Raw genomic sequence first — 55216 nt, forward strand, 5'->3', positions numbered from 1 at the left:
GTACGGCGCACGTCCTCGAACGTCCTCGCGCGATCGGTCACAGCCCCAGCGTAGGGGGTCGCGTGCGCGGTGCGCATGAGATAGGTTGTCACTACCAACTTTTCCGTTCATCGAGGAGCAGGACAATGCCCACACCCACCCCCGCCGACAAGTTCACCTTCGGCCTCTGGACCGTCGGCTACACCGGTGCCGACCCCTTCGGCGGCCCCACCCGGCCCGCACTCGACGTGGTGCACACCGTCGAGAAGCTCGCCGAGCTCGGCGCGTACGGCGTGACCTTCCACGACGACGACCTCTTCGCCTTCGGCTCGACCGACGCCGAGCGCCAGACGCAGATCGACCGCCTGAAGGGCGCGCTCGCCGACACCGGCCTCGCGGTCCCGATGGTGACCACCAACCTCTTCACCGCCCCCGTGTTCAAGGACGGCGGCTTCACCTCCAACGACCGCGGCGTGCGCCGGTTCGCGCTGCGCAAGGTGATCCGCAACATCGACCTGGCCGCCGAGCTCGGCGCCAAGACGTACGTCATGTGGGGCGGCCGCGAGGGCGCCGAGTATGACTCCGCGAAGGACATCCGTGCCGCGCTCGAGCGCTACCGCGAGGCCGTCAACCTGCTCGGCGACTACGTCACCGACAAGGGCTACGACATCCGCTTCGCCATCGAGCCCAAGCCCAACGAGCCGCGCGGCGACATCCTGCTGCCGACCCTGGGCCACGCCCTCGCGTTCATCAACTCCCTCGAGCGCCCCGAGCTCGTGGGCCTGAACCCCGAGGTCGGCCACGAGCAGATGGCGGGCCTGAACTTCGCCGCCGGCATCGCCCAGGCGCTGTACCACGGCAAGCTCTACCACATCGACCTCAACGGCCAGCGCGGCATCAAGTACGACCAGGACCTCGTGTTCGGTCACGGCGACCTGCACAACGCCTTCGCGCTCGTCGACCTGCTCGAGAACGGCGGACCCGGGGGCATCCCCGCGTACGACGGACCGCGTCACTTCGACTACAAGCCGAGCCGCACCGAGGACGAGACCGGGGTCTGGGCCTCCGCCTCGGCGAACATGCGCACCTACCTGCTGCTCAAGGAGCGCGCGGCGGCCTTCCGCGCCGACCCCGAGGTGCAGGAGGCCCTCGAGGCCGCGCGCGTCGCGGAGCTGTCGGTGCCGACGCTGAGCGAGGGCGAGTCGTACGACGACCTGCTCGCCGACCGCGCCGCGTTCGAGGAGTTCGACACCGGTGCGTACCTCGGCGGCAAGGGCTTCGGATTCGTTCGCCTGCAGCAGCTCGCCACCGAGCACCTGCTCGGCGCACGCTGAACGGCCTCGGCGTCATGACTCTGGTGGCGGGGGTCGATTCGTCGACCCAATCGTGCAAGGTCGTGGTCGTGGATGCCGAGACGGGGCGGGTGGTGCGCGAGGGGCGTGCCACCCACCCCGCCGGCACCGAGGTGCCTCCCGCCGCGTGGTGGGACGCCCTGACGGCGGCGATCGCGGACGCCGGCGGTCTCGCCGACGTGGCCGCGGTCTCGGTCGGCGGTCAGCAGCACGGCATGGTCGCCCTGGATGCCGAGGGCCGCGTCATCCGCGATGCCCTGCTCTGGAACGACACCCGCTCTGCCCAGGCGGCGCGGGATCTCATCGCGGAGGTCGGCGCGGAGGAGTACGCGCGCCGCACGGGCGTCGTGCCCGTCGCGTCGTTCACCGCGACGAAGCTGCGCTGGCTGCGCGATGCTGAGCCCGAGAACGCCGCGCGCGTGGCCGCGGTCGCGCTGCCGCACGATTGGCTCACATGGCGCCTGCGGGGTTTCGGCCCCGCCGATGAGTCCCCTCTGGGTCCCGTGCTCGAGGAGCTCACGACCGACCGGTCCGACGCCAGCGGCACGGCCTACTGGGGCGCCTCGGGCTACGACGTCGACCTCTTCGTGCGCGCTCTCGGGCACGACGCGGTGCGCCCGCGCGTGCTGGGGCCCGGCGAGTCCGCCGGACGCACCCCCGAGGGTGTCCTCGTCGGCCCGGGCGCCGGCGACAACGCCGGGGCGGCGCTCGGCCTGGGTGCCGGCGAAGGTGACGTCGTCGTCTCGATCGGCACGTCGGGAACCGTCTTCGCCGTGACCGCCGATCCCGTGGCCGACGCCTCGGGCACCGTCGCCGGGTTCGCGGATGCCGCGGGAGGGTTCCTCCCGCTCATCGCGACCCTCAACGCCGCGCGCGTGCTCGACGCCGTCGCGGGGCTTCTCGGAGTCGACCACGACGAGCTCGGGCGCCTCGCGCTCGAGGCGGATGCCGAGGCATCCGTGCCCGTGCTCGTGCCCTATTTCGAGGGCGAGCGCACGCCGAACCTGCCCGAGGCGACCGCGACGCTGGCCGGCCTGACGCTCGCGTCGACGACGCGCCCGGCCGTCGCGCGCGCCGCGATCGAGGGGATGCTCTGCGGTCTCGCCGACGGCCTCGACGCCATCCGCGCACTGGGCGTGCAGGCACGCCGCGTCATGCTCGTCGGCGGCGCCGCCCGCAACCCCGCAGTCTCGGCCATCGCGGCGCAGGTGTTCGATGTGCCGATCGTCGTCCCCGAGCCCGGGGAGTACGTCGCGCTCGGTGCCGCCGCGCAGGCGGCCTGGGTGCACACGGGTGAGCGGCCGGGCTGGTCGCCCGAGTCGAGCGGCGAGTACGCATCCGACACGCGGCCGGTCATCCGCGCGCGATACCGGGTTGTTGCGGCAGGATACGACGAGTGATCGATGAACCTCGCCGCCCTGCGTCCGGAACCCAGCACATCCTCCGATCGGGCAATTACACCGCCGTCATCGCGAGCGTCGGCGCCTCGCTGCGCTGCCTCACGATCGAGGAGGAGGGCGGACCTCGCGATCTCGTGGTGCCGTTCGAGGCCGACGAGGTGCGCCCCGCCTATCGCGGCACGACCCTCGTGCCCTGGCCGAATCGGGTGGTGGACGGTCGATACCGCTTCGACGGCGTCGACTACGAGCTCGCGCTCACGGAGCCCTCGCGGGGCCACGCGCTGCACGGTCTCGGCGCGTGGCTCGACTACGACGCCATCGACAAGGGTGCCGACCACGTCACGCTCCAGGCGGAGATCGAGCCGCAGAGCGCCTACCCGTGGCGTCTGTCCATCGAGACCACGTTCCGGCTCGGCCCCGACGGTCTGACCCAGACGGTGCGGGCGACCAACCTCGCGTCGTCGCGGGCGCCCTACGGCACCGGTCCGCACCCGTACCTCGTCGCCGGAGCGGGGAAGGTCGACGACTGGATCCTCGAGCTGCCCGCGGACGAGGTCCTCACCGTGACCGAGGACCGCCTGATACCCGTCGCACTGGAGCCCGTCGACGCGTCGGACCCCCGCCGGTTCGACTACCGGACTCCCCGCCCGATCGCGGACGCCAGGATCGACCACGCGTACACGGGTCTGCACACGAGCGACGACGGCTCGGTGACCGTGACCGTGACGGATGCCGCAGGAAGCGGCGCGGGAATCGTGTGGGACGGCGCCTGCAGCTGGGTTCAGATCCACACGGCCGACCGTCCCGGGGAGCCCGCGGATCGCACAGGTCTGGCCGTCGAGCCCATGACGTGCCCGCCCGACGCATTCAACAGTGAGAAAGCTCTCATAGTGCTTGACCCGGGAGCCTCGGCGGAGGCTGAATGGACCATCTTCGCGATCGCGCGGAAGGCAGCCTGAGCTTTTGGCGTGTCCCCCGAAAAGGGGACACGCCAGTGTGCCCCGTGTGATCTAAACTATTCACAGCCCCTCCTGTTGGCGGCCGGAACGTCGTCCCCAGCGACGTGCACATCGATACCCCAAGCGGTGTTGCGCCCGGCCAGGGAGGATGCAGGGCCCCCTCGAGTCGTCCAGTCCCCAATGGGCCACCCGAGGGGGCCAATTCATGTCTCCGGCAGGCCGCCTCGGCTGTCCCGACGCGCTGTGTGTCGATAGCGTGGGACGGGTGACAGATCCTCTCGACCTCCAGTCGCTCGCCGTCGACATCGCCCGTGAGGCGGGTGCGCTCGCGGCTCGGCGCCGATCGGAGGGCGTCGCCATCGCCGCGACGAAGTCGACGCTCGCCGACATCGTCACCGAGGCCGACCGCGAGGTCGAGCAGTACATCCGCGGCCGCCTGCAGGCGGAGCGACCGGACGACGGCTTCCTGGGAGAGGAATCCGGCGCCGCCGAGAGCGGGTCCGGGCTGACGTGGGTCGTCGACCCGATCGACGGCACCGTCAACTACGCCTACGGCATCCCCGCCTATGCGGTGTCGATCGCCGCCGTGACGGGCGAGCCCGACCCCGCGCGCTGGGAGGCCCAGGCCGGGGCCGTCTTCAATCCCGCGACGGGCGAGATGTTCCGCGCCGCGCTCCATCACGGGGCGTGGATGAACGATCGACGGATCGAGGTGAGCGGCTCGCCCTCGCCAGCGGGGGCGCTGATCGCCACCGGCTTCTCCTACGACCCCGACCGGCGTACCAGCCAGCTGGCCATGCTCGCGCACGTGATGCCGCTCGCCCGCGATATCCGCCGCATCGGGGCGGGCTCGCTCGACCTCGCCTCGGTCGCCGCCGGCCGTGTCGACGCCTACTACGAGCGGGGACTATGGCCCTGGGATCTCGCGGCCGGGGCGTTGCTGGTGCGGGAGGCAGGGGGTCGCGTCGCCGGCGCGGGGGGTGCTCCGCTCGGTCGCGAGACGATGCTGGCGGGATCCGGGGAGTTCTTCGATCGCCTCGACGCGGTGCTCGCCCCGCTCGTGCGTGCGGAGTGACCGCACATGGCTTTCCCAGGTCGAAACGGCTAGTGTTTACCTATTCGTTATCTCCGCTTCGACGGCGAGATCGATAGCCCCCCGAAGAAACCGCGTCTTCCGACGCGCAGTCGAACGAGAGCTCTACCGCTTGCATTCCGAAGCCCCCCGGACGGATGCCGGCCTCACCCGCCGTGCTCGCCGTGCAGAAGCCGCTGCTCGATCGGCGACGCCTGCGAACGCGGGGGAGGGTGTACGCCAGCCGCATCGTTCGGCTCGTCTGGATGCCCCGTCGATGGTCATGCCGGAAGGCGTGGTCGAGGTAGGCCCGCTGGCTCCCGCCGGCCCGGCGCCGTCGCCCGCCGTCGCGCCCGCCGTCAGCGGGATCCCGACCTCCCGCCGCGCCGCGCGAACGGCCGCCACCGCCCCGCTCGCCACTCCCTCCCTCGTGACGGAGGAGGCGCGCGAGGCCGAGTCGCCGGCGACGGCGTCACCGGCGGCATCCGCGTTCGTGGCCGATCCGTTCGAGGCCGCGGCGCGCGTCTTCTCCTTCACGGGCGAGACGCCCGTCGTGAAGACGAAGGACAGCCCCGGCGAGAGCGCGCTACCCGTGGACGCCATGCCCGCAGAGCGGCGACGCTTGCCGCTGAAGCGGCTGACCGCGGCATCCTTCTCCGTCGGCGTCATGGGTGTCGTCGGACTCATGACACTGTCGATGGGTGCGCCCGCCGAGGCCGTCGCGGCCGCGACGAAGGCCGAGGCCGTCACGAGCATCGAGGCCCCGGCCGAGACCGGGGGCGACGGCGCGGCGACCGAGATCCAGGCGTACACCGCTCCCGACACAGCCGACACCGACCTCAGCCGGGACGAGAAGTACACGACGACGACGTTCTCCGAGATCGCGGCCGCGACGGGCATCACCCGCCACACCAACTTCTTCGTCAACGACCCGGCCGCCCCCATCCAGTGGCCCTTCGCCGCGGGAGTGCCCATCTCGGACGGCTACGGCCCGCGCTGGGGATCGTTCCACTACGGCCTCGACTTCACGCCCGGCGAGGGCGCGCACATCCAGTCGGTGGCGGCGGGTACCGTGCGCGTGGCGAGCGAGAGCGGCGGCGCGTTCGGCGTGCACGTCATCATCGATCACGAGATCGACGGCGAGGTCTTCTCGACGCACTACGCGCACATGCAGTACGGCTCGCTGCAGGTCAAAGCGGGAGACGTCGTCCCCGTCGGCACGTTCCTCGGCCTCACCGGCAACACGGGCCTGTCGTACGGCGCGCACCTGCACTTCGAGGTGTTCGTGGGCAACCAGCGCATCGACCCGCTTGCCTGGCTGCGCGAGCACGCCGGCGGCTGACACGATTCTCGGCGGATGCCGTCGCTCTGGTATTCTCTTCTGGTTGCCTGCATGCAGGCAGCACGCCCCGATAGCTCAGTGGCAGAGCACTTCCATGGTAAGGAAGGGGTCGTCAGTTCAATCCTGACTCGGGGCTCGCAGCATCCGGTTTCGAACGTCGGGTGCGGTGCGGCAGGGTAGCTCAGTTGGTGAGAGCGCACGACTCATAATCGTGAGGTCGCGGGTTCAAGCCCCGCTCCTGCTACAGACATGAAACCCCCGCAAATGCGGGGGTTTCGTTGTGTTCGGCTGGGCTCTGCTGAACCCCGTCGACGTAGTGGGGCACGTCCTGCGCAGTGGGGCAGGTTATGTCGTGCCCCGCTGCGCAGAACCTGCCCCGCGCGGAAGCCCATGGGGCGCGCGAGGAGGTGAGGGGGCCCGGGCAGGCCCCCTCACCATCGTTCAGCCGTTGACGCGGCCCGTGATCGCCAGGTCGGTCATTTCGACCGTCGCGGTGTGGACGGGGGAGTACGGATACACGCGGATCCGCACCTCCTTGCCCTCCAGGCCGAGCCCGGTGGCGCTGAACGGAGTCAGCCTCGGGCGCTGCGTGGGCAGCGACTGCGTCAACACGGTCTTCGCGACGCCGTCGACCACCGCGACGACAACAAGGCCGCGCGGCTGCGCGTCTCCGCCGCGCGTGGCCTTGAACTGGATCGACTCGACCCTCACAGTCGACGACGGCGTGGATGCCGTGAGCACCGTCTCCACGTAGGCGGCGTCGGTGCGGGGCGACGTCGTCGAGGGGTTCGTCTGGAGCACCTTGCGCCCGTAGGCCGGCGAGAAGTCGGCGAACGTGGGCGCCGTGCGGAAGCCGACTCCGGTGACGGGCGACACCGTGACCCCCGAACCGGTCGTGGTGGGCGCCGCGCTCGTGAGTGAGAACGACGCGAGGGTCTGCGTCGCACCGGGCTTCGGTGCCATGGGCGCCGTAGGGGCCGGCGTCGGCGCGGGCGCGGGAGTCGGTGTCACGACCGGGGCGGGCCCGACCTGACGGGCGTCGGCGGGCTTGGTCGAGGCGTACAGGTTGCGGATCGCCTGGACCGCCGGCTTCTCTCGCGTGATCGTGCCCTGCGAGTCGTTCGCGAAGATGCCGAAGTGGGCTTCGAAGCGGTCGGAGGACTTGCGGGAGGGAATGTCCTCGTCGGCGTAGACGAAGGCGTGGGTGATCCACGGAACCTCGTCGCGCAGAAACGACAGGACGCTCGTGATCCGCGTGGCCTGGCCGGCTTCGCTCTGCGCCGCCCGTCCAGCGGCGGCAGAGCCGTTGCCCTTCGCGCCGGGCACGGTGGTCGTGCCGAACTCGGTCAGCCACACCATCGCGGGCCAGTGCCCGTGCTGCTTCATCAGGCTTTCGAGGAAGTCGTACTTGGAGCGATCGCCCTGCGGGTCGTAATTGTGGAAGCTGACGCCATCGGAGGCCTTCGCATAGCCGGCCTTGTAGACATCCTGCAACCAGGTCTTCCAGTTGGATGCGTAGACGTTCTCGCTCGCGCCGATGATCTTGAAGCCGGGGTCGACGGCCTTGAGCTTGGGGTAGGCGTTCTTCGCCGCGGCCGCGTAGTCGGCTCCGGAGACCAGGCCGTTGCTCTCATTGGGGTGCTCGAACACGACGTCGTCGGGGGTGAGGCCGTGCTTCGTCTTGACGTAGTGGGCGAGGTCGCGCACGAAGTCGCCGTACCGGGCCTGCTCGGCCGCGTTCAGCGGCACCTTCTTGTTGTAGACCGCGCCTCGGAACGATGCCCGCAGGAGCACCTTCATGCCGGCCTGGCGGATGGGACCGAGATACTCGTCGACGTTCTTGCGCCAGTCGCCGTCGCCGTTGAAGCCCACTCGAGCCCACACCGTGCCGGGCGACATCTCGGACAGCGTGCGATAGTGCGCGGGTGACACGGGACCGGACAGCGCCTTGCCGTTCAGGGAGAACCCGAGGTCGGGGAGGGTCGAGGCCGTCGACGCCACGGCGGGGGCTGCCGGTTGCAGTGCCGAGCTGGCGGTCGGTGCGGTGAGCACCCCGGCGGTCAGTGCGAGCGAGGCGCCGGTGGCGAGGGCGGCGCCCATGGTTCTGGACAGAAGAGGGGGGATCTTCATGGGGGGAGCGAGTCTCCAGTGATGAATGTGACACCCGAACCGATCGGGGCACAGGCTAGCGGGGGAAGATGACGGGCGTGTGTCGCACGCAAAGAGAATTGCGTCGCCGGCGTCCGGCGTCCATCCTGTGCGCCGTCAGCGGCGCGGGCTCCGATGAGCCGGGGATTCGCCCGCAACCCACCCACGTGTCACCCGAGCTCAGCGGCCCCGCGGCGGCGGTCACCGTACCGCCTCCCCGCCACGGCCGGCCAGTCGGACTCCGCGAACGGGCGCAACACGCTCACGAGCAGCAGCTTCCGCCCAGGTCGGTCGAGCACACGCCGGTCGCCGGCAGGGTCAGGCTGACCCGTGCCGCGGACTCGGTATTGCCCGCAAGCCACGCCGCCACCGATCGGACCTGCTCCTACCCCGTCGCGAGGAGGAACGTCGGCGCCCGCCCGTAGCTCTTCATTCCGACGAGGAAGAAGCCGTCCTCGGGATGCTGGAGCTCCCGGAATCCGTGGGGCTCCACGGTGCCGCACGTGTGCACGTTCGGGTCGATCAGCGGCGCGAGCCGCCGCGGCGCCTCGACGATGTCGACGAGGTCGATGACCCCCTCGGCGACGAGCGCCTCGACCCGCCCGCCGAGCTGTGCACGCTCGACGAGCTCGTCGTCGGATGACGAGGTGACGCGCACGGCGCGGGAGTTGCGCACCAGCCACGTGACGCGCGTGCCCGGTTCGCTGCGGGCGAGGTCCGCCAGGGCGAGGAGGGTGTTCGCCGCAGAGTGCCCGGCGCCCACGACGACGGTGTGCGCGCCTGCGAACCGAACGCGGTCGCGGCCCGACACGTCGGGGAGGGCGTGGGTGACGGATGCCGCGGCATCCTGCCAGCCGAGGGGATCGAGTCCGCCGAAGCCGAGAGGATTGGGGGAGGAATAGGTGCCCGACGCGTCGATCACGGCGCGGGCGCTGGCCTCGCGCACGGTGCCGTCCGCGTCGCGCAGGCGCAGGGCGAAGGGTGTTGCGGACCGCCCCGCGCTGCGCGTGCGGTCCATCCCCTCTCGCGTGACCGCCTCGACCGTCGCGCCGGTGCGCACGACCGAGCGGATCGCGTCGAGGCGCGAGAGCGGGTCGAGGTAGAGGTCGACGAGCTCTGCACCCGAAGGGACCGCGTCTTCGGCGGGCATCGTCCAGCCCGATGCCTCGAGCAGCCGTCGCGCGGCGGGGTCCACGAGGTGTCGCCAGGGCGAGAACAGGCGCGTGTGGCCCCATGCGCGCACGGCGGCGGCGACGGCTGCGCCCTTCTCGAGCACGACCACGTCGAGGCCGCGCTCGATCAGGTGGGCGGCGGCGGCGAGGCCGACGGGTCCCGCTCCGATGACGGCGGCGGGCAGCGCCGTGAGGCGGTCCCGGGCGGTGGGGCGGGGGGACAGACCGATGAGTGTCACTCGAACAACCTGCACTGTGTATCGATGGTTGTCAATATCGACTACTGTCGATGCGTGACCACCACCCATTTGCCGCTGATCGCCACCACCTGCTGTGCGCCGCTCGTGAAGGAGCCGCTGGATGCCGATGCGGCCGACGACCACGCGCGGACCCTCAAGGCCCTCGCCGACCCCACTCGCTTGCGCCTGCTCTCGATCGTGGCGTCCTCGGTCGGCGCCGAGGCCTGCGTCTGCGACCTCATCGAACCGGTGGGGCTCAGCCAGCCGACCGTCTCGCACCACCTGAAGGTGCTGACCGAGGCGGGTTTCCTCACCCGCACCAAGCGCGGGACGTGGGCGTACTACGCCCTCGTTCCCGGGGCGCTCGAGGAGGTGGCGGCGTGGCTGAGCGCCCCGTGATGGCGCGGGCCCTCGTCGGTGAATTCCTCGGCAGCGCCCTGCTCGCCGTCGTCGTCGTGGGCTCGGGGATCGCCGCGGCATCCCTCTCGCCGAACGACGTGGGCCTGCAGTTGCTCGAGAACGCCTTCGCCACGGCCCTCGGGCTGGCCGTGCTGATCCTCGTCTTCGCCTCCGTGTCGGGGGCGCACTTCAACCCCGTCGTCACGCTCGTCGACGCGGCGCTTCACGGTGCGCGCCCGTCGGCCGTCGCGTCGTACATTCCGGTCCAGATCGTGGGCTGCGTCGCGGGTGCCGTTCTGGCGAACGTCCTCTTCGACGTCTCGTTCGCGTGGAGCACGACCGACCGCGCGAGCGTGCCTCGCCTCGTGAGCGAGGTCGTCGCGACCTGGGGCCTCGTCCTGGTGATCTTCGCGCTCGTGCGCACGGGCCGATCGCACCTTGCGGCGCCCGCGGTCGGCGCCTACATCGGCGCCGCCTACTTCTTCACGTCCTCGACCAGCTTCGCCAACCCCGCCATCACCGTCGGCCGTGCCTTCAGCGACACCTTCGCAGGCATCGCGCCGGCATCCGTCCTGCCGTTCATCGGCGCTCAGCTGCTGGGCGGTGCGATCGGCTGGGCGACGGTGCGGCTGCTCTTCCCGCGCGTCCAGCCGGCGGTCGGCTGAGTGGTCGCCGGCGATACCGGCCCTGAGCGGACGGGTCTGAGGCCCGCAACCACCGCGCACAAGAGGGTCCCCTCGCGTCGTCGTCTTCCCCAGTCGTCGACGCAAGGGGACCTGTCCTGTTTCCCCCCGAAGCTGTTGTCGTTCCCGCGCATGGCGAGGGAACACGGCGTTCAGTCCCCACTTCACACCGTCGGAATCGGGTCGTTCCGACGCTAGCGGAGCGATTCCCTTCGTGTCCACCGTTTGGGGGACATCTGTGGATAAGTAGTGAGTGTCGCCGCATCGGCGGGAGTGGCGGCGGGGCAGCGGGCCGTCGCCGCCGTTGCGCTCTAGAGTGCGGTTCATGACCGAGGAACGCTGGCAGGCGCTGACGAACTGGCCCCTCATCGTCGCGTCCCTGCTGTTCACCGTCGCCTACTCGTGGCAGGTCATCGCCGAGCTCAGCGGGCCCCCACGGATCGTGACCGGGGTCGTCATCGTCGCCACCTGGCTGCTCTTCGTGATCGACTACCTCGTGCGGCTGTGGATCGCGCCGCAGCGGGGTCGGTGGTTCCGGCGCAATCTCGGCACGCTCGCGATGGTCGCGATCCCCGCTCTCAGGCCCCTGCGACTGCTGCGGGTCCTCACGGTGCTCCACGTGATGCGCCGCACCGCCGGCGCCGCGCTGCGCAGCCGGATCATGATCTACGGCGCGGCGGCGGCCCTCCTGCTCATCTACCTCGCGGCGCTGAGCGTGCTGGAGGCCGAGCGCGCCTCGCCCGAGGCGAACATCACGAGCTTCGGAGACGCGCTCTGGTGGGCGTTCGTGACCATCACCACGGTCGGCTACGGCGACTACACGCCCGTCACGGTCCCCGGACGACTCGTCGCGGTGGGACTCATGGTCGGCGGCGTCGCGGTGCTGGGAACCGTCACGGCCACCCTGTCGTCGTGGGTGCTCGAGAGGGCCGCCGCGGGCCACGACGACGAGCAGCCCGCGACGAAGGCGCAGCTGAAGGCGATCTCGACGCAGCTCGAGCAGGTCGCACGGGGATTCGGGGCACCCGCACCCCTCCCGGTGCGCTCCGACGACAGGACGCCGCCCGCTGCTCCGATAGGGTGACTCGGGCGGTTCCACCCGGGAACCCCCGGGAAGGTGCCGCATGGGTCCCGCGAACGACGTGACGACACCCACGTGGGGGGTCTCGCGCGTGCTCGTGCACGTGGCGATCGGCCTGGCCGCCGGCATCCTCTCCGGCATGTTCGGCGTCGGCGGCGGAACGGTCATCGTCCCGCTTCTCGTCCTGCTGCTCGGGTACCCGCAGCGCCTGGCCACCGGCACGTCCCTCGCCGCGATCGTGCCGACCGCGACCGTGGGGGTCATCTCGTACGGCGTCAGTGGCGATGTGGGGTGGGTGCAGGCACTCATCCTCGCCGCCGGAGCGGTCATCGGCGCCCAGGCCGGATCGTGGCTGCTGCCGCGCGTTCCCGTGCGCGCCCTGCAGTTCGGCTTCGCCGCATTCCTCGTCGCCGTCATCGTGAGCCTGTTCTTCATCATCCCGACCCGTGGCGAGCCGTTCGAGCTCACGTGGTGGGCGGTGCTCGGTCTCGTGGGCCTCGGGCTCGTGACCGGCGTCCTCTCCGGGCTGCTGGGCGTCGGCGGCGGCATCGTGGTCGTCCCCGCGCTCATGCTCCTCTTCGGCACGAGCGACCTGATCGCGCGCGGCACGAGCCTGCTCATGATGATCCCCACCGCCGTCTCGGGCACGATCGGCAACATCCGACGCGGCAACGTGAGCCTTCTCGGCGCCGCCATCGTCGGCTTGTCGGCGTGCACGACGACGGCCCTCGGCGCGTGGATCGCCAAGTCGATCGACCCCTTCACGGGCAACGTCGTCTTCGCGGTCTTCCTCGCCTTCATCGGCGGCCAGCTCGTGTGGCGGGCGGCGCGGGGCCGCTCGAAGTGAGACCCGCGGCGCTCGGTAGACTGACCGGGTGCCAGTGAACCCCGAGCTGGTCGGGCGTGTCTTCCCCCCGACCGATCCGTACCTCGTGGGCCGCGAGAAGGTGCGCGAGTTCGCGCGCGCCGTCTTCGCGACCGACCCGTCGCATACCGATCCCGAGGCCGCTCGTGCTCTCGGCTATGCCGACGTCGTGGCGCCTCCCACGTTCGCGATGGTCATCCAAGACCTCACTCTGCAGCAGCTGCTCGCGGAGCCCGACTCGGGCATCGCCCTCGAGCGCACCATCCACGCCGAGCAGCGCTTCCGCTACACGCGGCCGATCGTGGCGGGCGACGAGCTGCGGGCGAGCCTGTCGGTCGTCGGCGTGCGCGCCGTGGGCGGCAACGCGATGGTCACGAGCGAGGCCGAGATCACCGATGCCGCCGGCGAGCACGTGGTGACCGCGACATCCGTCCTGCTGATCGGAGCCGAGTCATGACGCGGGGGAGCGTCGAGGTCGGCACCGTCGTCGCCGACCGCACCGTGCATCTCACGCGCGAGTCGCTCGTGCGGTACGCGGGCGCCAGTGGCGATTTCAATCCCATCCACTACCGCGACGACATCGCCGCCCACGTGGGCCTGCCCGGTGTGCTCGCGCACGGCATGCTCACGATGGGGCTGGCCGGGGCGGCTGTCGTCCCGTGGCTCGGCGACGCCGCGCGCATCCTCGAGTACGGCGTGCGGTTCACGCGGCCGGTCGTCGTCGACGCCGACAGCGGAGCCGACGTGAGCGTGCGCGCCGTCATCGCGCAGGTGGATGCCGAGGCGGGCACCGCGCGTGTCGACCTCACCGTCACGCACGCCGATCAGACGGTGCTCGGCAAGGCGCAGCTGCGCGTACGCCTGGACTGACATGCCCGCGATCGAACCCCTGCCGCTTGCGCGGCTGACCACCCTGCGAACGGGCGGGACGCCCGAGCGGATGTTCGAGGCCCGCAGCCGGGACGAGCTGATCGACGCCCTGCGTGAGACGTGGGACCGCGGCGAGCCCTGGCTGGTCGTGGGTGGCGGGTCGAACCTCTTCGTGGGCGACGACGAATACGACGGCACCGTCGTGCTGGTGCGCACGAGCGGCATCCAGCGCCTGCCCGCGCCCCGGCCGGGGCGTGCCCTCGTGCGCGTGGAGGCCGGGCACGACTGGGACGCGCTCGTCGCCTACACGGTCGCCGAGGGGCTCGCGGGTATCGAGGCGATGTCGGGCATCCCCGGAACGGTGGGGGCGGCCCCCGTGCAGAACATCGGCGCCTACGGCCAGGAGCTGGTGCAGACGCTCGTCGAGGTCGAGCTCATCGACGAGTCGACGGGAGAGGTGTCGGTCGTGCCCGCGGCCGAGCTGGGTCTCGGGTTCCGCACGTCGGTGCTGAAGGCGCATTACGGCTCGGTCGCCGCGCGCTCCGCCGTCATCCTCTCGGTGACTCTCGATCTCGCCGACGTCGGGCACGGCGAGTTCCCGGTGGCGGGCGAGCAGCTGCGCCGCGCGCTGGGGCTGGATGCCGCGGCGACCGTCTCGCTCGCCTGGGTGCGCGATCACGTGCTCGCGACGCGCGCCGCGAAGGGGATGGTGCTCGATGACGCCGACCCGGACACCCACAGCGCGGGCTCGTTCTTCCAGAACGCCATCGTGTCCGAATCCTTCGCCCGCACCCTTCCGCCCGAGTGCCCCCGTTGGCCCGTCGCGCCCGACATCGACCCCGTCACGGTCATCCCGCTCTCCGCGTACCACGGCGTCGTCCCGGCTCCGGTCGGGTCCTCGCCCGACGTCAAGATCAGCGCGGCCTGGCTGATCGAGCACGCCGGGCTCCGCCGCGGCTTCAGGCTGCCTCGCTCGAGGGCGGCGCTCTCGAGCAAGCACGCACTGGCCCTGACCAATCGCGGTGGCGCGAGCGCCGCCGAGCTCGCGGAGCTGGCCCGGTTCATCCAGGGCCGGGTCGCCTCCGAGTTCGGGCTCATCCTGCAGCCCGAGCCCGTGCTGGTGGGCGTCGAGCTCTAGCCCCGCCCCCGCCGTAGCGCCCCGCGCACGGGGTGCGCCGGGCCCGGCGCGCTCAGGCGAACAGTCGCTGCAGGCGCTGGATGCCTTCGACAAGCGCTTCGTCGCCGAGCGCGTAGGACAGGCGCAGGTACCCGCTCGGCCCGAACGCCTCGCCGGGCACGACGGCGACCTCGGCCTGCTCCAGGATGAGGTCGGCGAGCTCGAGCGATGTCGTCGGCGTCGTGCCCGCCCACTCGCGACCGAGCAGGCCCGAGACGTCGGGGTAGACGTAGAAGGCGCCGAGGGGTGTGGGCACCGTGATCCCCTCGATCTTGGACAGCTCGGCGACGATGAGCGAGCGGCGCCGGTCGAAGGCGGTGCGGAACGCCTCCGGCTCGTCCTGCGGGCCGGTCAGTGCGGCGAGCGCCGCGCGCTGGGCGATGTTGTTGACGTTGCTCGAGAGGTGGGACTGCAGGTTCCCGGCCAGCTTCACCGCGTCCTTGGGTCCCGTCATCCAGCCCACGCGCCAGCCGGTCATCGCGTAGGTCTTCGCGACGCCGTTGACGAGCAGGGTCTGGCCGGCGACCTCGGGAACCGCCTCCACGATCGACACGGCACGGGCGCCCTCGTAGACGAGGTTCTGGTAGATCTCGTCCGTGACCACCCAGATGCCGTGCGCCAGCGCCCATTCGCCGATCGCCTTCGTCTCCTCGGGCGTGTAGACCGCGCCGGTGGGGTTCGAGGGCGAGACGAAGACGAGCACGGTCGTGCGGTCGGTGCGGGCCGCCTCGAGCTGGTCGACCGTGACCTTGTACTCCTGGTCGGCGCCCGCGAAGACCTCCACCGGCACGCCGTCGGCGAGGGCGATCGCCTCGGGATAGGTCGTCCAGTAGGGGGCGGGCAGCAGGACCTCGTCGCCGGGGTTCACGACGGTCTGGAACGCCTGGTAGACGGCCTGCTTGCCGCCGTTGGTCACGACGATCTGCGAGGGGTCGACCTCGAGACCGGAGTCGCGGAGGGTCTTGGCGGCTATCGCCTCGCGCAGCACGGGGAGCCCCGCGGCGGGGGTGTAGCGGTAGTTGGCCGGGTCGTGCAGGGCCTCGGCCGCGGCATCCACGATGAACTGCGGCGTCGCGAAGTCGGGCTCGCCCGCCGCGTAGGAGATGACAGGGCGCCCCGCCGCCTGCAGGGCCTTGGCCTTGGCGTCGACCTTGAGGGTCGCCGATTCGGCGATCGCGGACAGCTTGCGGGAGAGAGGAGCGCGTTCGGTCACGCAATGAAGCGTAGTCGGCCGCGTATGCCGCGGCGGTGGTACACCGCGGGGCACGCGGCCCGGGAGTGCGGGCTGCGGTCCGGCACGCCGCGCGAGACACCGCTTCTGCGGCGAAACCCCGCGCGTCGCGTGGTGGCTCGCCGCAGAAGCGGTGTCTCGGTGCGCGGTCAGAGCTCGACGAGGTGCCGCGCGTAGGCCGTCAGCGTCAGGAAGGCGGGGAACTCCTCGCGGAGGGCCACCTCCCGGAAGATGTCGGCGGCGTCATCGAACCGATCGCCGTCGGCGCGCGGCGCGGCATCCAGCACGTCGTCGATGAGCCCCTCGACGTACTCGCGGGTGATGCGCGTGCCGTCGGCGAGCTCGCGGTCCTGGTGGATCCACTGCCAGATCTGCGAGCGGGAGATCTCGGCCGTCGCCGCATCCTCCATGAGGTCGTCGATCGCGACGGCGCCCTGACCCCGCAGCCACGCCTCGATGTAGCGGATCGCCACCGACACGTTGCCCCGCACGCCGGCCTCGGTGATGGGCAGGCCGATGTGCACGTCCAGGAGATTGGATGCCGTCACGGCGACGTCCTCGCGCCGGCGGTCGAGCTGGTTCGGGCGGTCGCCCAGCACCGCGTCGAACTCCGCCATCGCGGTGGGGATGAGGTCGGGGTGCGCGACCCAGGTGCCGTCGAACCCGTCGCCCGCCTCGCGCTTCTTGTCCGCGGCGACCTTCTCGAACGCCCGCGCCGTCACCTCCGGGTCGCGACGGTTCGGGATGAACGCGCTCATGCCGCCGATCGCGTGCGCGCCGCGGGCGTGGCATGTCTTGACCAGCAGCTCGGTGTACGCCCTCATGAAGGGCACGGTCATCGTCACCTCGCTGCGGTCCGGCATCACGAACCGGGCGCCGCGACCCCGGTAGTTCTTGATGATCGAGAAGATGTAGTCCCAGCGGCCGGCGTTCAGCCCCGCGCAGTGGTCGCGCAGCTCGAACAGGATCTCCTCCATCTCGAACGCGGCGGGCAGCGTCTCGATCAGCACCGTGGCCCGCACCGTGCCGTGGGGCAGGCCGACGTAGTCCTCGCTGAAGGTGAACACGTCGTCCCACAGCCCCGCCTCCTCGGACGATTCCAGCTTCGCCAGGTAGAAGTACGGTCCGCGCCCGGCATCCACGAGCGCGCGGGCGTTGTGGAAGAAGTACAGCCCGAAGTCCACGAGCGAACCGGATGCCGTCATCCGGCGACCGGCGCGGTCGGTGTACTCCATGTGGGCCTCGCTCAGGTGCCACCCGCGGGGGCGCATCACGATGGTCGGTGTGCGCTCGGCCGTGACCTCGTAGCGCTTGCCCTCGGGGCTCGTGAAGGAGAGCTGCCCGCGGATCGCGTCGCGCAGGGCGAGCTGGCCCCCGACGACGTTCCGCCAGGTGGGGCTCGTGGCATCCTCCTGATCGGCCAGCCACACCTTCGCACCCGAGTTCAGGGCGTTGATCGTCATCTTCGGGTCGGTCGGCCCGGTGATCTCGACCCGGCGGTCCTCGAGCCCGGGGCCGGCGCCGGCGACCCGCCACTGCGTGTCCTCGCGGATGTGGGCGGTGTCGTCGCGGAAGCCCGGGTCGCGGCCGTTGCCGATCTCGAACCGGCGCCGCATGCGGGCCGCGAGCCGGTCGTGGCGCCGACCGCCGAAGCGGGCGTGCAGCGCCGCGACGAAGGCGACGGCATCCGGGGTGAGGATCTCGTCGAAGCGCTCGTGCATGGTCCCGAGGATCTCGAACCCGGCGGGTGCCCCAGTGGTCGGGGTCGTCGGTGCGGTCGGGGGAGGGGCGATGAGGGTCATGGTCGTTTCCTGTCGAGTGGGAGGACGTCTGCACGGGCCGTGGTGCGGATGGCGACCCGCGGGAGCGGCGAGGCGCCGCGGCGTCGTGCAGACGTCCTCGATGAGTCGGATCAGTGGAACTGCTGGGCCTCGGTGGATCCCACGAGGGCGAGGGTCGCGCTGTCGGGGTTGAGCGCGGTGGAGACGACGTCGAAGTAGCCGGTCCCGGCTTCCCGCTGATGCTTGGTCGCGGTGTATCCGCGCGCCTCGGCGGCGAACTCGGCCTCCTGCAGCTCGACGTAGGCGCTCATGGCGCGCTCGGCGTAGCCCTGGGCCAGGTCGAACATGGAGTAGTTCAACGCGTGGAAGCCGGCGAGGGTGATGAACTGGAACTTGTAGCCGAGGTCGGCCAGCTCCTGCTGGAACGTCGCGATCTGCGCGTCGTCGAGGTGCCGCTTCCAGTTGAAGCTCGGCGAGCAGTTGTAGGCCAGCAGCTTCCCGGGGTACTCCGCGTGGATCGCCGCGGCGAAGGCGCGGGCGAGTTCGATGTCGGGCTCTCCCGTCTCGACCCAGATCAGGTCGGCATAGGGCGCGAACGCCAGACCGCGGCTGATCACGGCATCCAGCCCGGGGCGCACGCGGTAGAAGCCCTCGCTCGTGCGCTCGCCGGTGGTGAACTCCCGGTCGCGCGGGTCGACGTCGCTCGTGAGGAGGTCGGCCGCGAGCGCATCGGTGCGGGCGATGATGACGGTGGGCACTCCCGCGACGTCGGCGGCCAGGCGCGCGGCGTTGAGGGTGCGGATGTGCTGCTGCGTCGGCACGAGCACCTTGCCGCCCAGGTGACCGCACTTCTTCTCGCTCGCGAGCTGGTCCTCCCAGTGGATGCCGGCGGCTCCGGAAACGATGAGCGACTGCGCCAGCTCGAAGGCGTTGAGCGGTCCGCCGAAGCCGGCCTCGGCATCCGCGACGATGGGCGCCATCCAGTCCTGCGTGACCGAACCCTCGGCGTGCTCGAGCTGGTCCTGCCGCAGCAGGGCGTTGTTGATGCGGCGCACGACCGCGGGCACCGAGTTGGCGGGGTACAGCGACTGGTCGGGGTAGGTCTGGCCGGCCAGGTTGCCGTCGGCGGCGACCTGCCATCCGCTCAGGTAGATGGCCTTCAGCCCGGCCCTGACCTGCTGCACGGCCTGCCCGCCCGTGTATGCCCCGAGTGCGCGGATGTAGTCCTCCGTGTGGAGCAGGTTCCAGAGGTTCTCGGCTCCCCGGCGGGCCAGGGTCGCATCCTCGCGGACGGTGCCGCGGATGCGGATGACGTCGTCGGCCGAGTAGGTGCGCGAGACCCCGTCCCACCGCGGGTCGGTGTCCCACTCCTGCTGCAGCTCGGCGGCGGTCTGGGTCTGGTCTCCGGCGCGCAGCGGCGGGTTTCCGGGGGTGGCCTGGATCGACATTCGAGCTCTCCTTCGTTGGATGCGGGGGCGGTGAGGCTCCGCGCAGGTGGTCGTGAAGCCACTATCTGTGAAGTCGCGGGGCGAGAATGAAGATTCGAGGGGAGAAGTTTGCGCATTCTTCTTCGTCCGTGACAGAATCCCCGCCATGGCGATCGCAGAAGTCACCGAAGACGAGGATGCCGAGGCCGACGCGCTCACGATCGGTCGCCGCATCCGGCAGCTGCGCACGGCGCGCGGGATGACCCTGGAGTCGCTCGCCGGCGCCGTCGAGCGGGCCCCGAGCCAGCTGTCCATGATCGAGACCGGCAAGCGTGAGCCGAAGCTCACGCTGTTGCGGGCGATCGCGAAGGCGCTCGGGGTCAGCATCGACGCGCTGCTGGAGGCGGAGCCCCTCGATGAGCGCGCGTCGCTCGAGATCGCCCTCGAGCGCGCGATGAAGGGGCAGACGTTCCAGGCCCTCGGCATCCCGTCGTTCCGGATCGGCAAGGCGGTCCCCGACGACGTGCTGCGGGCGATGCTCGCCCTGCAGGGGGAGATCGATCGCCTCCGCGACGAGCGGGCCGCGACACCGGAGGAGGCCCGGCGCGCGAACGTCGATCTGCGGCACCTGATGCGCAGGCAGGACAACTACTTCGCCGAGCTCGAGGAGCAGGCGGGGCGGATCCTCGAGGCGGTGGGCCACCCCGGCGGCCCGCTGACGCAGCGCACGGCGTCCGACATCGCCGCGCACCTGGGATTCACGCTGCACTACGTCCCGGATCTCCCGCAGACGACCAGAAGCGTCGCCGACCTCCGCCACGGGCGCCTGTACCTGTCGAGCAGGATCGCGGCGAAGGCCGACCCGCGCACGGCGGTGCTCCAGGCGCTCTCGAGCAGGATCCTCGGCCACTCCGAGCCGCGCAGCTACGCCGAGTTCCTGCGTCAGCGGGTGGAGACGAACTACCTCACGGGCGCCCTGCTGATCCCCGAGGCGCACGCCGTGCCGTTCCTGGCCGAGGCCAAGGCCGCCAAGGCCATCTCGATCGAGGACCTCCGCGACGCCTACTCCGTGTCGTACGAGACGGCCGCCCACCGGTTCACGAATCTCGCGAGCGTGCACCTGGGCATCCCCGTGCACTTCCTGAAGGTGCACGAGTCGGGCACGATCACGAAGGCCTACGAGAACGACGACGTGAACTTCCCGACCGACCGGCTGGGATCGATCGAGGGGCAGATGTGCTGCCGCCGGTGGACGAGCCGCGTCGTGTTCGACGTCGACGACCGGTTCAACCCGTACTACCAGTACACCGACACCGGCAACGGCACCTACTGGTGCACGGCCCGCGTCGAGCACTCCAGCGAGGGTGCGCACTCCGTGAGCGTCGGCGTACGCTTCGATGACACCAAGTGGTTCCTCGGGCGCGACACGAACAACCGCGGTGTCTCGAAGCACTCGGTCGAGGTGTGCTGCCGTCGGGCCCCCGCCGAGCTCGAGGCGGAGTGGCGCGATCAGGCCTGGCCCAACGTCCGCACGCCCCGCACCCTGCTGGCAACGCTGCCCACCGGCGCGTTCCCCGGCGTGGACACCACCGAGGTGTACGAGTTCCTGCAGTCGCACGCGCCGGCCTGAGGGCCGCTCCGGGCGGGAGGCGGTGGGGCGGTCGCCGTCACTCGAGCGCGCGCAGGTCGTTCCAGAGCTCGGCGCGCGCGGTGAACGAGGCGAGGTCGACGCCGAGCAGGCGCGACGCGAGCGCGACGTGGGCGCGGAGGGTGTGACGATGGATGCCGAGGGCCGCCGCGCTCGCCTGGCCGCTCCCGTCGTTCTCGAGCCACGCGCGCAGCGTACCCACGAGGTCGGTGCCGGCAGCCTCGTCATGATGCAGCACCGGGGCGAGCCGCGCGCGTGCGACCTCGCGGGCCGCGGGCCGATCGACGAGCGAGAGGATGCCGCCGCTGACGGCGTCGCCGAACCGCGCGACGCCGGTGCCGCTCACCCGCGCCCGGGCGATGCGCGCCTGTCCGAGGCCCGCCGCGAAGCGCTCCCACGGCACCGGATCGGACAGCCCGACGCTCAGCTCATGCTCGGCCGCGGCATCCGCGATCGCCTGATGCGCGGCGGTGTCGGCGGCGCCGCACGTGATGACCAGGCCGTCCTCGATCCTCCCGAAGAGCAGGCTGGGCCCCCCGTCTGTGCCCGCCCCCTCGAGGGTTTCGCGCAGGGCATCGCGACGCACGGGGGTCGTGTCCGTGAGCGCGACGACGACCGGGGCCGGGGGGAGGCCGCCCCAGAGCCCGCGCGCCACCCGCCGCGCGCCCGGGACGTGTCCCGCGATGAGCAGATGCATGAGGCTCGAGCGCAGCTGCGCCCGTGCACGGGACAGGTCTCGGCCCTGTTCGAGGGCCAGGTCCGCCATGGCGATCACCGCGGTGACGACGCCGCGGGCCTCCTGATCGAGTTCGCCCTCCACCGCGACGACGCCCCGCAGCTCGCCGCTGCGCCCCAGGGTCTGCAGGGTGAAGCCGCGCTCGCCGACGCGCAGGGTGGATGACGCGCGCGCGCCGCGCCGGAGCACACGCCGTGCCTCCTCGGCCACGTCGGGGGGCGCGGCGTCGTCGCTGTCGCCGTGCGATCGGCGCAGCTGCCCCGCGGCGTCGAAGAGCCCGACCCACGCGCCGATCTGGTGCGACAGCTCGGCGAGCGTCGCCCCGAGCCCGTCGGTGCGGAAGGCGGCGAGGGCGATGGCGTGCTGGGCGGACAGCGACCAGCTGCGTCGCGCGTACGCCTGCGCGGCGATGGCCTCGGCGTTCGCCCGCGCGATCGCGATGAACGGCGTGCGGTAGGGCACCTCGAACAGGGGGAGTCCCGCACTCTCGCACGCGGCGGCGAGCGGTTCGGGGATGCCCGCGCGCACGACCTCGGTGCCGAATCCCAGCGCGACGACGCCGCGCGCGGTGAGGCGCGTCACATAGGCGGCGTATGCGTCGTCCTCCTCGAAGCCGGCGAACTGCGTGCCCGTCGTGAGGAGGGCGAGGCCCTCGGAGAGGAAGGGAGTGGGGTCGGCCAGGTCGGAGCTGTGCACCCAGCGGATGGGGCGGTCGAGCGAGTCGGGCGCCAGCGCGCTCGCCGGGATGGCGAGGCGCAGCGTCAACTCCGCACGCGACAGCAGCGCGCGAAGTGTCGGGGTGGGAGCATCCATGGCCATGTTTCAGGTGTACACCCTGTACAGGTGTGGCGCGATATTCATACAGGATGGCGGATGCCGCGCGCGGTCGGTCGCCCTACGCTCGCGCTCATGAGCATCACCGACGCCCCCGTCACGGCCCCTGTCGGGGGCCCCTCTCTGCGTCAGGAGCGCCGGCTCGTCACCGGCCTTCCCGGCCCTCGATCGCGGGCCGTCCTGGATCGCAAGGCCGCCGCCGTCGCCGCGGGCGTCGGGCACACGGTGCCGATCGCGGCCGTCGCTGCGGGCGGCGGGGTGGTCGTCGACGCCGACGGCAATTCGCTCATCGACTTGGGGTCGGGCATCGCGGTCACGACGGCCGGGAACGCGAACCCGCGCGTCGTGGCGGCGGTGACCGAACAGGTCGCGCGGTTCACCCACACCTGTTTCATGGTGTCGCCCTACGAGTCGTACGTCGCCGTGGCGGAAGCCCTCAACAGGCTCACGCCGGGAGACCACGAGAAGCGCTCCGCCCTGTTCAACTCCGGCGCGGAAGCGGTCGAGAACGCCGTGAAGATCGCCCGCAAGCACACGGGGCGCCAGGCCGTCGTCGCCTTCGACCACGCCTACCATGGGCGCACCAACCTCACGATGGCGCTCACGGCCAAGAACATGCCCTACAAGCACGGCTTCGGCCCGTTCGCGGGGGAGGTCTACCGCGCGCCGCTTTCCTACCCGTTCCACGACCGGCTCACCGGGCCCGCCGCCGCGGCCCGCGCGATCACGCAGATCGAGAAGCAGGTGGGCGCCGAGAACGTGGCGGCGGTCGTCATCGAGCCGATCCAGGGGGAGGGCGGGTTCATCGTGCCCGCCGACGGCTTCCTGAATGCGCTCGTGGACTGGTGTCGCGACAACGGGGTCGTCTTCATCGCCGACGAGGTGCAGACGGGCTTCGCCCGGACCGGCCGGTGGTTCGCGAGCGAGCACTTCGGCATCGTCCCCGACCTCGTCGTCACGGCGAAGGGCATCGCCGACGGCCTTCCGCTGTCGGCCGTCACGGGCCGCGCCGAGATCATGGATGCCGCCCACACCGGCGGCCTGGGCGGCACATACGGGGGCAACCCGCTCGCGTGCGTGGCGGCGCTCGCCGCGATCGATACCTACGAGGAGGACGGCCTGCTCGAGCGCGCCGCCGAGATCGGCGCGCTGCTGACCTCGAGGCTGACCGCGCTCCAGGAGCGCGACCCCCGCGTCGGCGATGTGCGCGGACACGGCGCCATGATCGCGGCGGAGTTCGTGGATCCGGCGACCGGCGAGCCCGACGGCGCCCTCACGGCCCGGGTCGCACGCGCGTGCATCGCGGAAGGGGTCATCGTCCTGACGTGCGGCACGGACGGCAACGTCATCCGCTTCCTTCCTCCCCTCACCATCTCCGACGCCCTGCTGAACGAGGGGCTCGACGTGCTCGAGTCCGCCCTCGCCGCCGCTTGAGACAAGGGAGCACGAACGCATGAACGAGATCACCCGTGACGTCGTCGTCGTCGGGGCGGGCGCGGCGGGCCTGACGGCCGCGAACGACCTGCGCAAGGCCGGCCTCTCCGTCGCCGTGCTCGAGGCGCGCGACCGCATCGGCGACGGCTGTGGACCGACGAGATCGACCGCGCGCTCCTGGAGATCGGCGGCCAGTGGGTCTCGCCGGATCAGGACGCCCTCATCGACACGATCGCCGAGCTGGGACTGGAGATGGACCCCGACTACGGCAGCGGCACGGAGTGGTTCGGCCTCGGCAGCGTCTTCGTGCTCGGCGTCGTCATCATCGGTCTCGGATTCGTGATCATGGTGAGCCAGCGCTTCCGCAGCCCCGCTTTCTTCCGGGGCGAGACCCTGTCCCTCGATGCACCGATCAGCGCACGACGCGCACGTAAGGAGTCGATCCGATGAGTCCCACCTCCCAGGCCGAAGCCGCCCTGCTCGCCTCCGTCCCCTCGGGCCTGTTCATCGGCGGGGAATGGGTGGATGCCGCGGGCGGTCGCACGTTCGATGTCCGCGATCCCTCGACGAACGCCGTCGTGAAGACGATCGCCGACGCCGGCCCGGAGGACGGGATCCGCGCCCTCGACGCGGCGGTCGCGGCGCAGGAGGCATGGGCGGCGACCGCGCCGCGCACGCGCAGCGACCTGCTCCGCCGCGCGTTCGACCTCGTCCGGGAGCGGGCCGAGGACCTGGCTCTGCTGATGACGCTGGAGATGGGCAAGCCGCTCACCGAGGCGCGGGGGGAGGTGACGTACGGGGGCGAGTTCCTGCGCTGGTTCAGCGAGGAGGCCGTCCGGATCAACGGCCGGTACGGACTCAATCCGGAGGGGACGGGCCGGATGGTCGTCTCGCAGCGGCCGGTCGGCCCCTCCTTCTTCATCACGCCGTGGAACTTCCCGCTCGCGATGGCGACGCGCAAGATCGCCCCCGCGCTCGCGGCCGGATGCACCGTGGTGATCAAGCCCGCGGAGCTGACGCCGCTGACGACGCTGCTGTTCGCGTCGATCCTGCAGGAGGCGGGGCTTCCCGCCGGCGTCGTCAACGTCATCACGACGACCGCGTCGGGGGACGTCTCGGCTCCGATCATCGCCGACCCGCGGCTTCGCAAGCTGTCGTTCACGGGCTCGACCCCCGTGGGGCGCAAGCTGATCGCGCAGGCGGCCGAGGGCGTGCTGCGGGTGTCGATGGAGCTCGGAGGCAACGCCCCCTTCGTCGTCTTCGAGGACGCCGATCTCGACGAGGCCGTGGACGGGGCGATGGCGGCGAAGTTCCGCAACATCGGTCAGGCCTGCACCGCCGCCAACCGCTTCATCGTGCACGCGGACATCGCCGAGGCGTTCGCGGCGCGGGTCACGGAGCGCGTCGCGGCGATGCGCGTCGGCCGCGGTACCGAGGACGGGGTCCAGATCGGACCGCTCATCGACGACAGGGCGGTGGCCAAGGCATCCGACCTCGTCGCCGATGCCGTCGCCCGGGGCGCGCGCGTGCTCACCGGCGGTGAGGCCATCGAGGGCGAGGGCACGTTCTTCGCCCCGACGGTCGTGTCGGACGTGGCACCGGGAAGTGCGATCCTGCAGGAGGAGATCTTCGGGCCGGTGCTCGCGATCTCGACCTTCGAGACCGAGGAGGAGGCCGTCCGGCTCGCCAACGACACCGAGTACGGGCTCGTCTCGTACGTCTTCACCCAGGATCTCGCCCGGGGCCACCGGATGATCGACCACCTGGAGACGGGCATGATGGGCCTGAACGTCGGGGTCCTCTCCAACGCCGCGGCGCCCTTCGGGGGAGTGAAGCAGTCCGGGGTCGGCCGCGAGGGCGGCCTCGAAGGCATCCACGAGTACCTCTCGACCAAGTACACGCTGATCCCCGTCGGCTGACGGCGATCCGGAACGGAGCGATCATGACCGACTACGCCGTCGTCAACCCGGCAACGGGGGAGACCCTGTCGACGTACCCGACGTTCACCGATGCGCAGGTCGAGGCGGCGGTCGGGGCCGCCGACGGGGCGTACCGCGGATGGGCGCGCGGGAGTGCCCCCGCCGAGCGCGCCGACCTGCTGCGACGGGTGGCCGAGCTGCACCGCGAGCGCCGCGACGACCTCGCCGCGATCATCGTGCGCGAGATGGGCAAGCCCCTCGCGGCGGCGGAGGGCGAGGTGGACTTCGCCGCCGACATCACGGAGTTCTACGCCGACAACATCGAGGCGATCACGGCGGACCAGCCGATCGACATCCTCGGGGAGGGGAGCGCGGTCATCCGCCGCTCGCCGCTCGGCGTGCTCCTGGGCATCATGCCCTGGAACTTCCCCTACTACCAGGTCGCCCGCTTCGCCGCCCCGAACGTCGCCCTCGGCAACACGATCCTCCTCAAGCACGCCCCCCAGTGCCCCGAGTCGGCCGCGGCGATCGAGGCCATGTACCGGGATGCCGGATTCCCTGAGGGCGTGTACGTGAACCTCTACGTCACGAACGACCAGGCGGCGACGATCATCGCCGACCCTCGCGTGCAGGGAGTGTCGGTGACCGGATCGGAGCGCGCGGGCTCGGCCGTGGCGGAGCAGGCCGGTCGTCACCTGAAGAAGGTCGCGCTCGAGCTCGGCGGGTCGGACCCGTTCATCCTGCTCGCCACCGACGATCTGGACGCGGCGGTGCGCGCCGCCGTCGATGCGCGCCTGGACAACAACGGGCAGTCGTGCAACGCGGCCAAGCGCTTCATCGTCGTCGACGGGCTCTACGAACCCTTCGTGGAGAAGTTCGCCGCGGCGATGGCCGCCGCGACGCTCGGCGACCCGTTCGCCGAGGACACCGTCCTCGGCCCCCTTTCGTCCCTCGCCGCCGCGGAGCGCCTCGACGAGCAGGTGCAGAGGGCCCTCGCGCAGGGGGCGGAGCTTTTGACCGGCGGGACCCGCGACGGGGCCTTCTATCCGGCGACGGTGCTCACGGGGGTGACCCCGGAGATGGATGCCTACCGGGAGGAGTTCTTCGGGCCCGTCGGCGTCGTCTACCGCGTCTCGGGCGAGGAGGAGGCCCTCGAGGTCGCCAACGGCACGCCCTTCGGGCTGGGGTCGTACGTCTTCACGACCGACGAGGCGCAGGCCCAGCGCATGGCCGACCGGCTCGAGGCGGGGATGGTCTACGTCAACCTCGTCCTGGCCGACTCGCCGGAGCTGCCCTTCGGTGGCGTCAAGCGCAGCGGCACGTCGCGCGAGATGGGTCTGCTCGCGGCCGACGAGTTCGTCAACAAAAAGCTCGTGCGCGTCGGTCCGTAGCTTTCGCACGGCGCGGGGCGTAGCGGTGCCGCGGCATCCGCGCCACCATAGGGAGAGGAGGTCTGCCCATGGACGAGACGCAGGATGCCGTCGCCCGGCTCAACGACAAGGAGTGCTGGGAGCGGCTGCGCACGCAGCAGCTGGGCAGGCTCGTCACGAACGTCGGCGACGTGCTCGACATCTTCCCCGTCAACTACGTCGCGGACGCCGGGGCGCTGTACTTCCGCACGGCGGAGGGGAGCAAGCTCTTCGAGCTGACCGTCAACGACGAGGTGCTCTTCGAAGTCGACGACCATACCGACTCGGATGCCTGGAGCGTCGTCGTGCGAGGGTGGGCGAAGCGGCTCGACACCGCCGACGAGGTGGAGGCGGCCGACGGCCTCGGGTTGCACCCGTGGGTCCCGACGCTGAAGTACAACTACGTGCGGATCACCCCCCACACACTCACGGGACGCGCCTTCGCGTTCGGGCCCGAGCCCGACCGCTACGGCATCGCCGAGTACTGAGAGCGGTTCGCGACCGCGACGGGGCATGCCGTACACTGGAGCGTGCAGTGGAAAACTGCATTCTTTCGCCGTGCCCGGCGTTCGGGTCAATCCCTACTCCGTGCGGCGGACGAGTGCGGGTCCGCGAGGTCGCAAGACCTCTAGGGCGGTAGCTCAATTGGCAGAGCAGCGGTCTCCAAAACCGCAGGTTGCAGGTTCGATTCCTGTCCGCCCTGCGCGTCAGCGTCGAGCTGACACACGAAAGGTACATCCAGGTGAGTGCAGTGGCCCAAGACGAGCCGAACGGCGAGATCGTCGCGGCGGGCGGGAAGTCGGCGGGCGGAAAGCGCCCGAACATCTTCTCGCGCATCGCGTTGTTCATCCGCCAGGTGTTCGCCGAGCTGCGCAAGGTCGTCACCCCCACCCGTCAGGAGCTGCTGAAGTTCACGGCGGTCGTGCTCGCGTTCGTCGTGATCATGATGGCGGTGGTCTACGGACTCGACTTCGTCTTCTCCTGGATGGCCTCGGTCGTGTTCGGCGCCCCCGGCCAGCTGGTGGGCTCCTGAGACCTGGGTGCGACGCGCCCGATGAGACAGCGCGGTGGGCCGGTTGAACGGCGCCGCACGACGGAAGTGATCCTGTGACCGACAGACATCTCGACGACGCCGACTGGGCGACTGCCGCTGAGCAGTCCAGCGAGGACGACGAAGCCCAGGAAGGCTCGATCCTCGCCGACCAGGAGCGCTCGGTCGAGCCGGCCGAGCACGCCGCCCTCCACGTGGTCGACGAGGACGCCGAGCCCGAGAACGTCTCCGACGAGGACGACGTGGAAGTCAGCGACCCGGAGGCCGACGCGATCGTGAACGACGCTCTGAACATCGATGAGGCCGCCGAGGCCGAGGCCGCGGCCGAGGTCCTCACCGACGATCTGGCCGACGAGGCGGCCGAGCGCGACGCGGAGGCCGCCGACGAGGTGGCGCCCTACGACGGCCCCGAGCCCGAGGGCGACGTCGTCGCCGATGAGGAGCCCGAAGAGGTCGACCCCTACGAGGCGTTCCGCGCCGACCTGCGCGTCCTGCCGGGCAAGTGGTACGTCATCCACTCCTACGCCGGCTTCGAGCGCAAGGTGAAGGCCAACATCGAGCAGCGCAAGTCGACGCTCGAGGTCGAGGACGACATCTACCAGGTCGAGGTCCCGATGGAGGACGTCGTCGAGATCAAGAACGGCCAGCGCAAGATGGTCACGCGCGTGCGCATCCCGGGCTACGTGCTCGTGCGCATGGATCTCAACGAGGACACCTGGTCGGTCGTGCGTCACACGCCGGGAGTCACCGGCTTCGTGGGCAACGCGCACAACCCCACGCCGCTGCGGTTCGAGGAGGCCTTCAACATGCTGAAGTCCCTCGTCGAGGTGAAGGACGTGCCCGCCGCCAAGTCGGGTGCCGCGAAGGGCTCGCCGACGCAGGCGCGCTCGATCCCGGCCGAGGTCGACTTCGAGGTCGGCGAGACGATCACGATCAAGGAGGGTTCGTTCGCGGGCCTTCCCGGCACGATCAGCGAGATCAAGCCCGAGAGCGGCAAGCTCACGGTCCTCGTCTCGCTGTTCGAACGAGAGACTCCGGTGGAACTGAGCTTCGATCAGGTGACGAAGCTCTAGCGCGCCGGTACCGCTGCCCGGAAAGGCCGGGTTCGCGGGAGACGCGGATGCCGCGGCATCCGTTTCGACGAAAGGAAAACACATGGCACCCAAGAAGAAGGTGACCGGCCTGATCAAGCTCCAGATCAACGCCGGAGCCGCCAACCCGGCGCCGCCGATCGGGCCCGCGCTCGGTCAGCACGGCGTCAACATCATGGAGTTCTGCAAGGCGTACAACGCGGCGACCGAGGCCCAGCGCGGCAACGTCATCCCCGTCGAGATCACCGTCTACGAGGACCGCAGCTTCACGTTCATCCTCAAGACGCCCCCGGCAGCCGAGCTGATCAAGAAGGCCGCCGGCGTCGCCAAGGGCTCGCAGACGCCGCACACGACCAAGGTGGGCAAGCTCACCAAGGACCAGGTGCGCGAGATCGCCCAGACCAAGCAGCCCGACCTGAACGCGAATGACATCGAGGCCGCCTCGAAGATCATCGCCGGCACCGCCCGTTCCATGGGCATCACGGTTGAGGACTGAGGGGGATAACGACCATGGCTACCAAGTCCAAGGCCTACCGGGCCGCCGCGGCGAAGATCGCCGCTGACACGTTCTACACGCCCACCGATGCCGTCGCCCTGGCGAAGGAGACCGGTTCGGCGAAGTTCGACTCGACCGTCGAGGTCGCGCTCAAGCTCGCCGTCGACCCCCGCAAGGCCGACCAGATGGTGCGCGGCACCGTCATCCTGCCCCACGGCACCGGCAAGACCGCCCGTGTGATCGTCTTCGCGACCGGCCCCGCGGCCGAAGCGGCGATCGCTGCGGGCGCCGACGAGGTCGGCGGCGCCGAGCTCATCGAGAAGGTCGCGGGCGGCTACACGTCGTTCGACGCGGCCGTCGCCACGCCCGAGCTGATGGGCCAGGTCGGCCGTCTCGGAAAGGTGCTGGGCCCCCGTGGCCTCATGCCGAACCCGAAGACCGGCACCGTGACCCCCAACCCGGCCAAGGCCGTCGAGGAGATCAAGGGCGGAAAGATCGAGTTCCGCGTCGACAAGCACGCCAACGTCCACTTCGTGGTCGGCAAGGCGTCGTTCTCGGCCGAGCAGCTCGACGAGAACCTGAAGGCCGCGCTCGATGAGATCGTGCGCCTCAAGCCCTCGAGCTCGAAGGGCCGCTACATCCAGAAGGGTGCCGTGTCGACCACGTTCGGCCCCGGCATCCCGCTGGACGTCAACGCGCTCTGACGCATCGTCACGACAGGAAGGCCCTCGCTCCGGCGGGGGCCTTCCTGCGTGCGGGCGGCTCGCGCAACCCCCCCGTCCCCTGTCACGAACCGCTCGGGCCGCGGGGCGCCGCGAGCGGTTCGTGACAGGGGAGCGGGACGCCGCGAGCGGTTCGTGACAGGGGAGCAGGGGTCAGGGGCGCCGCGAGCGTCAGGCGGGCCAGACGAGGCTGACGCCCAGGGCCACCATGACGACGGCGATGACGGCGTCGAGCGCACGCCACGCTGCGGGCGAGCGCAGGAGCGGCGCCAGCAGGCGGGCGCCGTAGGCGAGAGCGGTGAACCACAGCACGCTGCCGGCCACGGCCCCGACAGCGAACCACCACCGGTCGTCGCCGTGGGTGTTCGCGATCGACCCCAGCAGGAACACGGTGTCGAGATAGACGTGGGGGTTCAGCCAGGTCAGCGCCAGGCACGAGAGGATCACCGCCCTGCGCGTCTGCGGCGCCGTCCGCGTCGTTGTTGCGGGCGCGCCCGCCCGCGCCGTGGGCCGATAGGAGCGCTCCACCTCGGCCACGCCGGCGTCCTCGCCGCGCCAGGCGCGTCGTGCCGCGAGGATGCCGTAGCCCACGAGGAAGAGCGCTCCCGCCCACCGCACGGCCGTGATCAGCCACGGCAGCTGGGTGAGGACGAGACCGATGCCGGCGACGCCCGCGATGATCAGCGCGGCATCGCTGGACATGCACACGAGCGCCACCGCGAGGGTGTGCTGCCGGCGCAGGCCCTGCCGCAGCACGAAGAGGTTCTGCGCGCCGATCGCGATGATGAGGGAGAGGCCCAGGCCGAGACCTGCGAGCGCCGAGGTGATCACGATGCGACGATACGGCGATCGCCCACTTCAGTGAAGCTCAGGTTACTTCATGTGCATTAGCGTGGCTTCATGAAGATTGCGCCGGATCTCGCTGCCACGGTGCTCGCCGTCGTGGACGAGGGATCCTTCGAGTCCGCCGCGCGCCGGCTGCACGTCACCCCGTCCGCCGTGAGCCAGCGGATACGGGCGCTGGAGGATGCCCTGGGTGCCGTCCTGCTCGTGCGCGCGAAGCCGCCGCGACCCACCGAGGCGGGGGCGACGATCGTCCGGCTGGCCCGGCAGCAGGCGTTGCTCGAGCAGGAGGCGCTCACGGAGCTCGGCGTCGAGGACCGGCTCGGCCGGGTGCGCCTGTCGGTGGCGGTGAACGCGGACTCGCTCGCCACGTGGTTCCTGGATCCGCTCGCGCGGCTCGCCGAGCGTCTGCCCGTCGTGTTCGAGGTGCACCGCGACGACCAGGACTTCACCGCACGGCTTCTCTCCGACGGCACGGCGGTGGCCGCCGTCACCGCCCAGAGCGCGCCGGTGGCGGGCTGTTCGGTCTCCGCACTGGGGGCGATGGTCTACGAGGCCTACGCGACGCCCGCGTTCGTCCGGCGCTGGTTCCCCTCCGGCGCGACCGTCGAGGCGCTCGCGGACGCGCCCGTCGTCGACTTCGACCGCCGGGACGACCTGCAGACGCGCTGGATCCGGGAGCGGGGCGCGTCCGCCGCCTCCCCGCCGCGACACTTCATCCCGGCGTCGGCGGATTTCGCGACGGCGGTGCGCTCGGGAATCGGGTGGGGGATGCTGCCGGACGATCAGGCGCGCGACGCCGTCGCGGCCGGAGCGCTGCTGCCGCTCGGGGGCCCCGGCATCCGCGTGCCCCTGTACTGGCAGCAGTGGAACCTGCATTCGACGCTGCTGGCGGCGGTGGCGGACGAGGTCTCCCGGGCGGCGCGTTCGGCCCTCGCCCCGATCAGTCGTCGCTGACGCGGAGCACGATCTTCCCGCGGGTGTGCCCCGCCTCCAGCGCCCGGTGGGCGGCGGCGGCATCATCCAGGTCGAAGACCTCGTCGATGTAGACCGCGACGGCGCCGGAGGAGAGCAGGCGCCCGATGGTGGCGAGCGCGCCGCCGTCGGGAATCACCTTGTACGTGCTCGCCCGCACGCTCGCGGCCGCGGCGTCTTCCGCGAAGGTGGGCCAGCTTCCGGTGGGGACGTTGATGATGAGTCCTCCCGGTCGCAGGACGCTCAGCGACCGCGATCCGACGCGGCCCGCCGCGTCGCCGACCAGGTCGATGACGACATCGACGTCGCCGACGACGTCTTCGAAGCGGGTCGTCGTGTAGTCGATGACGACCGCCGCGCCGAGCTCGCGCTGCCAGGCGGCGTTGCGCCCGGAGGCGGTGGTGGTGACGTGCGCGCCGAAGTACGCGGCGAACTGCACCGCGAAGTGCCCCACCCCGCCGCTGCCGGCGTGGATGAGGATGCGCTGGCCCTCGTGGGCGTGTGCCGTCTCCACCACCAGGCCCCAGGCGGTGAGGGCCGCCAGGGGCACCCCCGCCGCCTCGACGTGGGAGAGGGCGCTCGGCATCTTCGCGACCGAGAGCGAGGATGCCACGACATACTCCGCGTACGTGCCCGGCGTGCGGGGGAACGCGGCCATGCCGAACACGGCGGTGCCCGGCTGGAGCGGGTGGGTCTCGTACGGCGCCTTGACGACGACGCCGCTGAAGTCGAAGCCGGGCACGGTCGGGCCGGCGCCGAGCGCTGCGGCGACGCCCCGGCCCGCGCGCGTCTTGACGTCGATCGGATTCACGCCCGCCGCCACGACGCGGATGAGCAGCTCGCTGATGACGGGGAAGGGGGTGGCGACCCGCCCCGGACGCAGAACCGAGGCATCGCCCGGCTGATCGAAGATCGCGGCCCGCATCGTCTCCGGAACGGGCGGTGAACCCGGCTCGATCGTGGCCACGCCCTGCGGCGGGTGGGAACCCATCGCCTCCCCCTTACTGCGCGACGTCGCGCGTGCCGCACGTTGCTGATGTGGCACCAGTAAAGCCCATCATTGTCTCCGCGGTGTTACGCCGGTGCTACCGCACCGTCAACGTCCCGGAGCCTCGCCGGATGTCAGCGCGTGGAGCAGGCGGGCGAGGGTGCGGATGTCGTCGACGTGCCAGTCCGCGAGCGTCGCCGCGAGCCCTCCGCCGTCGCGGGAGCGGGCGTCCTCGAGGCGGGCGATGCCCTCCGGCGTGGCGGAGATCAGGCTCGAGCGGCCGTCGCCGGGATCGGGGCGGCGCTCGACGAGGCCGAGGCTCTCGAGTTCCCGCACCGTGCGACTGACCTGCCCCTTGTCGGCCGTCAGGGCCTCGGCGAGGGCGGACGGGGTGAGAGGTCCGTGGCGCACGATCGTGGTGAACGTCTTGTATGCGACCGGCAGCATCCCGGGGCTCAGGCGCTGCGCGCTGGCGTGGATGACCTTCCGGAATCGGGCGATCAGCTCGCCGAACTCGGATTCGAGAGCGCGCACCGCGTCGGTCCGTTCGTCCGGCGAGCCGATTCCGTCCATGACCCACGACACTACCGGCGCGGGCGGCGAGCGGATGCCTCGGCATCCGTCGCGGCGATGCCCGCCGCCGAGCCCGCTACGGCCTCGCCGGCCGCCTCGGTCGCAAGCCCCGCCTCGGACGCGGCCAGTCGTTCCTGGGTGGTCGCGCGGTGGAGGGACCTGTTGGGGAGGAACATCACCGCGATGAGGCTGATGATCGCCAGCGGCACGGCGATCAGGAACGAGTGGGAGATGCCCTGGGCGTAGATGTCCTCGACGATGACGCGCACCGAGGCGGGAAGCGTGTTCACCGCCGGCAGGGTTCCCGACGTCAGCTGCGCCGCGACGTCCGCGCCCCGCTCCCCGAGGCCCGCGATCGCCGCGCCGAGCCGCGCCTGGCTCGAGGCGAAGAGGTCGCTCACGCTCGCCGCGAGCGCCGCGCCCATCGCCGACACGCCGATCGTGCCGCCGAGGCTGCGGAAGAAGGTCACGCCGGAGCTGGCGGCGCCCATGTCCTGGGGGCGCGCGGTGTTCTGCACGATGAGAACGAGGTTCTGCATGGTCATGCCGACCCCCGCGCCGAGAAGGAACATGTAGACGGACACGAGCACGAAGGGCGTGTCGTAGCGCAGGGTGGACAGCAGCGACGACCCGGCGATGAGCAGCACCGACCCGGCGACGAGGTAGGGCTTCCAGTGGCCGTACCGCGTGATCAGCTGGCCGACGACGATCGAGGCGACGAGCAGGCCGCCGATCATCGGGAGGGTCATCAGGCCCGCCTCGGCGGGGCTCGCGCCGCGGGACATCTGCATGTACTGGCTGAGGAAGACCGAGGTGCCGAACATCGCCACGCCCGTCGCGATGGAGGCCACGACGGAGAGGGTGAAGGTGCGGTCGCGGAAGAGCGAGAGCGGGATGAGCGGCTCGCGGCTGCGGAGCTCGACGAGCACGAACAGCACCGCCCCGAGCAGCGCTCCGCCCACCATGAGCGCGGTCTCGACGCCCCACCAGGGGTAGGAGACGCCGGCGCCCGTGATCCACACGAGCAGGAGGGACACGGATGCCGCGAGCAGCACGATGCCGACGTAGTCGATCGAGACCCGGTCGCGCCGGCGGCGCGGCAGGTGCAGCGTGCGCTGGAGGATGACGAGGGCGGCGATCGCGAACGGTATCGCGACGTAGAAGTTCCACCGCCAGCCGATGCTGTCGGTGATGAGACCGCCCAGAAGCGGGCCTCCGACGGTGGCCACCGCCATGACCGCGCCGAACAGGCCCATGTACCGGCCGCGCTCGCGCGGGCTCAGGATGTCGGCCATGATCACCTGGCTGAGCGCGGCGAGACCGCCGGCGCCCAGGCCCTGGACGGCGCGGAACGCGATGAGCGTTCCCGTGTCCTGCGCGAACCCGGCGGCGGCCGTCGCGAGGACGAAGATCACGAGCGCGAGCTGGATGAGCAGCTTCCGATCGACGAGGTCGGCGAGCTTGCCCCAGACGGGTGTCGAGATCGCCGTCGTGAGCAGGGTCGCCGTGACGACCCAGGTGAAGGCGGCCTGATCGCCTCCGAGGTCGTGGATGATGACGGGCAGCGACGTCGAGACGACGGTCGCGGCGAGCATCGAGACGAACATGCCCAGCAGCAGACCCGACAGGGAGGGGAGCACGCCGCGTCGCGGAAGGGGCGCGGCGGAGGCGTCGGTGGCGGTGGTGCCGGAGGTCGTGGTCATGCGGGCCCTTCTTCACGTGTGCGGGGCGCGACGACGTCGGCGCGATGGTTGATCTACGTCAACTATATGTGGATGTTTGACGTGGGTCAACAAGTTTCTCCGCGCGATGGCGCGCCGAACGGAGGCCGCTGCGCGCCGTGGCCACACGGGCGCCGCGATGCGGCTGCGACGCTCAGTCGGCGAGGGCGAGCGCGCGGAAGGCCTCCCGGGCGGGCGCCGGCTGCGGCATCCGTGCCCCCGTCGTCCGCCGATGCAGCTCGTTGATGAGCGAGGAGGCCAGGTGCACCAGTCGGTCGATCTCCCGCTCGTCGCGGTCGACCCACGCGCACCGGGGCTCGTCGCCGACCGGCACGAAGTCGATGTGCTGCTCCCATGCGACGAGGGTGCGCTCCGCGCCGAGCACGTGCTGCTGCCACCACACCTGGCGGAGGTAGGAGCGGGGGATCGAGCGCCACGCCTTGTTGGTCGTCTTGATCTCCGCGAGCAGGATGCGGCCGCCGGCCGTCACGGCCACCCCGTCGGGGGTCGCGAGGTGCCTCGGCTCGATCACCGCGTGGAAGAGCGCGCTCGACGGGCGGATGCCGTGGGTCGCCGCCACCCACGATGCGATCTCGGGCTCGCGGCGGCGCCCGTGGTCCGTGTACGCGTTGCCCGAGAACCGGGAGCCCAGGAGCTTCGCGTCGGCGGCCTTGCGGATCGCGTTCTCGCTCGTGAGCGTCGCCACGTCGGTGGCCGTGATGCCCCGCGACCGCGCCCGTACCCACGCGACCCGGTCGCGGCTGTCGGCCACGATCCGTGCGGCGAGTTCGGGGGTCACGCCCTCGACCCTAACCCCGCCCGCGCTGCGACGTCGGCCCGGCACGCGGGGCGCGGCGCGTGCCGGCGGGGGCGATCGTGGCGGGATTTGGCGGCGAGGCCGGCGGCGGGTAGAGTACCTGGAGCCGAAGACCGCCGGTCGTCGGTGCAGACGAGAGTCCGCACCGATCGAAGCACTGCACAGCAGGGGCCCGCGCAGGTGACACGAACGACATCCGATTCAGGATCGAAGCTCCGTGCGCTTGCGCTCGGAGCTTTTTTTGTGCGTGAGGGGGCCTCGGCCGGTGCCCCGCCATCGTGGGGCGCCTCGTACACACAAGGAGTGGCCATGGCGCAGAAGGATGCATCGGTCGCCGAGCTCTCGAAGAACTTCGAGGACTCGACCGCCGTACTGCTGACCGAGTACCGCGGCCTGACGGTTGCCGAGCTCAAGGAGCTCCGCAACAGCATTCGTCAGGACGCGGAGTACGCCGTGGTGAAGAACACGCTGACCAAGATCGCGGCGAACAAGGCCGGGATCTCGGAGCTGGATGACGAGCTGAAGGGCCCGTCCGCCATCGCCTTCGTCCACGGTGACCCCGTCACCGTGGCCAAGGGCCTGCGCACCTTCGCCAAGGCACACCCTCACCTCGTGATCAAGGGCGGCTACTTCGACGGTGCCGCCCTGACCGCGGATGAGGTCAACAAGCTCGCCGACCTCGAGAGCCGTGAAGTCCTGCTGGCGAAGCTCGCCGGTGCGATGAAGGCCTCGCTGTTCGGCGCTGCCTATCTCTTCAACGCTCCGCTGTCGAAGGCCGTTCGCACGGTCGACGCGCTGCGTGAGAAGCAGGAGTCCGCGGCCTGAGGGCGCGCGGCGTGAACAAACCCCATATCAAGGAGACACATCATGGCAAAGCTCAGCACTGAGGAGCTGCTCGACGCGTTCAAGGAGCTCACGCTCATCGAGCTGTCCGAGTTCGTGAAGAAGTTCGAGGAGACCTTCGAGGTCACCGCTGCCGCTCCCGTCGCCGTGGCCGCCGGTCCCGCCGCCGGTGGCGCGGGTGGCGCCGAGGAGGCCGCCGAGGAGAAGGACTCGTTCGACGTCATCCTCGAGGCCGCCGGCGACAAGAAGATCCAGGTGATCAAGGTCGTCCGCGAGCTCACCTCGCTCGGCCTCGGCGAGGCCAAGGCCGTCGTCGACGGCGCCCCCAAGGCCGTGCTCGAGGGCGCGACCAAGGAGGCCGCCGAGAAGGCCAAGGCTTCCCTCGAGGAGGCCGGCGCGACGGTCACCCTGAAGTAATCAGGTTCTACGCGACGACGAAGGCCCCGGGCATCCGCTCGGGGCCTTCGTCGTCGGTGCATCACACCGCCGCAAGCGTGTGCGCGGGCGGAGCGGTCGACGCGCGCACGACGAGCCTGGCCGGGGCCGAATGGCGCACGGGCCGCGCGTCGGCGCCGGCGATCTGCTCGAGGAGCAGTCGCACGGCCTCCTCGCCCTGCGCGGCCGGATCCTGCTCGATGGTGGTGAGCGTGAACATGTCGGCGTAGTCGTGACCGTCCACCGCCACGACGCTGAGCTGAGCGGGCACCGCGATGCCGAGCCGGCGGGCCGCGATAATCGTCCCGATGCCGATCTCGTCGCAGGCGGCGACGATGCCGCTGGGCCGGCTCGTGCGGTCGGCCAGCAGAGATGCTGCGGCGGCGTAACCGTCGGGAAGCGTCAGCGTCGCGGGCTCCAGCCTCGCGCTCCCCGCGAGCCCCGCCTCCGTCATGGCGGCCAGATACCCCGCCGAGCGGTCGTCGACGTCGCGCGCCGAGGGCTCCGACGGCGGCGTCCGCCCGAGGAAGGCGATGTCGGTGTGGCCGAGGGTGAGCAGATGCTCGGTCATCATCCGCCCGATCACGAAGTTGTCGACCCCGAGCGTCGTGATTCCCGGCAGCTCGTTGCCGATGTGCAGGAAGGGCTTGCCGTAGTCCCGCAGGCGCTCGATGTCGTCGTCGTCCGGCTCGAGGGCGACGGCCAGGACGCCGTCGAACCGCTTGCGCGCGAGGAAATGGGCGTAGAGGCTCTCGCGGTCGCGGGAATCGGGTTCTGCGACGAAGAGGGTCAGGTCGAATCCGGCGCTGATCAGCGATCGCTCCACGCCCTCGATGACCGAGCCGAAGTACCAGCGATTGACGCGGGGAACGATGAGCGCGATGTTGTGCGTGCGGCCCGTGACGAGGCTCGCGGCGTTGGTCGATGCGACGTATCCGAGCCGCTCGGCGGCGTCCCGCACGCGCGAGCGGGTGTGCTCCGACACGTAGCCGCGGCCCGTGAGCGCCCGGCTGGCGGTCGACTTCGACACCCCGGCGGCGCGGGCGACGTCGGCGATCCCGCTCATCGCGCCTCCTTTGGCCGACTCCGACTGGTTGGGTATGGAAACGTTTCCATCCGATCGTGGCACCTCTTTGTGCCCTCTTGACGATCGAAGGTGACGTTAGCACGCGTGATTTCGTGCGGTTCCACGAGGTTATGAAGTTGTGATCTGCCGTCGTTGTGGCGGGCCAGAGCGCTCATCTACGGTGAGCATGGAATCGATTCCCTAACCGTGTCCTGCGGCAAGGTGATCCACAGCGCGAACAACACGCGTACTCGATGAGGAGGACCAGATGGCAAACATGCGACGGGGCAGGATCCTCGTTTCGGCGTCGGCACTCGCGGTGGGCGGACTCGTCCTCGCCGGGTGCACCGGCGGACCTGGCGCGTCCGACGGCGGCGGTGACGGCGGGGGAGGCGACAACGTCGTGACGATCTACGGCACGATCGTCGACACCGAGGCCGAGCTGCTCAACGAATCGTGGGCGGAGTGGGAGGAGGAGAACGGAATCGACATCGAGTACGAGGCCTCCCAGGAGTTCGAGGCCCAGATCGCGGTCCGCGCGCAGGGCGGCACCCCGCCCGACCTCGCGATCTTCCCCCAGCCGGGCCTCCTCGCCGACATGGCAGACCGCGGCTATCTCGTTCCCGCGCCCGAGGCGGTGGCCGACAACGTCGCGGAGTACTGGTCGGAGGACTGGGCGGCGTACGGCACGGTGGACGGCACCCTGTACGGAGCGCCGCTGATGGCGAGCGTCAAGGGATGGATCTGGTACTCGCCGTCGACCTTCGCCGAGAACGGCTGGGAGGTGCCGACGACCTGGCAGGGGCTGCTCGATCTCACCGCGCAGATCCAGCAGAGCACGGGGGCGCCGCCGTGGTGCGCCGGCTTCGGCTCGGACGCGGCGACCGGCTGGCCCGGCACCGACTGGATCGAGGACGTCGTCCTGCGCCAGTCCGGCACGGACGTCTACGACCAGTGGGTCGCGAACGAGGTTCCGTTCACCGACCCGCAGATCGCATCGGCGTTCGACGAGGTCGGTAAGATCCTGCTCGACCCGAACTACGTCAACGCCGGGTTCGGCGACGTCCAGTCGATCGGCACGACGCCCTTCGGCGACCCGGCCTCGGCGCTGGTGTCGGGCGACTGCCTCCTGCACCACCAGGCCTCGTTCTACGACGGCTTCATCACGGATGCCGGGGGCACCGTGGCCGAGGACGGCGACATCTGGGCCTTCCTGACCCCGCCCTTCGAGGAGGGTGCCGAGGGTGCTGTGGTCACCGGCGGTGGCGAGATCGTCGGTGCGTTCGACGACCGCGAGGCCGTCCAGATGGTGCAGGAGTACCTGTCCAGCCCCGAGTGGGCGAACAGCCGTGTGAGCCTCGGCGGCGTCATCTCGGCCAACAACGGACTCGACCCCGAGAACGCCTCGAGCGAGATCCTCTCGGCGGCCATCGCGATCCTTCAGGATCCCGAGACGACGTTCCGCTTCGACGCGTCCGACCTGATGCCCGGCGCCGTCGGCTCGGGAACGTTCTGGGCGGGCATGCGCGACTGGGTGGGCGGCACGCCCACAGCCACGGTGCTCGAGCAGATCGAGGCGGGCTGGCCTTCCAGCTGACCCGCGCGGCTCGTGGGGCCGCCCCTTTCCCGGGGCGGCCCCACTCCCTACCCTGGGGGCAGGCCGAGCACCTCTGCGCCGCCCCGAGTTCGACGAAGCACTCGAAAGGACCCTCGTGACCGCCTTCCTCCAGTGGCTGAGCACGATCTCGCCGTGGCTCGAGATCCCGATCATCATCGGTGCCTTCCTGATCGTGATCGCGCTGCTGCTCTTCTTCATCGAGATCGCCCCTCGCAAGGGGCGCATCTACACGGTCATCCGCCTCGCCGCCTGCGTCCTCATCCCCCTCGTCGTGCTGTGGGCGCTGCAGTCCTACGCGTGGGCGATCCTCGCCGCGGGGGTGATCGGTCTCCTCTTCTTCTGGCTCGATCTCCGGGCGAAGGAGGGTGCGGGGTACATGTTCCAGCTCGTCGGCTTCCTGAGCCCCGCGCTCGTCCTGCTCGTCATCGGGCTCGTGATCCCGTCCATCCAGACGGTCTTCCAGGCGTTCATGAACTCGCGCGGCACCGCCTTCGTCGGATTCGACAACTTCGCCTGGGTCTTCTCGACCCCGAGCGGCATCCGCACGATCATCAACACCATCGTGTGGGTGCTCATCGCGCCGGTCGTGTCGACCATCGCGGGCCTGGCGTACGCGTACTTCATCGACAAGACGCGCGGTGAGAAGTACTACAAGATCCTCGTCTTCCTCCCGATGGCGATTTCATTCGTGGGGGCGTCGATCATCTGGCGCTTCATGTACACGGCCCGTCCCAGCGATCAGAACCAGATCGGCTTCCTGAACCAGGTGATCGTGTGGCTGGGGGGCGAGCCGATCAACTTCCTCGCCGCGGAGCCGTGGAACACGCTGTTCCTCATCGTCGTGCTCATCTGGGTGCAGACCGGTTTCGCGATGGTCGTGCTGTCGGCGGCGATCAAGGGCGTGCCCACGGAACAGCTGGAGGCCGCCGAGCTCGACGGCACCAACGGGTGGCAGCGTTTCATCAACGTCGTCGTCCCCGCCATCCGGCCCTCCCTCATCGTCGTCCTGACCACGATCTCCATCGCCTCGCTGAAGGTCTTCGACATCGTCCGCACGATGACCGCCGGAGCGAACAACACCTCGGTCATCGCGAACGAGATGTACACGCAGTTCCGCAGCTTCGAGACCGGCCGGTCCGCGGCCTTCGCCGTGATCCTGTTCGTCCTCGTGATGCCGATCATCATCTACAACGCAAGACAGCTCTCCAAGCAGAGGGAGGTGCGCTGATGAGCGCAGTACAGCCCGTCGAGCTGCCCCTGGACAAAGACTCCCGCAGAGAGCTCGCCCGGGGCGAGAAGAAGGCCGAGCGGGAGGCGCTCGGTCGCACCAAGAAGCGCCTCACCTCGCGCTGGGCGACGCTCGCCGCGCTCGTCATCGCCGTCCTGTGGACGCTGCCGACGTTCGGCGTCTTCGTCTCCTCGTTCCGTCCTCGTGAGTTGATCCAGACCACCGGCTGGTGGACGATCTTCGAGAACTGGGGCTTCACGCTCGACAACTACGCGACCGCGCTGCAGTCGGGCAACAGCCAGCTGGACATGGCGGGCGCCTTCGTGAACTCGTTCGCGATCACGCTCCCCGCCACCGTCGTCCCGATCGTCATCGCCTCGCTCGCGGCGTACGCGTTCGCGTGGATGGACTTCAAGGGCAAGAACATCCTCTTCCTCTTCGTGTTCGCCCTGCAGATCGTGCCGATCCAGATGGCGCTGATCCCCCTGCTGCAGCTGTTCTCGCAGGGAACCATCTTCGGGGTGCCGGTGATCCAGGCGATCGGTGCGTCGGGCTACTCGCAGGTGTGGATCGCGCACACGATCTTCGCGCTTCCGTTGGCGATCTATCTGCTGCACAACTTCACGTCGGAGGTCCCGGCCGACGTGATCGAGGCGGCCCGCGTCGACGGTGCGGGGCACGGGCAGATCTACTTCCGGATCGTGCTGCCGCTCACCGTTCCGGCGCTCGCGTCGATCGGCATCTTCCAGTTCCTGTGGGTGTGGAACGACCTGCTCGTGGCGTTGATCTTCGCCGACGGCAACGTCGCGCCCATCACGAAGCTCCTCGCCGAGATGACGGGCAACCGCGGTCAGGACTGGTACCTGCTCACGGCGGGCGCGTTCATCGCGATCCTGGTGCCGCTCATCGTCTTCCTGGCGCTCCAGAGATACTTCGTGCGGGGGCTGCTCGCGGGCTCGACGAAGGGGTGACACCTTCCGCGTCCGGCGGCTCGATGCAGGGGGGTGGCTCGCAGTCCGCCGGACGCGGAGGGTGCCGCATCAGTCGGCGCTGCACCCCAGGCGCTCGGATGCCGCGGCCATCGCGTCGATCTCGAAGCGCTGCGTGTCCTTCATGCCCTGTGCGACGTGGCGGACGCGGGGCTCGGAGCCGAGCTCCAGCACCGCGTCGACCATGTCGATCGCGCCCTCGTGGTGCGTCGTCATGAGGTCCAGGAACATGCAGTCGGCGGCCGGCCCCGACGCTGCCTCGAATGCGGAGAGCTGCGCGTCGGTCGCCATGCCCATCTGCACGAGCAGGTCCTCTCCCCTCAGCGTCTCCCCGGCGGGCGCGCCGTGGCCGTGGCCCGAGGCATCCGTCATCCACGCCATCGTCGGACCCCCCGCCTGCGGGAGGCCCCACGAGACGAGCCAGGAATACATCTCGCCCTGCTGCGCCGACTGCGCCGTGGCGATGTCGTACGCCAGCGCCCGCAGCTGCGGGTCCTCCGTCTCCCGGTACAGCGTCATCGCCATGTGCACCGCCTGAGCGTGGTGCAGCTGCATGTCGCGCGCGAAGCCGGCCTCCGGCGACGTCGTGGTGGGGGAGGCGGCCTGGTCGAGGGCGCCGAAGGTCGTGAATCGGCCCGCCGCGAACGCCAGGGCGGCGACGGCGAGAACGGCGAGCGTCGCCAGCAGCCACCGCGGCGGGCCGCTGCGGGTCGGCCGGGCGGCGGGGTCGGCCGTCACCTCAGACCCGGCCCTCGCCGTCGATCGCGCCGGTGCAGACCGCGTTCGGCTCGGGCGCCTGGTCGCTGCGCCAGTACTCCTCGAAGAACTGGGGGATGCGCTCGTCGTCGACCGAGTCGACCTTCAGCTGCGAGTTCCACCCGCTGAGGGTCACGGGGGAGTCCATCCCCTCGTACGGCGAGAGGATGTAGTAGCTGGAGGGCATGTAGGAGCGCAGCGTGTCGAGGTCCTCGCCCTGCACGAGCTCGGGGTCGTACGTCACCCAGATCGCGCCGTGCTCGAGGGAGTGCACCGCATACTCGTTCTGCTGCGGCTGGGAGTACTCGCCGCAGTTCAGCCAGTACTGGTTGTGCGGGCCGCCGGCGGGCGGCGTCTGCTCGTAGTCGACGGTTCCCTCCACGTGGGAGGTGTCGTGCGAGAACGTCTCGACTCCCTCGATCTGCGTCCCGGAGCCGGCTCCCGCCTCGTAGGTCGGCCGCGGCGCCGGCTGGAAGACGATCGAGGCGACGACCACGCCCACGACGGCGAGCGCGGCGACGCCTCCGACGACCCACCACATGATGCCGGTGCGGCGCCGCTTGGCGACCTGCCGCTGGTATTCGGCGAGCTTCTCGGCCCGCTTGGCCTCACGCTGCTGCTTGACGGTCAGGGCCTGCTCGGCCTGCTTGGCGGGGTTGCCGCTGGGCTTCTTGGGGGACATGCTGCGGTGCTCTCGGCTCGACGGGTCGAAAGTGTGGCGCCGTGCGCCATCCCGCAAAGTCTATGTGCGCGCCTCGTGCCCAGCCTGGACGGCCGCTGCGAGCGCGCTAGACTGGGGATCGAATCGATTCGATCCGACTTTGGGATCAGGAGAACCTGCGTGCTCGATACCGCCAACGTCCCCGTCGTCCGTCCCGGTCAGGCGGCCGAGGCCGACCGGCGACCCCGCACGGATGCGATCCGGACCCTCGGGTCCAATCCCGCCACCGCGCCGATCATGCTCCACCCGGGCGACAGCATCTCCGCGGGCCGCCGGCTCCTGTACGTCATCCTGCTCGGCGCCCTGACCGCCCTGGGCCCCTTCACGATCGACCTCTACCTGCCCGCGTTCCCCGTCCTGGAGACGGACTTCGACACCACCGCGGCAGCGATCCAGCTGACGCTGACCGGCACGATGCTCGGCTTCGGGCTCGGCCAGCTGCTGGTCGGGCCGCTGAGCGACAAGGTGGGGCGCCGCATCCCCCTCCTCGCGGTCACCGCGCTGCACGTCGTCTCGAGCGTCGCCGCGGCGCTCGCCCCGACGCTCGAGACGCTCGGCATCACTCGCGTGCTGATGGGCGCGGGCGCGGCGGCGGGCGGCGTCGTGGCGATGGCGATCGTGCGCGACCTCTTCGGGGGCCGGCGCCTCGTCGTCATGCTCTCGCGTCTTGCGCTCGTCTCCGGGGTCGCGCCCGTCGTCGCGCCTCTCATCGGCTCGGGACTTCTGCTGGTCATGCCGTGGCGCGGCCTGTTCGTGGTGCTCGCGATCTACGGCGCCGTCATGCTCGTGGCTGCGCTCATCTTCATACCCGAGACGCTGCCGCGCGAGCGCCGGTCCGAGCGAGGGACGACGACGGTGTGGCAGCGGTACGGCAGCGTCCTGACCGACCGGGTCTTCCTCGGCGTGCTCGTGATCGGCGGCATGACCTTCAGCGGTCTGTTCTCCTACTTGTCGGCCTCGTCGTTCCTCTTCCAAGAGAGCTTCGGCTTCGACGCGCAGCAGTACGGCCTCCTCTTCGCCGTCAACTCGATCGGGCTGGTGATCGGGGTGCAGGTCGCATCGCGGCTGGCGGCCCGGTTCGGTCCCCAGTGGGTGCTCGCGTATTCCACCGCGATGCTCTTCGTGTCGGCCGTGGCGATCATCGTCTTCGACCAGCTCGGTTTCGGCCTCTGGGGCATCCTGATTCCGCTGTTCGTCTTCATGGTGACGTGCGGTTTCACGTTCCCGTGCGCGCAGGTGCTCGCTCTCGACCGCCACGGCAAGGCGGCGGGAACGGCCGCCTCGCTCCTGGGCGCCGTCAACTTCGGCGTCGCGGGCCTGGTCTCGCCCGTCGTGGGATGGTTGTCGGCCGATTCGGCGATCACCGGCACGACGATGGCAGCCGTGATGGCGGGCTGCGCCGTGATCGGTATCCTCGCCCTCTGGTTCGTCGTGCGGCCGCGCAGCGTCCAGGCGCTCACGCCGTGACCGGCGGCGGGCGTCCGCGCTGGCACAATGGCGCGATGGATGCCCCACACCCCGCCCGTATACGCACCTGGCTCATCGTCGGCGCCGCGCTGGCCGTGCTCGGAATCGCGCTCGGCGCGTGGATCAGCATCGGGCGGGGCAACGATCCCTTCGCGGTGGACGCGGCGTGGTCCGCGTGGCTCGCGGCCGGTCGCACGGAGATCCTGCTCTCGTTCTCCTACGCCATGAACTTCCTCGGCGGCGGCTGGTTCGGCATCCTCGCCCTGCCGCTGGCGGTGGTCGCCGTCCTGCTCGTGCTGCGACGCCCGTGGGCGGCGGCGTACTTCCTCGTGGCATCCGCGGTGTCGGCGGGTCTCGTGCAGGTGTGCAAGCACCTCTTCGGGCGTGCGCGGCCCGAGGAGATCATCGTCGTGTCCGACTTCGGATCGTTCCCCTCCGGTCACGTCGCCAACGCCGCGACGATCGCGGTCGCGCTCTTCGTCGTCTTCCCGGGTGTCTGGGTGGCCATCGCCGGAGCGGCATGGACGACGCTGATGGCGTTCTCCCGCACATACCTCGGCGCGCACTGGCTCAGCGACACTCTCGGTGGGGCCCTGCTCGGGGCGGGATCGGCGTTGCTGGTCGCGGTGCTCTTCGCGCGGCTGCTCGACAGCGAGTTCCGTCGACGGGCGGGATCGCGTCCCGTCGCGGAGGTGGCGTCCTGAGCGCCCCGGGTTCACGGTCGGGCGCTGAGAGGGCCCTGGCTCGGTCCCTATCGGCATAGGTAATCCGCCTCTCGAGGCGTACCATGGCCGCATGGCGACGAAGCCCCCCACCACAGACATCGACGAGTCCCGTCTCCACGTCACGCGACCCAAGAAGGTCGCCGTCGGCGTGCCCGCGGTGCTGCACGCCCTGCAGATCGCGAACGAGCAGATGGGCGTCACCCGCAGCATCCGCACGCTCATGCAGGTGAACCAGAAGGACGGGTTCGACTGCCCCGGGTGCGCCTGGCCGGAGGAGGACAAGCGCCACATCGCGGAGTTCTGCGAGAACGGCGCGAAGGCCGTCGCCGAGGAGGCGACGGTGCGCCGGGTGGGGCCCGATTTCTTCGCGACGCACTCCATGGAGGATCTGCGCGGCCACGACGACTGGTGGCTCGGGCAGCAGGGCCGGCTCACCCAGCCGATGATCCTCGACGAGGGCGCGACGCACTACCGCCCCATCTCGTGGGACGACGCGCTCGGCGAGATCGCGGCGAGCCTGCGCGGCCTCGACGACCCCGACGAGGCCGTCTTCTACACCTCGGGTCGCACCTCGAACGAGGCGGCGTTCCTCTACCAGCTGCTCGTGCGGGGCCTCGGCACGAACAACCTCCCCGACTGCTCCAACATGTGTCACGAGTCGAGCGGTTCGGCCCTCACCGAGACCATCGGGATCGGCAAGGGGACGGTGTCGATCGAAGACATCCACGAGGCCGATCTGCTCATCGTCGCCGGGCAGAACCCGGGAACGAACCACCCCCGCATGCTGAGCGCGCTCGAGAAGGCGAAGGCGCGCGGCGCGACGATCGTCGCGATCAACCCACTGCCCGAGGCGGGGCTGCTGCGGTTCGAGAACCCGCAGACGCCCAAGGGCGTCATCCTCGGCGGGACCAAGCTCGCGGATCAGTTCGTGCAGATCCGCCTCGGCGGCGATCAAGCGCTCTTCCAGGCGATCGGCAAGCACCTCCTCGAGGTGGAGGAGCGCGAGGGCGGCGTGCTCGACCGCGCCTTCATCGACGCCCACACGGTGGGCTTCGACGAGTACGTCGACGAGATGAGCCGCGTCGCGTGGAGCGAGCTCGAGACCGCCACGGGCGTATCCGAGGCATCGCTGCGCCACGTCGCGGAGACGGTGCGCACCTCGAAGGCCACGATCGTCTGCTGGGCGATGGGGCTCACGCAGCACAAGCACTCCGTGCCGACGCTGCGGGACGTCGTGAACGTCCTTCTCCTGCAGGGAAACATCGGCCGGGCGGGGGCCGGTGTCTGCCCCGTGCGGGGCCACTCCAACGTGCAGGGCGACCGCACGATGGGCATCTACGAGAAGCCTTCCGAGGCGTTCCTCGAGGCGCTCGACCGGGAGTTCTCGTTCACCGCGCCCCGTGAGCACGGCTACGACACCGTCGAGGCCATCCGCGCGATGCGCGACGGCAAGGTGCGCGTCTTCCTCGGCATGGGCGGCAACTTCGTCAGCGCGACGCCCGACACGCGGGTCGTCGAGGACGGGATGTCGCGGTGCGATCTGACCGTGCACGTGTCGACCAAGCTCAACCGCTCGCATGTGGTCACCGGTCGGCGTGCGATCATCCTGCCGACCCTCGGACGCACGGATCGGGACGCACGGGCGGGGGGCGAGCAGCGCGTGACCGTCGAGGACTCGATGGGCGCGGTGCACGCGTCGCGCGGGCGGCTCGAGCCGCCGTCCTCCGACATGCTCAGCGAGGTCGCGATCATCGCCCGACTCTGCGCGCTCGTGTTCGCCGACGCGGCCACGGGGGTGAGCCCGCGGAACGCGGCGCCCGCCCACGACGGCGACGTCGACCGCGATCAGGTGGAGCGCACGGCCGCCGAGGAGGCGAGCGGCCCGGATCCCGCCGGCGTGGAAGCCGCGGCGAACGTCCCGCGGGCCGACTGGGCGGCCCTGGAGGGCGACTACTCGCTCGTCCGCGCGCACATCGAGCGCGTCATCCCGGGCTTCGACGACTACGAGAAGCGCATCGCGAAGGGGCGCACGTTCTTCCTCCCGAACGGTCCCCGTGACGGGCGGCGGTTCGCCACGGCTTCGGGGCGGGCGCATTTCACGGCCAACCCGCTCGAGTACCCGCGCATCCCGGAGGGCCGCCTGCTGCTGCAGACCCTGCGCTCGCACGATCAGTACAACACCACGATCTACGGCAAGGACGACCGCTATCGCGGCATCCACGACGGACGCCGGGTGGTGCTCGTGAACGCGGAGGACATCGCCGCGCTGGGCTTCGCGGACGGCGACATCGTCGACCTCGTCTCCGAATGGCCGCGCACCGACGGATCGCTCGAGGAGCGGCGCGCGGAAGCGTTCCGCATCGTGGAGTACCGAACGCCTCGGGGCAACGCCGCGGCGTACTACCCGGAGACGAACGTGCTCGTGCCGCTGGATTCGACCGCCGACGTCTCGGGGACCCCCACCTCGAAGTCGGTGATCGTGCGCCTGGAGCGCCCCGCGGCATCCTGATCCCTCCGCGGGGACCGTCCCGCGTGCCCCGATGGACCGTGTCAAGCGGCTTGTCGGGGTCGGGGTCGGCGCGTACGGTTCGAGGCATGCTGGAGACATCCGCCCCCACGGGCCGCGAAGAGGCCCTGCGGGCCGCGCCGCGCGCGGACGGGGAGCAGCCGCGCGCGCTCGTACTCGGCTCCACCGGGTACATCGGCGGCCGCCTCGTGCCGCGGCTGCTGGCCGCGGGCTATCGGGTGCGGGTGCTCGCCCGCGACCCGGCGCGCGTCGCGGCCTACCAGTGGGGCGACCGGGTCGAGATCGTCATCGGAGACGCGACGGACGTGGCGGCGGTCACCGAGGCCACCCGGGGCGCCGACGTGATCTACTACCTCGTGCACTCGATGGGCGGCGGGCGCTTGTTCGAGGAGACCGATCAGCGCGCGGCCCGGACGCTCGCGGATGCCGCGGCGGCCGCCCGGGCGGGGCGAATCGTCTACCTCGGCGGGCTCCATCCGGATGACGCGACGCTCTCACGCCACCTGCGCTCGCGCGTGGAGGTCGGCGAGATCTTGCTGGCCAGCGGCGTGCCCGCCCTCGTGCTGCAGGCGGGCGTCGTGATCGGCTCGGGGTCCGCATCGTTCGAGATGGTGCGCCATCTCACCGAGGTGCTGCCGTATATGCCCGCGCCGAGATGGGTGCGCAACCGCATTCAGCCGATCGCCGTTCGAGACGTGCTGCACTACCTCCTGGGTGCCGCGAAGGTCGATGCCGACGTGAACCGCGCCGTGGACATCGGCGGGCCCGACGTGCTGCGGTACGGCCAGATGATGAACGGCTACGCCGTGCAGGCGGGCCTGCGTCAGCGCCCCATCGCGGCGCTGCCGGTGCTGACGCCGGGACTGGCCTCGCACTGGGTCAACCTCGTCACCCCGATACCGCGGTCGATCGCCCGTCCGCTCGTGGAGTCGCTGCAGAACGAGTGCATCGTGAAGAACCGCGACGTCGACGCGCTCATCCCGCGCCCCGAGGGCGGGCTGACGCCCTATCGGCGGGCGGTGGCCCTCGCGCTCGGGCGCGAGCGGGCGGGCGGTGTCGAGACGAGCTGGCAGGATGCCGCCGTGCACGACGCCCCGAGCGACCCCCTGCCGGCAGACCCGGAGTGGGCGGGCCGGATGGTGTTCACAGACCTCCGCTCGGCGGACACCCGGGCGCCCGCCGAGGACCTGTGGGCCGTCATCGAGGGCATCGGGGGCACACGGGGCTGGTACTCGTGGCCCCTCGCATGGGCGGCGCGGGGATGGATGGACAAGATCGTCGGCGGCGTCGGGCTGCGGCGGGGCCGCCGGCATCCCGACCGCCTCGTCGTCGGGGACGCGCTCGATTTCTGGCGCGTCGAGCAGGTGGAGCGCGGCGGTGGCGAGCAGCCGTCGCAGTTGCGCCTGCGGGCGGAGATGAAGGTGCCGGGGCTCGCCTGGCTCGAGATGCGCGCGGTGCCCACGGCCGGCGGCGCCACCTACGAGCAGCGGGCCGTGTTCTTCCCCCGCGGCCTCGCGGGGCGGCTGTACTGGTTGGCGGTGCTGCCGTTCCACGGCTTCATCTTCGCCGGGATGGCCGCTCGCATCGTCGCCGCGGCCGAGGCTCGGGAGGATGCCGAGCAGGCCGCCGCCGACCGCGCCGACGCGGCCTAGAGTGAGGGGGATGCATGCCCCCGACACCTCCGCGCCGTCCACCGCCGCGGTCATCACCGTCTCCGACCGCTCGGCCTCGGGCGAGCGGTCCGATCGCAGCGGCCCCCTCGCCGTGACCGCTCTCCGGGACGCCGGCTGGGAGTGCGCGGAGCCGGCCGTCGTCGCCGACGGCGACGACAGCGTCGAGGCCGCGCTGCGCGCCGCGCTCGGCTCGGGCGCTCGCCTGATCGTCACGACGGGCGGCACGGGCGTCGGTCCCCGGGACCGGACGCCCGAGGCAACGGCGAGGGTGATCACGCGCGAGCTGCCCGGCATCGCCGAGGAACTGCGTCGTCGCGGAGCCGCGGAGAAGCCCGGCGGCATGCTCACGCGGGGCCTCGCCGGCGTCGTCGATCCCTCGGGGGCCCTCGTGGTCAACCTGCCGGGCTCCACCGCTGCGGTGGCCTCCGGGATGCCCGTCGTCCTCTCGGTCGCGCGGCACGTCGTCGATCAGCTCGCGGGCGGCGACCACTGATGGGCGGGGTGCGCCTGGCCCGGATCAGCGCCGATCCGCTCGATCTCGATGAGCACCTCCGCGCCGTCGACGACGCGGCGGCCGGTGCGCTGACGACGTTCGTCGGCCGCGTCCGTGACCACGATCCGGATGCCTCGGGTGCGGTCGTCGCCCTCGAGTACACCGCCCATCCGGACGCCCCCGAGACCCTCGTGCGGCTCGCGAACGCCGCGATCGGCGACGGATCGGCGGTCGTCGCCGTCAGTCATCGCGTCGGCCGGCTGTCGGTCGGCGACGCCGCGGTGGTCATCGCCGTCGCCTCGCCGCATCGCGCCGAGGCCTTCGAGGTGTGCCGGGAGATCATCGAGACCATCAAGACCGACCTTCCGGTGTGGAAGCGTCAGGTGGAGGCGGACGGCACGACCGCGTGGAAGGGTCTCGGCGGCTGAGGCTCACCCGCCGGCGAACGGCGGCAGCACGTCGACCGTGGCGTCGGCCGCGAGCGGTGCCGCGTCGTCCACCCGCGATCCGCCCACGAGCACGGCGCAACGGGGCAGGATGCCGATGAGCGACGGGTACTCGGCGAGCAGCGCCGCCCGCAGGTCGCCGAGCGTCGTCTCGGGTCGCGACTCCTCGTCGCGCCCCGTCGCCTCCTCGACGGCGGCGAAATAGCGCACCCGTGCCATCAGGACCCGTCCCGCTTCCACGCGGCGGCGAGGTCCACGACGGCCGCGACGGCCTCGCGCACCTGCTCGGGCGATCCGCCCGCCCGACCGGCGACGAAGCCCGCGGCGAACGCGCTGAAGGGAGCGGCGGGACGTGCGACGTCGTTGGCGACATCCCGCGCGAGGTCGAGCACGAGCGATACCGGCAGGTCGTCGCCGGTGAGGTCGAAGCGCTCGCGCAGGGCGGCGGCCCACGCGTCGAGGGCCTCGGGCGGAAGGGTGCGGGAGTTCTCGCTGGACATGGTTCTCTCCGTCTCCGGCGCGGCCTGCGGCACCCCCTGGCGCCGCCGCGCCTCCTCCAGATCCTGCCACGTGTCCACGTCGAGGGCGCTCTCATCGGCGTCCTGAACATCCCTCACACGCAGGTCGGCCACGAGCGCCCGTACGGGCAGGTCGCGGCCGCCGTGGGGGAGCGCGGACGCCGCGGCCCGGAGCGCCTGCGCCCGGTAGATCGCCGTGAGGGGCTGCGTGCGGCCCCCGGCATCCACCATCCTCACGCCGTCGGGGCCCGGCCGCGCGGCCCGGAGGCGTGCGACCGCGTCGCGCGCGCGCGGCAGGTCTGCGGGCAGCACGAGGACCCAGGTCGCGTCGGTGAGAGGGAGCGCGGCGACGATCCCCGCCACGGGGCCGCCGAAGGGCGGGTCCTCCCGCACCCACCGCACGCGCGGGTCGTCCCGCAGCGGCGGCGCGGCGACGACGATGCGGCGCGCTCCGGCATCCGCGGCGGCATCGACCGCCAAGGTCAGCAGGGGGCGTCCGCCGACCTCGAGCAACGGCTTCGCGACGCCGCCGAGCCGCGAGGCCCGGCCGCCCGCAAGGATGATCGCGTCGAGCGAGCCGTCGATCATGCCGCTATGCGCCGGGCCGAGTCCAGGAGCCGGAGCGGCCGCCCTCCTTCGCGGTGATGCGCAGGTCCTCGATGGAGGTGGACTTGTCCATCCCCTTCACCATGTCGACGATCGCGAGGGCTGCGACGCTCACGGCGGTCAGCGCCTCCATCTCCACGCCGGTGCGATCGGCCGTGCGCACGGTCGCCTCGATCTCGACGCCGTCGTCGGTGATCGACAGATCGACCGCCGCACCGTGCACGCCGATGACGTGGGCGAGGGGCAGCAGGTCGGCGCACTTCTTGGCGCCCTGGATGCCGGCGATGCGCGCGACCGCGAGCACGTCGCCCTTGGGGGCCGTGCCGTCCCGGAGCGCGCCCACGACGTGGGCGGCGCAGCGCACGAAACCGCGGGCGGTCGCGGCGCGGACGGTGGGCTGCTTCTCGGTCACATCGACCATGCGGGCGTGGCCGGCGGCATCCAGGTGCGTGAAGCTCATGTGACCAGCATGACATCGACCATGTCGCCGACGTCGACGGCCTCGACGTCGGCCGCGACGATCGCGTAGGCCTCGGCGTGCGCGAGCCCGCCCGCCAGGTGCGAGCCGGAGCCCCCCGCGCTGGCCGGTGCGACCAGCCACCGGGCGGGATCCGAGCGGTCGATGGCGGCGGGCAGGTACTGGCGCCGGCCGAGGGGAGTGCGCCACGCCGTCGCGGCCTGCAGGCGCAGGAGCGGGCGGTGCAGCGCGCGTCGCCCCTGAAGGGCCAGGAGCGCGGGCCGCACGAACGTCTCGAACGACACGGCGGAGCTGACGGGGTTGCCGGGAAGGCCGAAGAAGAGCTCCCCACCGCCGAGCACGCCGAAGGCCTGGGGCTTGCCGGGCTGCATCGCGACCTTGGCGAACTCGACCTCCCCTCCCCGCGAGAGCACGTTCTTGACGACCTCGTAGGCGCCCGCGCTCACACCGCCCGAGGTGATGACGACGTGCGCCCCGGCATCGCGGGCCCGCGAGAGGACGTCGAGGAAGGCGGCATCGCTGTCGTCGACGCTCTCCACCAGGACGACATCCGCGTCGGCGCCCCGCGCGAGGTGCTCGAGCAGGACGGAGTTGGACTCGGGGATCTGTCCGCGCCGCAGATCGGCCCCCGGGGGCGCGAGCTCCGTGCCGGTGGAGACGACGGCGACGCGCGGGCGCTCGTGGACCGTGACGGCCTCGACACCGGCGGCGGCAGCGGCGGACAGGGCGAAGGGTCCGAGCCGCTCGCCGGCGTCGATCACGACGTCTCCCGCGCGCAGATCCGTGCCGCGCCGGCGGATGTGGGCGCCGACGCCCCGCGGCGGGCGGACGACGGCGACGGGCTCCAGCCCGCCGCCCAGACCGGCCTCGGTGTCCTCGAAGGGGACGATCGCGTCGGCGTCGGCGGGGACGGGAGAGCCGGTCATGATGCGGGCGGCCTCCCCGGCCGCCAGCGCCGGGTCGAGCGCGGTGCCCGCGGGCAGGTCGGCGACGACGCGGAGGACGACGGGGCTGCCCGGCGCGGCGGCCGCGGCATCCGCGTATCGGACCGCGAAGCCGTCCATGGCGGAGTTGTCGAAGACGGGGATGTCGACGCGGGCGAGGACCGGCGCCGCGAGCGTCGAACCGGCGGCGTCGCGGAGCCGGCGCGACGATGCCGGAAGGGGGCTCGCCGCGGCGATGACCCGGCCCTGCTGATCCTCGACGCTTCGGAGCGCGGCCCCGCTCACGCTCGGATCCTCGTCCCCGTCAGCATCGCGGCCCACGCGTCCATCCCGCCGGTGAGGACGACGGCGTCGACCCCGGCGCCCCGCAGCGCCTCCGCAGCCCGGCGCGCGCGCATGCCCGCCTGGCAGATCACGATCGTCGGAGTGGTGCCGGAGGGGGGCGCCGCCGCCTCCGGGTCCGCGAGCACGGCGGCGAGGGGGACATGCCGGATGCCGTCGATCGTGCCGCGCGAGAGCTCGTGCTGCTCCCGGACGTCGAGCAGGTCCGGTCGCGCGACGCCGGCGAGAGCGGCCCTCAGGGTCGCGGCATCGATGTGCGGGGGAAGGGGCGGGGCGAGGGATGCCGCGGCATCGGCGTTCTCGCGCCCCGGGGCGGCGCCCACGAGCGGCACCTCGCGCTGCCGGGCCGCCAGCGCGTCGATCACGAGTACGCGTCCCAGGAGCGGCTCGCCGATGCCCGCGATGAGCTTGATCGCCTCCATCGCCAGCAGCGAGCCGACCTGCAGGCACAGGGCGCCCAGAACGCCGACGTCCGCGCACGTGGGGACGTCGCCCACCGAGCCCGGGGGGTAGAGGTCGCCGAGCACGACGGGGGAGGAGCCCGCGGGGGGCGCCGACCAGAACACCGTGACCTGCGCGTGCATCTCCTGCACGGTGCCCCATACCAGCGGCACGCCCGCCCGCTGCGTCGCCGCGGCGACGGCCTCGCGGGTGTCGAAGGTGTCGGTGCCGTCGATCACGAGGTCCGCGTCTGCGAGCAGGCGGGCGGCGTTGTCGGGCGACAGGCGCGCGCGCACCGCCACGACGCGCGTCTCCGGGGAGAGGCCGGCGACGGCCCTCGCGGCGCTGTCGACCTTGGGCCGGCCGACGTCGGCGTGGGCGTGGATGACCTGACGCTGGAGGTTCGAGGGCTCCACGTCGTCGTCGTCGATGATCGTGAGCGTGCCGATCCCGGCCGCCGCGAGCG

General features: G+C 71.1%; 53 protein-coding genes, 3 tRNA genes and 2 pseudogenes (2 of these 58 cut by a window edge). 38 read left to right on the forward strand and 20 right to left on the reverse strand.

Translation table 11 applies throughout. The features are described 5' to 3' along the window. On the reverse strand, nt 1-41 hold the beginning of the coding sequence (locus tag RYJ27_RS02745; protein WP_330171237.1) for an ROK family protein. Its footprint begins 1147 nt before the window's first position; only the first 41 of its 1188 coding nucleotides appear in the window; it begins with the start codon at nt 39-41; its stop codon lies off the left edge, out of view. Between the two features lie 84 nt (nt 42-125). On the opposite strand from RYJ27_RS02745, the gene xylA reads away from it, so the two are divergent. From xylA to RYJ27_RS02780, 7 genes are all read left to right on the forward strand, one after another. Then, nucleotides 126-1313, forward strand: coding sequence for a xylose isomerase (xylA, locus tag RYJ27_RS02750; RefSeq protein WP_330171238.1), 1188 nt, complete (start codon nt 126-128; stop codon nt 1311-1313). Between the two features lie 14 nt (nt 1314-1327). Continuing rightward, complete coding sequence (locus RYJ27_RS02755; RefSeq protein ID WP_330171239.1) at nt 1328-2731, forward strand: xylulokinase; 1404 nt, start codon at nt 1328-1330, stop codon at nt 2729-2731. Then, nucleotides 2728-3690, forward strand: a complete 963-nt coding sequence (locus RYJ27_RS02760; protein ID WP_330171240.1) for an aldose 1-epimerase family protein — start codon at nt 2728-2730, stop codon at nt 3688-3690. The genes RYJ27_RS02755 and RYJ27_RS02760 overlap by 4 nt, the downstream gene beginning before the upstream one ends. Nucleotides 3691-3955: 265 nt before the next feature. Continuing rightward, nucleotides 3956-4765: an inositol monophosphatase family protein gene (locus tag RYJ27_RS02765; protein WP_330171241.1), complete on the forward strand. Its 810-nt coding sequence runs from the start codon at nt 3956-3958 to the stop codon at nt 4763-4765. A gap of 274 nt (nt 4766-5039) precedes the next feature. Then, a complete protein-coding gene (locus tag RYJ27_RS02770) occupies nt 5040-6104 on the forward strand; it encodes a M23 family metallopeptidase (protein ID WP_330171242.1) in 1065 nt (354 codons plus the stop codon). 64 nt (nt 6105-6168) lie between these two features. Next, nucleotides 6169-6240, forward strand: a tRNA-Thr gene (locus tag RYJ27_RS02775). Nucleotides 6241-6274: 34 nt separating this feature from the next. Continuing rightward, nucleotides 6275-6348, forward strand: a tRNA-Met gene (locus RYJ27_RS02780). 197 nt (nt 6349-6545) lie between these two features. On the opposite strand, the gene RYJ27_RS02785 is transcribed toward RYJ27_RS02780, so the two are convergent. Further along, nucleotides 6546-8234, reverse strand: a complete 1689-nt coding sequence (locus tag RYJ27_RS02785; RefSeq protein ID WP_330171243.1) for a glycosyl hydrolase — start codon at nt 8232-8234, stop codon at nt 6546-6548. A 280-nt stretch (nt 8235-8514) separates the two neighbouring features. Continuing rightward, nucleotides 8515-9663 (reverse strand): annotated as a pseudogene (locus tag RYJ27_RS02790) (FAD-dependent oxidoreductase). A gap of 24 nt (nt 9664-9687) precedes the next feature. Here RYJ27_RS02790 and RYJ27_RS02795 point away from each other — a divergent pair. From RYJ27_RS02795 to RYJ27_RS02825, 7 genes are all read left to right on the forward strand, one after another. Then, nucleotides 9688-10062 carry an ArsR/SmtB family transcription factor gene (locus RYJ27_RS02795; RefSeq protein ID WP_422732858.1) on the forward strand — a complete coding sequence of 125 codons (375 nt, stop codon included), beginning with the start codon at nt 9688-9690 and terminating at the stop codon, nt 10060-10062. Then, nucleotides 10062-10727, forward strand: a complete 666-nt coding sequence (locus tag RYJ27_RS02800; protein WP_330171966.1) for an MIP/aquaporin family protein — start codon at nt 10062-10064, stop codon at nt 10725-10727. Before RYJ27_RS02795 ends, RYJ27_RS02800 begins: the two co-directional genes overlap by 1 nt. Nucleotides 10728-11070: 343 nt before the next feature. After that, complete coding sequence (locus RYJ27_RS02805; protein ID WP_330171246.1) at nt 11071-11829, forward strand: potassium channel family protein; 759 nt, start codon at nt 11071-11073, stop codon at nt 11827-11829. A gap of 40 nt (nt 11830-11869) precedes the next feature. Further along, entirely contained in the window at nt 11870-12673 is an 804-nt protein-coding gene (locus RYJ27_RS02810; protein WP_330171247.1) for a sulfite exporter TauE/SafE family protein, read from the forward strand. 28 nt (nt 12674-12701) lie between these two features. After that, nucleotides 12702-13148, forward strand: a complete 447-nt coding sequence (locus RYJ27_RS02815) for a MaoC family dehydratase N-terminal domain-containing protein (protein ID WP_330171248.1) — start codon at nt 12702-12704, stop codon at nt 13146-13148. Beyond that, nucleotides 13145-13561: a MaoC/PaaZ C-terminal domain-containing protein gene (locus tag RYJ27_RS02820; RefSeq protein WP_330171249.1), complete on the forward strand. Its 417-nt coding sequence runs from the start codon at nt 13145-13147 to the stop codon at nt 13559-13561. The genes RYJ27_RS02815 and RYJ27_RS02820 overlap by 4 nt, the downstream gene beginning before the upstream one ends. 1 nt (nt 13562) lies before the next feature. Next, entirely contained in the window at nt 13563-14699 is a 1137-nt protein-coding gene (locus tag RYJ27_RS02825) for a UDP-N-acetylmuramate dehydrogenase (RefSeq protein WP_330171250.1), read from the forward strand. 52 nt (nt 14700-14751) lie between these two features. Here RYJ27_RS02825 and RYJ27_RS02830 read toward each other — a convergent pair whose 3' ends face one another. The 3 genes from RYJ27_RS02830 to aceA form a co-directional block, all read right to left on the reverse strand. After that, entirely contained in the window at nt 14752-15951 is a 1200-nt protein-coding gene (locus tag RYJ27_RS02830) for a pyridoxal phosphate-dependent aminotransferase (protein WP_330171251.1), read from the reverse strand. A 167-nt stretch (nt 15952-16118) separates the two neighbouring features. After that, a complete protein-coding gene (gene aceB / locus RYJ27_RS02835) occupies nt 16119-17771 on the reverse strand; it encodes a malate synthase A (protein WP_330171252.1) in 1653 nt (550 codons plus the stop codon). A 110-nt stretch (nt 17772-17881) separates the two neighbouring features. Further along, nucleotides 17882-19198: an isocitrate lyase gene (gene aceA / locus RYJ27_RS02840; protein ID WP_330171253.1), complete on the reverse strand. Its 1317-nt coding sequence runs from the start codon at nt 19196-19198 to the stop codon at nt 17882-17884. Between the two features lie 145 nt (nt 19199-19343). Between aceA and RYJ27_RS02845 the strand changes: the two genes are divergently transcribed. Next, nucleotides 19344-20807 carry a helix-turn-helix domain-containing protein gene (locus RYJ27_RS02845; RefSeq protein WP_330171254.1) on the forward strand — a complete coding sequence of 488 codons (1464 nt, stop codon included), beginning with the start codon at nt 19344-19346 and terminating at the stop codon, nt 20805-20807. Between the two features lie 37 nt (nt 20808-20844). Here the strand turns inward: RYJ27_RS02845 and RYJ27_RS02850 are convergent, their stop codons facing one another. Further along, nucleotides 20845-22380, reverse strand: a complete 1536-nt coding sequence (locus RYJ27_RS02850) for a PucR family transcriptional regulator (RefSeq protein ID WP_330171255.1) — start codon at nt 22378-22380, stop codon at nt 20845-20847. Nucleotides 22381-22470: 90 nt separating this feature from the next. Between RYJ27_RS02850 and gabT the strand changes: the two genes are divergently transcribed. The 11 genes and pseudogenes from gabT to rplA all read left to right on the forward strand — a co-directional run bounded on the left by gabT (nt 22471) and on the right by rplA (nt 30499). Further along, the gene (gene gabT / locus RYJ27_RS02855; protein WP_330171256.1) at nt 22471-23829 is read left to right on the forward strand and encodes a 4-aminobutyrate--2-oxoglutarate transaminase; all 1359 of its coding nucleotides are present in this window, start codon (nt 22471-22473) and stop codon (nt 23827-23829) included. Nucleotides 23830-23848: 19 nt separating this feature from the next. Beyond that, nucleotides 23849-24105, forward strand: a pseudogene (locus RYJ27_RS02860) (FAD-dependent oxidoreductase); the annotation flags it as partial. Continuing rightward, the gene (locus RYJ27_RS02865) at nt 24082-24279 is read left to right on the forward strand and encodes a hypothetical protein (RefSeq protein WP_330172084.1); all 198 of its coding nucleotides are present in this window, start codon (nt 24082-24084) and stop codon (nt 24277-24279) included. The pseudogene RYJ27_RS02860 and the gene RYJ27_RS02865, both read left to right, overlap by 24 nt. Further along, entirely contained in the window at nt 24276-25748 is a 1473-nt protein-coding gene (locus RYJ27_RS02870; RefSeq protein WP_330171257.1) for an NAD-dependent succinate-semialdehyde dehydrogenase, read from the forward strand. Before RYJ27_RS02865 ends, RYJ27_RS02870 begins: the two co-directional genes overlap by 4 nt. 23 nt (nt 25749-25771) lie before the next feature. Beyond that, nucleotides 25772-27139 (forward strand): NAD-dependent succinate-semialdehyde dehydrogenase, encoded by a 1368-nt coding sequence (locus RYJ27_RS02875; RefSeq protein ID WP_330171258.1) that lies wholly within the window; start codon nt 25772-25774, stop codon nt 27137-27139. 68 nt (nt 27140-27207) lie between these two features. Further along, the gene (locus tag RYJ27_RS02880; RefSeq protein WP_330171259.1) at nt 27208-27645 is read left to right on the forward strand and encodes a pyridoxamine 5'-phosphate oxidase family protein; all 438 of its coding nucleotides are present in this window, start codon (nt 27208-27210) and stop codon (nt 27643-27645) included. Between the two features lie 142 nt (nt 27646-27787). Beyond that, nucleotides 27788-27860, forward strand: a tRNA-Trp gene (locus tag RYJ27_RS02885). A gap of 48 nt (nt 27861-27908) precedes the next feature. Continuing rightward, nucleotides 27909-28190, forward strand: coding sequence for a preprotein translocase subunit SecE (secE, locus tag RYJ27_RS02890; protein WP_330171967.1), 282 nt, complete (start codon nt 27909-27911; stop codon nt 28188-28190). Nucleotides 28191-28264: 74 nt separating this feature from the next. Beyond that, complete coding sequence (nusG, locus tag RYJ27_RS02895; RefSeq protein ID WP_330171260.1) at nt 28265-29281, forward strand: transcription termination/antitermination protein NusG; 1017 nt, start codon at nt 28265-28267, stop codon at nt 29279-29281. Between the two features lie 82 nt (nt 29282-29363). Then, the gene (gene rplK, locus RYJ27_RS02900; RefSeq protein ID WP_330171261.1) at nt 29364-29795 is read left to right on the forward strand and encodes a 50S ribosomal protein L11; all 432 of its coding nucleotides are present in this window, start codon (nt 29364-29366) and stop codon (nt 29793-29795) included. Between the two features lie 14 nt (nt 29796-29809). Next, nucleotides 29810-30499 (forward strand): 50S ribosomal protein L1, encoded by a 690-nt coding sequence (gene rplA / locus RYJ27_RS02905; RefSeq protein WP_330171262.1) that lies wholly within the window; start codon nt 29810-29812, stop codon nt 30497-30499. A 189-nt stretch (nt 30500-30688) separates the two neighbouring features. Here rplA and RYJ27_RS02910 read toward each other — a convergent pair whose 3' ends face one another. Beyond that, complete coding sequence (locus RYJ27_RS02910) at nt 30689-31348, reverse strand: LysE/ArgO family amino acid transporter (RefSeq protein ID WP_422732859.1); 660 nt, start codon at nt 31346-31348, stop codon at nt 30689-30691. Between the two features lie 69 nt (nt 31349-31417). On the opposite strand from RYJ27_RS02910, the gene RYJ27_RS02915 reads away from it, so the two are divergent. After that, nucleotides 31418-32317: a LysR family transcriptional regulator ArgP gene (locus tag RYJ27_RS02915; RefSeq protein WP_330171263.1), complete on the forward strand. Its 900-nt coding sequence runs from the start codon at nt 31418-31420 to the stop codon at nt 32315-32317. On the opposite strand, the gene RYJ27_RS02920 is transcribed toward RYJ27_RS02915, so the two are convergent. From RYJ27_RS02920 to RYJ27_RS02935, 4 genes are all read right to left on the reverse strand, one after another. Beyond that, entirely contained in the window at nt 32304-33326 is a 1023-nt protein-coding gene (locus tag RYJ27_RS02920) for an NADP-dependent oxidoreductase (RefSeq protein ID WP_422732860.1), read from the reverse strand. The genes RYJ27_RS02915 and RYJ27_RS02920 overlap by 14 nt on opposite strands. 105 nt (nt 33327-33431) lie before the next feature. Then, entirely contained in the window at nt 33432-33896 is a 465-nt protein-coding gene (locus tag RYJ27_RS02925; protein ID WP_330171264.1) for a MarR family winged helix-turn-helix transcriptional regulator, read from the reverse strand. 11 nt (nt 33897-33907) lie between these two features. Continuing rightward, nucleotides 33908-35599 (reverse strand): MDR family MFS transporter, encoded by a 1692-nt coding sequence (locus tag RYJ27_RS02930; RefSeq protein ID WP_330171265.1) that lies wholly within the window; start codon nt 35597-35599, stop codon nt 33908-33910. A 172-nt stretch (nt 35600-35771) separates the two neighbouring features. Next, a complete protein-coding gene (locus RYJ27_RS02935; RefSeq protein ID WP_330171266.1) occupies nt 35772-36416 on the reverse strand; it encodes a YqaJ viral recombinase family protein in 645 nt (214 codons plus the stop codon). A gap of 327 nt (nt 36417-36743) precedes the next feature. On the opposite strand from RYJ27_RS02935, the gene rplJ reads away from it, so the two are divergent. Together rplJ and rplL are read left to right on the forward strand one after the other, a co-directional pair. Beyond that, the gene (rplJ, locus tag RYJ27_RS02940; RefSeq protein WP_330171267.1) at nt 36744-37259 is read left to right on the forward strand and encodes a 50S ribosomal protein L10; all 516 of its coding nucleotides are present in this window, start codon (nt 36744-36746) and stop codon (nt 37257-37259) included. Between the two features lie 42 nt (nt 37260-37301). After that, a complete protein-coding gene (gene rplL / locus RYJ27_RS02945) occupies nt 37302-37694 on the forward strand; it encodes a 50S ribosomal protein L7/L12 (RefSeq protein ID WP_330171268.1) in 393 nt (130 codons plus the stop codon). A 61-nt stretch (nt 37695-37755) separates the two neighbouring features. On the opposite strand, the gene RYJ27_RS02950 is transcribed toward rplL, so the two are convergent. Continuing rightward, nucleotides 37756-38778, reverse strand: a complete 1023-nt coding sequence (locus RYJ27_RS02950; RefSeq protein WP_330171269.1) for a LacI family DNA-binding transcriptional regulator — start codon at nt 38776-38778, stop codon at nt 37756-37758. A 268-nt stretch (nt 38779-39046) separates the two neighbouring features. Between RYJ27_RS02950 and RYJ27_RS02955 the strand changes: the two genes are divergently transcribed. From RYJ27_RS02955 to RYJ27_RS02965, 3 genes are all read left to right on the forward strand, one after another. After that, nucleotides 39047-40375 carry an ABC transporter substrate-binding protein gene (locus tag RYJ27_RS02955; protein ID WP_396663601.1) on the forward strand — a complete coding sequence of 443 codons (1329 nt, stop codon included), beginning with the start codon at nt 39047-39049 and terminating at the stop codon, nt 40373-40375. A gap of 115 nt (nt 40376-40490) precedes the next feature. Continuing rightward, nucleotides 40491-41624, forward strand: coding sequence for a carbohydrate ABC transporter permease (locus tag RYJ27_RS02960; RefSeq protein WP_330171270.1), 1134 nt, complete (start codon nt 40491-40493; stop codon nt 41622-41624). Then, complete coding sequence (locus RYJ27_RS02965) at nt 41624-42595, forward strand: carbohydrate ABC transporter permease (RefSeq protein ID WP_330171271.1); 972 nt, start codon at nt 41624-41626, stop codon at nt 42593-42595. The genes RYJ27_RS02960 and RYJ27_RS02965 overlap by 1 nt, the downstream gene beginning before the upstream one ends. 69 nt (nt 42596-42664) lie before the next feature. On the opposite strand, the gene RYJ27_RS02970 is transcribed toward RYJ27_RS02965, so the two are convergent. Next, the gene (locus RYJ27_RS02970) at nt 42665-43351 is read right to left on the reverse strand and encodes a DUF305 domain-containing protein (protein WP_330171272.1); all 687 of its coding nucleotides are present in this window, start codon (nt 43349-43351) and stop codon (nt 42665-42667) included. Between the two features lies 1 nt (nt 43352). Next, on the reverse strand, nt 43353-44051 hold the full coding sequence (locus RYJ27_RS02975) for a DUF3105 domain-containing protein (RefSeq protein ID WP_330171273.1): 699 nt from the start codon (nt 44049-44051) through the stop codon (nt 43353-43355). Between the two features lie 159 nt (nt 44052-44210). On the opposite strand from RYJ27_RS02975, the gene RYJ27_RS02980 reads away from it, so the two are divergent. The 6 genes from RYJ27_RS02980 (at nt 44211) to RYJ27_RS03005 (ending at nt 51403) form a co-directional block, all read left to right on the forward strand. Continuing rightward, the gene (locus RYJ27_RS02980) at nt 44211-45557 is read left to right on the forward strand and encodes a multidrug effflux MFS transporter (RefSeq protein WP_330171274.1); all 1347 of its coding nucleotides are present in this window, start codon (nt 44211-44213) and stop codon (nt 45555-45557) included. Nucleotides 45558-45592: 35 nt separating this feature from the next. Beyond that, nucleotides 45593-46261: a phosphatase PAP2 family protein gene (locus RYJ27_RS02985; RefSeq protein WP_330171275.1), complete on the forward strand. Its 669-nt coding sequence runs from the start codon at nt 45593-45595 to the stop codon at nt 46259-46261. A 91-nt stretch (nt 46262-46352) separates the two neighbouring features. Then, the gene (locus RYJ27_RS02990) at nt 46353-48791 is read left to right on the forward strand and encodes an FdhF/YdeP family oxidoreductase (protein ID WP_330171276.1); all 2439 of its coding nucleotides are present in this window, start codon (nt 46353-46355) and stop codon (nt 48789-48791) included. An 86-nt stretch (nt 48792-48877) separates the two neighbouring features. Continuing rightward, nucleotides 48878-50461, forward strand: a complete 1584-nt coding sequence (locus RYJ27_RS02995) for an SDR family oxidoreductase (protein WP_330171277.1) — start codon at nt 48878-48880, stop codon at nt 50459-50461. A 10-nt stretch (nt 50462-50471) separates the two neighbouring features. After that, nucleotides 50472-50975 carry a MogA/MoaB family molybdenum cofactor biosynthesis protein gene (locus tag RYJ27_RS03000; protein WP_330171278.1) on the forward strand — a complete coding sequence of 168 codons (504 nt, stop codon included), beginning with the start codon at nt 50472-50474 and terminating at the stop codon, nt 50973-50975. After that, nucleotides 50975-51403: a molybdenum cofactor biosynthesis protein MoaE gene (locus RYJ27_RS03005; protein WP_330171279.1), complete on the forward strand. Its 429-nt coding sequence runs from the start codon at nt 50975-50977 to the stop codon at nt 51401-51403. Before RYJ27_RS03000 ends, RYJ27_RS03005 begins: the two co-directional genes overlap by 1 nt. Nucleotides 51404-51406: 3 nt before the next feature. Here the strand turns inward: RYJ27_RS03005 and RYJ27_RS03010 are convergent, their stop codons facing one another. The 5 genes in view from RYJ27_RS03010 to RYJ27_RS03030 are tightly spaced (at most 4 nt apart) and all read right to left on the reverse strand, a layout consistent with a single transcriptional unit that may run on beyond the window. Further along, nucleotides 51407-51640 carry a MoaD/ThiS family protein gene (locus RYJ27_RS03010; protein WP_330171280.1) on the reverse strand — a complete coding sequence of 78 codons (234 nt, stop codon included), beginning with the start codon at nt 51638-51640 and terminating at the stop codon, nt 51407-51409. After that, on the reverse strand, nt 51640-52527 hold the full coding sequence (locus tag RYJ27_RS03015; RefSeq protein WP_330171281.1) for an NTP transferase domain-containing protein: 888 nt from the start codon (nt 52525-52527) through the stop codon (nt 51640-51642). Before RYJ27_RS03015 ends, RYJ27_RS03010 begins: the two co-directional genes overlap by 1 nt. Nucleotides 52528-52531: 4 nt before the next feature. After that, nucleotides 52532-53005, reverse strand: a complete 474-nt coding sequence (gene moaC, locus RYJ27_RS03020) for a cyclic pyranopterin monophosphate synthase MoaC (protein WP_330171282.1) — start codon at nt 53003-53005, stop codon at nt 52532-52534. After that, entirely contained in the window at nt 53002-54252 is a 1251-nt protein-coding gene (locus RYJ27_RS03025) for a molybdopterin molybdotransferase MoeA (protein ID WP_330171283.1), read from the reverse strand. Before RYJ27_RS03025 ends, moaC begins: the two co-directional genes overlap by 4 nt. Further along, a protein-coding gene (locus tag RYJ27_RS03030) for a ThiF family adenylyltransferase (RefSeq protein WP_330171284.1) crosses the window boundary here: on the reverse strand, nt 54249-55216 show its 3' portion. 172 nt of this gene lie beyond the right edge of the window; 968 of the gene's 1140 nt are visible here — the last part of the coding sequence; its start codon lies off the right edge, out of view; it ends in the stop codon at nt 54249-54251. Before RYJ27_RS03030 ends, RYJ27_RS03025 begins: the two co-directional genes overlap by 4 nt.

Source organism: Microbacterium limosum (genome assembly GCF_036324365.1).
Classification (GTDB): domain Bacteria; phylum Actinomycetota; class Actinomycetes; order Actinomycetales; family Microbacteriaceae; genus Microbacterium; species Microbacterium limosum.

Excerpts from the sequence above, each read along its gene's own strand:
- RYJ27_RS02850 (WP_330171255.1), bottom strand. The coding sequence starts at position 22,380 with ATGGCCATGGATGCTCCCACCCCGACACTTCGCGCGCTGCTGTCGCGT.
- RYJ27_RS02965 (WP_330171271.1), top strand. The coding sequence starts at position 41,624 with ATGAGCGCAGTACAGCCCGTCGAGCTGCCCCTGGACAAAGACTCCCGC.
- RYJ27_RS02825 (WP_330171250.1), top strand. The coding sequence starts at position 13,563 with ATGCCCGCGATCGAACCCCTGCCGCTTGCGCGGCTGACCACCCTGCGA.
- RYJ27_RS02880 (WP_330171259.1), top strand. The coding sequence starts at position 27,208 with ATGGACGAGACGCAGGATGCCGTCGCCCGGCTCAACGACAAGGAGTGC.
- rplJ (WP_330171267.1), top strand. The coding sequence starts at position 36,744 with ATGGCGCAGAAGGATGCATCGGTCGCCGAGCTCTCGAAGAACTTCGAG.
- RYJ27_RS02870 (WP_330171257.1), top strand. The coding sequence starts at position 24,276 with ATGAGTCCCACCTCCCAGGCCGAAGCCGCCCTGCTCGCCTCCGTCCCC.
- rplK (WP_330171261.1), top strand. The coding sequence starts at position 29,364 with ATGGCACCCAAGAAGAAGGTGACCGGCCTGATCAAGCTCCAGATCAAC.
- xylA (WP_330171238.1), top strand. The coding sequence starts at position 126 with ATGCCCACACCCACCCCCGCCGACAAGTTCACCTTCGGCCTCTGGACC.
- RYJ27_RS02865 (WP_330172084.1), top strand. The coding sequence starts at position 24,082 with ATGGACCCCGACTACGGCAGCGGCACGGAGTGGTTCGGCCTCGGCAGC.
- RYJ27_RS02845 (WP_330171254.1), top strand. The coding sequence starts at position 19,344 with ATGGCGATCGCAGAAGTCACCGAAGACGAGGATGCCGAGGCCGACGCG.
- rplA (WP_330171262.1), top strand. The coding sequence starts at position 29,810 with ATGGCTACCAAGTCCAAGGCCTACCGGGCCGCCGCGGCGAAGATCGCC.
- RYJ27_RS02800 (WP_330171966.1), top strand. The coding sequence starts at position 10,062 with ATGGCGCGGGCCCTCGTCGGTGAATTCCTCGGCAGCGCCCTGCTCGCC.
- RYJ27_RS02975 (WP_330171273.1), bottom strand. The coding sequence starts at position 44,051 with ATGTCCCCCAAGAAGCCCAGCGGCAACCCCGCCAAGCAGGCCGAGCAG.
- aceA (WP_330171253.1), bottom strand. The coding sequence starts at position 19,198 with ATGTCGATCCAGGCCACCCCCGGAAACCCGCCGCTGCGCGCCGGAGAC.
- RYJ27_RS02755 (WP_330171239.1), top strand. The coding sequence starts at position 1,328 with ATGACTCTGGTGGCGGGGGTCGATTCGTCGACCCAATCGTGCAAGGTC.
- RYJ27_RS02820 (WP_330171249.1), top strand. The coding sequence starts at position 13,145 with ATGACGCGGGGGAGCGTCGAGGTCGGCACCGTCGTCGCCGACCGCACC.
- RYJ27_RS02805 (WP_330171246.1), top strand. The coding sequence starts at position 11,071 with ATGACCGAGGAACGCTGGCAGGCGCTGACGAACTGGCCCCTCATCGTC.
- RYJ27_RS02955 (WP_396663601.1), top strand. The coding sequence starts at position 39,047 with ATGGCAAACATGCGACGGGGCAGGATCCTCGTTTCGGCGTCGGCACTC.
- RYJ27_RS02985 (WP_330171275.1), top strand. The coding sequence starts at position 45,593 with ATGGATGCCCCACACCCCGCCCGTATACGCACCTGGCTCATCGTCGGC.
- RYJ27_RS02925 (WP_330171264.1), bottom strand. The coding sequence starts at position 33,896 with ATGGACGGAATCGGCTCGCCGGACGAACGGACCGACGCGGTGCGCGCT.
- aceB (WP_330171252.1), bottom strand. The coding sequence starts at position 17,771 with ATGACCCTCATCGCCCCTCCCCCGACCGCACCGACGACCCCGACCACT.
- RYJ27_RS02795 (WP_422732858.1), top strand. The coding sequence starts at position 9,688 with ATGGTTGTCAATATCGACTACTGTCGATGCGTGACCACCACCCATTTG.
- RYJ27_RS03010 (WP_330171280.1), bottom strand. The coding sequence starts at position 51,640 with ATGGCACGGGTGCGCTATTTCGCCGCCGTCGAGGAGGCGACGGGGCGC.
- RYJ27_RS02770 (WP_330171242.1), top strand. The coding sequence starts at position 5,040 with ATGGTCATGCCGGAAGGCGTGGTCGAGGTAGGCCCGCTGGCTCCCGCC.
- RYJ27_RS02810 (WP_330171247.1), top strand. The coding sequence starts at position 11,870 with ATGGGTCCCGCGAACGACGTGACGACACCCACGTGGGGGGTCTCGCGC.
- rplL (WP_330171268.1), top strand. The coding sequence starts at position 37,302 with ATGGCAAAGCTCAGCACTGAGGAGCTGCTCGACGCGTTCAAGGAGCTC.
- RYJ27_RS02785 (WP_330171243.1), bottom strand. The coding sequence starts at position 8,234 with ATGAAGATCCCCCCTCTTCTGTCCAGAACCATGGGCGCCGCCCTCGCC.
- RYJ27_RS02915 (WP_330171263.1), top strand. The coding sequence starts at position 31,418 with ATGAAGATTGCGCCGGATCTCGCTGCCACGGTGCTCGCCGTCGTGGAC.
- RYJ27_RS03015 (WP_330171281.1), bottom strand. The coding sequence starts at position 52,527 with ATGATCGACGGCTCGCTCGACGCGATCATCCTTGCGGGCGGCCGGGCC.
- RYJ27_RS03000 (WP_330171278.1), top strand. The coding sequence starts at position 50,472 with ATGCATGCCCCCGACACCTCCGCGCCGTCCACCGCCGCGGTCATCACC.
- RYJ27_RS02920 (WP_422732860.1), bottom strand. The coding sequence starts at position 33,326 with ATGGGTTCCCACCCGCCGCAGGGCGTGGCCACGATCGAGCCGGGTTCA.
- RYJ27_RS02875 (WP_330171258.1), top strand. The coding sequence starts at position 25,772 with ATGACCGACTACGCCGTCGTCAACCCGGCAACGGGGGAGACCCTGTCG.
- moaC (WP_330171282.1), bottom strand. The coding sequence starts at position 53,005 with ATGAGCTTCACGCACCTGGATGCCGCCGGCCACGCCCGCATGGTCGAT.
- gabT (WP_330171256.1), top strand. The coding sequence starts at position 22,471 with ATGAGCATCACCGACGCCCCCGTCACGGCCCCTGTCGGGGGCCCCTCT.
- RYJ27_RS02930 (WP_330171265.1), bottom strand. The coding sequence starts at position 35,599 with ATGACCACGACCTCCGGCACCACCGCCACCGACGCCTCCGCCGCGCCC.
- RYJ27_RS02990 (WP_330171276.1), top strand. The coding sequence starts at position 46,353 with ATGGCGACGAAGCCCCCCACCACAGACATCGACGAGTCCCGTCTCCAC.
- RYJ27_RS02995 (WP_330171277.1), top strand. The coding sequence starts at position 48,878 with ATGCTGGAGACATCCGCCCCCACGGGCCGCGAAGAGGCCCTGCGGGCC.
- RYJ27_RS03005 (WP_330171279.1), top strand. The coding sequence starts at position 50,975 with ATGGGCGGGGTGCGCCTGGCCCGGATCAGCGCCGATCCGCTCGATCTC.
- RYJ27_RS02950 (WP_330171269.1), bottom strand. The coding sequence starts at position 38,778 with ATGAGCGGGATCGCCGACGTCGCCCGCGCCGCCGGGGTGTCGAAGTCG.